General features: G+C 59.2%; 52 protein-coding genes and 2 tRNA genes (1 of these 54 only partly in view). 26 read left to right on the top strand and 28 right to left on the bottom strand.

Going from position 1 to position 57,671, the window contains the following annotated elements:
- The 4 genes from secA to mutT form a co-directional block, all read left to right on the top strand.
- Window positions 1-649, top strand: partial view of a preprotein translocase subunit SecA gene (gene secA / locus BM062_RS11900; protein WP_092397050.1) — the final stretch only. Its footprint begins 2,111 nt before the window's first position; the window shows 649 of its 2,760 coding nt (coding positions 2,112-2,760); the start codon falls outside the window, past its left edge; its stop codon occupies window positions 647-649.
- Between the two features lie 233 nt (window positions 650-882).
- The gene (gene argJ, locus BM062_RS11895; RefSeq protein ID WP_092397048.1) at window positions 883-2,121 is read left to right on the top strand and encodes a bifunctional glutamate N-acetyltransferase/amino-acid acetyltransferase ArgJ; all 1,239 of its coding nucleotides are present in this window, start codon (window positions 883-885) and stop codon (window positions 2,119-2,121) included.
- 141 nt (window positions 2,122-2,262) lie between these two features.
- Window positions 2,263-3,138, top strand: a complete 876-nt coding sequence (locus BM062_RS11890) for an ATP-binding protein (protein WP_092397046.1) — start codon at window positions 2,263-2,265, stop codon at window positions 3,136-3,138.
- A complete protein-coding gene (gene mutT, locus BM062_RS11885; protein WP_092397044.1) occupies window positions 3,135-3,548 on the top strand; it encodes an 8-oxo-dGTP diphosphatase MutT in 414 nt (137 codons plus the stop codon). Before BM062_RS11890 ends, mutT begins: the two co-directional genes overlap by 4 nt.
- Before the next feature lie 21 nt (window positions 3,549-3,569).
- Here mutT and yacG read toward each other — a convergent pair whose 3' ends face one another.
- The 10 genes from yacG to BM062_RS11835 form a co-directional block, all read right to left on the bottom strand.
- Entirely contained in the window at window positions 3,570-3,758 is a 189-nt protein-coding gene (gene yacG / locus BM062_RS11880) for a DNA gyrase inhibitor YacG (protein WP_092397042.1), read from the bottom strand.
- A 21-nt stretch (window positions 3,759-3,779) separates the two neighbouring features.
- Window positions 3,780-4,535, bottom strand: a complete 756-nt coding sequence (zapD, locus tag BM062_RS11875) for a cell division protein ZapD (protein ID WP_092397040.1) — start codon at window positions 4,533-4,535, stop codon at window positions 3,780-3,782.
- A 132-nt stretch (window positions 4,536-4,667) separates the two neighbouring features.
- Window positions 4,668-5,321 carry a dephospho-CoA kinase gene (gene coaE / locus BM062_RS11870; RefSeq protein WP_092397038.1) on the bottom strand — a complete coding sequence of 218 codons (654 nt, stop codon included), beginning with the start codon at window positions 5,319-5,321 and terminating at the stop codon, window positions 4,668-4,670.
- 6 nt (window positions 5,322-5,327) lie between these two features.
- Window positions 5,328-6,194, bottom strand: coding sequence for a prepilin peptidase (locus BM062_RS11865; RefSeq protein ID WP_092397036.1), 867 nt, complete (start codon window positions 6,192-6,194; stop codon window positions 5,328-5,330).
- Complete coding sequence (locus tag BM062_RS11860) at window positions 6,194-7,426, bottom strand: type II secretion system F family protein (RefSeq protein WP_092397034.1); 1,233 nt, start codon at window positions 7,424-7,426, stop codon at window positions 6,194-6,196. The genes BM062_RS11865 and BM062_RS11860 overlap by 1 nt, the downstream gene beginning before the upstream one ends.
- A gap of 15 nt (window positions 7,427-7,441) precedes the next feature.
- Window positions 7,442-9,166: a type IV-A pilus assembly ATPase PilB gene (pilB, locus tag BM062_RS11855; protein WP_092397032.1), complete on the bottom strand. Its 1,725-nt coding sequence runs from the start codon at window positions 9,164-9,166 to the stop codon at window positions 7,442-7,444.
- A 123-nt stretch (window positions 9,167-9,289) separates the two neighbouring features.
- Window positions 9,290-10,579, bottom strand: a complete 1,290-nt coding sequence (locus tag BM062_RS11850) for an HlyC/CorC family transporter (protein WP_092397030.1) — start codon at window positions 10,577-10,579, stop codon at window positions 9,290-9,292.
- A gap of 43 nt (window positions 10,580-10,622) precedes the next feature.
- Window positions 10,623-10,699 (bottom strand) — tRNA-Pro (locus BM062_RS11845).
- An 80-nt stretch (window positions 10,700-10,779) separates the two neighbouring features.
- Window positions 10,780-11,730 (bottom strand): octaprenyl diphosphate synthase, encoded by a 951-nt coding sequence (ispB, locus tag BM062_RS11840; protein WP_092397181.1) that lies wholly within the window; start codon window positions 11,728-11,730, stop codon window positions 10,780-10,782.
- Between the two features lie 202 nt (window positions 11,731-11,932).
- Window positions 11,933-14,275, bottom strand: coding sequence for a Tex family protein (locus BM062_RS11835; protein ID WP_092397028.1), 2,343 nt, complete (start codon window positions 14,273-14,275; stop codon window positions 11,933-11,935).
- Between the two features lie 376 nt (window positions 14,276-14,651).
- Here BM062_RS11835 and aqpZ point away from each other — a divergent pair, with 376 nt between their 5' ends.
- The gene (gene aqpZ / locus BM062_RS11830; protein WP_092397026.1) at window positions 14,652-15,347 is read left to right on the top strand and encodes an aquaporin Z; all 696 of its coding nucleotides are present in this window, start codon (window positions 14,652-14,654) and stop codon (window positions 15,345-15,347) included.
- 67 nt (window positions 15,348-15,414) lie between these two features.
- Here aqpZ and prmC read toward each other — a convergent pair whose 3' ends face one another.
- The 11 genes from prmC to BM062_RS11775 all read right to left on the bottom strand — a co-directional run bounded on the left by prmC (window position 15,415) and on the right by BM062_RS11775 (window position 26,985).
- A complete protein-coding gene (gene prmC / locus BM062_RS11825) occupies window positions 15,415-16,293 on the bottom strand; it encodes a peptide chain release factor N(5)-glutamine methyltransferase (protein WP_092397025.1) in 879 nt (292 codons plus the stop codon).
- Window positions 16,294-16,306: 13 nt separating this feature from the next.
- A complete protein-coding gene (locus tag BM062_RS11820) occupies window positions 16,307-16,795 on the bottom strand; it encodes a disulfide bond formation protein B (protein WP_092397023.1) in 489 nt (162 codons plus the stop codon).
- Between the two features lie 106 nt (window positions 16,796-16,901).
- A complete protein-coding gene (gene prfA, locus BM062_RS11815; RefSeq protein WP_092397021.1) occupies window positions 16,902-17,984 on the bottom strand; it encodes a peptide chain release factor 1 in 1,083 nt (360 codons plus the stop codon).
- A 97-nt stretch (window positions 17,985-18,081) separates the two neighbouring features.
- Window positions 18,082-19,371: a glutamyl-tRNA reductase gene (gene hemA, locus BM062_RS11810; protein WP_092397019.1), complete on the bottom strand. Its 1,290-nt coding sequence runs from the start codon at window positions 19,369-19,371 to the stop codon at window positions 18,082-18,084.
- Between the two features lie 111 nt (window positions 19,372-19,482).
- Window positions 19,483-21,882, bottom strand: coding sequence for a CHASE2 domain-containing protein (locus tag BM062_RS11805; RefSeq protein WP_092397017.1), 2,400 nt, complete (start codon window positions 21,880-21,882; stop codon window positions 19,483-19,485).
- 36 nt (window positions 21,883-21,918) lie between these two features.
- On the bottom strand, window positions 21,919-23,589 hold the full coding sequence (locus BM062_RS11800) for a FecR family protein (protein ID WP_092397015.1): 1,671 nt from the start codon (window positions 23,587-23,589) through the stop codon (window positions 21,919-21,921).
- A 30-nt stretch (window positions 23,590-23,619) separates the two neighbouring features.
- Complete coding sequence (locus tag BM062_RS11795) at window positions 23,620-24,309, bottom strand: response regulator transcription factor (protein WP_014007885.1); 690 nt, start codon at window positions 24,307-24,309, stop codon at window positions 23,620-23,622.
- Between the two features lie 381 nt (window positions 24,310-24,690).
- Window positions 24,691-24,942: a cell division topological specificity factor MinE gene (minE, locus tag BM062_RS11790; RefSeq protein WP_092397013.1), complete on the bottom strand. Its 252-nt coding sequence runs from the start codon at window positions 24,940-24,942 to the stop codon at window positions 24,691-24,693.
- A gap of 1 nt (window position 24,943) precedes the next feature.
- Window positions 24,944-25,759, bottom strand: a complete 816-nt coding sequence (gene minD, locus BM062_RS11785) for a septum site-determining protein MinD (RefSeq protein ID WP_014007883.1) — start codon at window positions 25,757-25,759, stop codon at window positions 24,944-24,946.
- Window positions 25,760-25,881: 122 nt separating this feature from the next.
- The gene (minC, locus tag BM062_RS11780; protein WP_092397011.1) at window positions 25,882-26,625 is read right to left on the bottom strand and encodes a septum site-determining protein MinC; all 744 of its coding nucleotides are present in this window, start codon (window positions 26,623-26,625) and stop codon (window positions 25,882-25,884) included.
- 284 nt (window positions 26,626-26,909) lie between these two features.
- Window positions 26,910-26,985 (bottom strand) — tRNA-Phe (locus BM062_RS11775).
- Between the two features lie 172 nt (window positions 26,986-27,157).
- Here BM062_RS11775 and BM062_RS11770 point away from each other — a divergent pair.
- The 5 genes from BM062_RS11770 (at window position 27,158) to BM062_RS11750 (ending at window position 32,238) form a co-directional block, all read left to right on the top strand.
- The gene (locus BM062_RS11770) at window positions 27,158-28,405 is read left to right on the top strand and encodes an FAD-dependent monooxygenase (RefSeq protein ID WP_092397009.1); all 1,248 of its coding nucleotides are present in this window, start codon (window positions 27,158-27,160) and stop codon (window positions 28,403-28,405) included.
- 11 nt (window positions 28,406-28,416) lie between these two features.
- A complete protein-coding gene (locus BM062_RS11765) occupies window positions 28,417-29,139 on the top strand; it encodes a DsbC family protein (protein WP_092397007.1) in 723 nt (240 codons plus the stop codon).
- Window positions 29,140-29,186: 47 nt separating this feature from the next.
- Window positions 29,187-29,786, top strand: coding sequence for a nucleotidyltransferase family protein (locus BM062_RS11760; RefSeq protein ID WP_092397005.1), 600 nt, complete (start codon window positions 29,187-29,189; stop codon window positions 29,784-29,786).
- A 121-nt stretch (window positions 29,787-29,907) separates the two neighbouring features.
- Window positions 29,908-30,366: a DUF3429 domain-containing protein gene (locus BM062_RS11755; RefSeq protein WP_092397003.1), complete on the top strand. Its 459-nt coding sequence runs from the start codon at window positions 29,908-29,910 to the stop codon at window positions 30,364-30,366.
- Window positions 30,367-30,369: 3 nt separating this feature from the next.
- Entirely contained in the window at window positions 30,370-32,238 is a 1,869-nt protein-coding gene (locus tag BM062_RS11750; RefSeq protein WP_254785048.1) for a M61 family metallopeptidase, read from the top strand.
- 53 nt (window positions 32,239-32,291) lie between these two features.
- On the opposite strand, the gene BM062_RS11745 is transcribed toward BM062_RS11750, so the two are convergent.
- Together BM062_RS11745 and grxD are read right to left on the bottom strand one after the other, a co-directional pair.
- Window positions 32,292-32,906 (bottom strand): UbiX family flavin prenyltransferase, encoded by a 615-nt coding sequence (locus tag BM062_RS11745; protein WP_092397001.1) that lies wholly within the window; start codon window positions 32,904-32,906, stop codon window positions 32,292-32,294.
- 8 nt (window positions 32,907-32,914) lie between these two features.
- The gene (gene grxD / locus BM062_RS11740) at window positions 32,915-33,226 is read right to left on the bottom strand and encodes a Grx4 family monothiol glutaredoxin (RefSeq protein ID WP_092396999.1); all 312 of its coding nucleotides are present in this window, start codon (window positions 33,224-33,226) and stop codon (window positions 32,915-32,917) included.
- 300 nt (window positions 33,227-33,526) lie between these two features.
- Between grxD and rplU the strand changes: the two genes are divergently transcribed.
- The 4 genes from rplU to proB all read left to right on the top strand — a co-directional run bounded on the left by rplU (window position 33,527) and on the right by proB (window position 36,742).
- Complete coding sequence (rplU, locus tag BM062_RS11735; RefSeq protein WP_038493216.1) at window positions 33,527-33,838, top strand: 50S ribosomal protein L21; 312 nt, start codon at window positions 33,527-33,529, stop codon at window positions 33,836-33,838.
- Between the two features lie 38 nt (window positions 33,839-33,876).
- Window positions 33,877-34,134, top strand: coding sequence for a 50S ribosomal protein L27 (rpmA, locus tag BM062_RS11730; protein ID WP_014007873.1), 258 nt, complete (start codon window positions 33,877-33,879; stop codon window positions 34,132-34,134).
- 270 nt (window positions 34,135-34,404) lie between these two features.
- The gene (obgE, locus tag BM062_RS11725; protein WP_092396997.1) at window positions 34,405-35,514 is read left to right on the top strand and encodes a GTPase ObgE; all 1,110 of its coding nucleotides are present in this window, start codon (window positions 34,405-34,407) and stop codon (window positions 35,512-35,514) included.
- Window positions 35,515-35,623: 109 nt separating this feature from the next.
- Window positions 35,624-36,742 (top strand): glutamate 5-kinase, encoded by a 1,119-nt coding sequence (gene proB, locus BM062_RS11720; RefSeq protein WP_092396995.1) that lies wholly within the window; start codon window positions 35,624-35,626, stop codon window positions 36,740-36,742.
- Window positions 36,743-36,822: 80 nt separating this feature from the next.
- On the opposite strand, the gene BM062_RS11715 is transcribed toward proB, so the two are convergent.
- Both BM062_RS11715 and BM062_RS11710 read right to left on the bottom strand, forming a co-directional pair.
- Window positions 36,823-37,422, bottom strand: coding sequence for a CNP1-like family protein (locus BM062_RS11715; protein ID WP_092397177.1), 600 nt, complete (start codon window positions 37,420-37,422; stop codon window positions 36,823-36,825).
- Between the two features lie 8 nt (window positions 37,423-37,430).
- The gene (locus BM062_RS11710; RefSeq protein ID WP_092396993.1) at window positions 37,431-38,006 is read right to left on the bottom strand and encodes an RNA pyrophosphohydrolase; all 576 of its coding nucleotides are present in this window, start codon (window positions 38,004-38,006) and stop codon (window positions 37,431-37,433) included.
- A 285-nt stretch (window positions 38,007-38,291) separates the two neighbouring features.
- Between BM062_RS11710 and BM062_RS11705 the strand changes: the two genes are divergently transcribed.
- From BM062_RS11705 to BM062_RS11685, 5 genes are all read left to right on the top strand, one after another.
- Window positions 38,292-40,034, top strand: a complete 1,743-nt coding sequence (locus BM062_RS11705; RefSeq protein ID WP_092396991.1) for a proline--tRNA ligase — start codon at window positions 38,292-38,294, stop codon at window positions 40,032-40,034.
- A gap of 139 nt (window positions 40,035-40,173) precedes the next feature.
- Window positions 40,174-40,758 carry a lytic transglycosylase domain-containing protein gene (locus BM062_RS11700; RefSeq protein ID WP_254785047.1) on the top strand — a complete coding sequence of 195 codons (585 nt, stop codon included), beginning with the start codon at window positions 40,174-40,176 and terminating at the stop codon, window positions 40,756-40,758.
- Between the two features lie 218 nt (window positions 40,759-40,976).
- Window positions 40,977-42,422 (top strand): alkaline phosphatase, encoded by a 1,446-nt coding sequence (locus BM062_RS11695; RefSeq protein WP_092396987.1) that lies wholly within the window; start codon window positions 40,977-40,979, stop codon window positions 42,420-42,422.
- Between the two features lie 162 nt (window positions 42,423-42,584).
- The gene (locus BM062_RS11690) at window positions 42,585-43,916 is read left to right on the top strand and encodes an alkaline phosphatase (protein ID WP_371326581.1); all 1,332 of its coding nucleotides are present in this window, start codon (window positions 42,585-42,587) and stop codon (window positions 43,914-43,916) included.
- An 86-nt stretch (window positions 43,917-44,002) separates the two neighbouring features.
- Window positions 44,003-44,695: a hypothetical protein gene (locus BM062_RS11685; RefSeq protein WP_139220032.1), complete on the top strand. Its 693-nt coding sequence runs from the start codon at window positions 44,003-44,005 to the stop codon at window positions 44,693-44,695.
- A gap of 99 nt (window positions 44,696-44,794) precedes the next feature.
- Here BM062_RS11685 and BM062_RS11680 read toward each other — a convergent pair whose 3' ends face one another.
- Together BM062_RS11680 and ffh are read right to left on the bottom strand one after the other, a co-directional pair.
- Window positions 44,795-45,163 carry an SWIB/MDM2 domain-containing protein gene (locus BM062_RS11680; RefSeq protein ID WP_092396983.1) on the bottom strand — a complete coding sequence of 123 codons (369 nt, stop codon included), beginning with the start codon at window positions 45,161-45,163 and terminating at the stop codon, window positions 44,795-44,797.
- 313 nt (window positions 45,164-45,476) lie between these two features.
- Complete coding sequence (ffh, locus tag BM062_RS11675) at window positions 45,477-46,844, bottom strand: signal recognition particle protein (RefSeq protein WP_092396981.1); 1,368 nt, start codon at window positions 46,842-46,844, stop codon at window positions 45,477-45,479.
- 273 nt (window positions 46,845-47,117) lie between these two features.
- Between ffh and BM062_RS11670 the strand changes: the two genes are divergently transcribed.
- The 7 genes from BM062_RS11670 to BM062_RS11640 all read left to right on the top strand — a co-directional run bounded on the left by BM062_RS11670 (window position 47,118) and on the right by BM062_RS11640 (window position 56,965).
- Window positions 47,118-47,927: a cytochrome C assembly family protein gene (locus BM062_RS11670; protein ID WP_092396979.1), complete on the top strand. Its 810-nt coding sequence runs from the start codon at window positions 47,118-47,120 to the stop codon at window positions 47,925-47,927.
- Window positions 47,924-48,187 carry a PP0621 family protein gene (locus BM062_RS11665; RefSeq protein ID WP_092396977.1) on the top strand — a complete coding sequence of 88 codons (264 nt, stop codon included), beginning with the start codon at window positions 47,924-47,926 and terminating at the stop codon, window positions 48,185-48,187. Before BM062_RS11670 ends, BM062_RS11665 begins: the two co-directional genes overlap by 4 nt.
- 99 nt (window positions 48,188-48,286) lie before the next feature.
- Entirely contained in the window at window positions 48,287-50,020 is a 1,734-nt protein-coding gene (locus tag BM062_RS11660) for a sensor histidine kinase (RefSeq protein ID WP_092396975.1), read from the top strand.
- Window positions 50,021-50,044: 24 nt separating this feature from the next.
- A complete protein-coding gene (locus tag BM062_RS11655; RefSeq protein WP_092396973.1) occupies window positions 50,045-51,523 on the top strand; it encodes a sigma-54-dependent transcriptional regulator in 1,479 nt (492 codons plus the stop codon).
- A gap of 11 nt (window positions 51,524-51,534) precedes the next feature.
- The gene (ampD, locus tag BM062_RS11650) at window positions 51,535-52,176 is read left to right on the top strand and encodes a 1,6-anhydro-N-acetylmuramyl-L-alanine amidase AmpD (protein ID WP_092396971.1); all 642 of its coding nucleotides are present in this window, start codon (window positions 51,535-51,537) and stop codon (window positions 52,174-52,176) included.
- A gap of 496 nt (window positions 52,177-52,672) precedes the next feature.
- The gene (locus BM062_RS11645) at window positions 52,673-55,555 is read left to right on the top strand and encodes a ribonucleoside-diphosphate reductase subunit alpha (protein ID WP_371326580.1); all 2,883 of its coding nucleotides are present in this window, start codon (window positions 52,673-52,675) and stop codon (window positions 55,553-55,555) included.
- Window positions 55,556-55,789: 234 nt separating this feature from the next.
- Window positions 55,790-56,965 (top strand): ribonucleotide-diphosphate reductase subunit beta, encoded by a 1,176-nt coding sequence (locus BM062_RS11640; protein ID WP_092396967.1) that lies wholly within the window; start codon window positions 55,790-55,792, stop codon window positions 56,963-56,965.
- Window positions 56,966-57,338: 373 nt separating this feature from the next.
- Here the strand turns inward: BM062_RS11640 and BM062_RS25545 are convergent.
- Window positions 57,339-57,671: hypothetical protein (locus tag BM062_RS25545; RefSeq protein WP_175500973.1), on the bottom strand; the 333-nt coding region annotated here is incomplete at its 5' end.

Here is a 57,671-nt window from a genome sequence, read left to right as displayed (position 1 = left end):
GTCGCTCGAAGAACAATGGGATATCCCGGCGCTGGAAACAGCCCTGGCCAACGACCTGCATCTGGAAGTGCCGCTTGGCGAGATGCTGAAGTCCGAACCCAACCTGACCGATGAGCAGTTGCTGGAACGTGTGCTTGCTGCTGCCAACGCTTCCTATGACGCCAAGACTGAAATCGTCGGCAAGGAGTCGTTCGCAGGCTTCGAGCGCAGCGTCATGCTGCAAAGCGTCGACAGCCACTGGCGCGAACACCTGGCGGCGCTCGATCATCTGCGCCAGGGGATTCACCTGCGCGGCTACGCACAAAAGAATCCGAAGCAGGAATACAAGCGTGAAGCCTTCGAGCTGTTTGGCCAGATGCTGGACCTGATCAAGAACGAAGTGGTCAAGGTAGTGATGACGGTGCGTATCGAGAACCGCGAGGAAATTGCCGCGGCTGAAGAGGAAATGGCGCAGTCTCACGTGGAAAACGTGCACTACCAGCACGCCGACTTCGATCCGAGCGCGGCGCCGGAGGCCTTGCTGGCGCCCACCGCGCATAGCGACGAATCGCAGCAGCCGGGCAGCAGCGTGCCGAAGGTCGGCCGCAACGACCCGTGCCCTTGCGGCAGCGGCAAGAAATACAAGCAGTGCCACGGCCAATTGATGTAAACGCCAATGGCAGGCAGCACAATGGCAGGCAGCAGTTAAAGCAGGGCGGGGAAACCCGCCCTTTGCTTTTGTTGCCGCAGATGTACACACGGCCTCCGCATTACCCATTAATACCCCTTAAAATAGGCACCTGGATTACCTGCCGGTCCGCTGGACCGGGCGATCCGACACCCAACACCCATTAATCTCGGCAAACCAGCGCCGCCAACATCTCTACCTAGTTAAGGATTCTCATGGCCGTCAATTCCCCCATTCCTGTCGCCGCCGACCTGTTGCCAGTGGCCGGCATCGAGCTTGGTCACGCCGAAGCCGGCGTGCGCAAAGCGAATCGCAAGGATTTGCTGGTGATGAAACTGGCGCCGACGGCGACGGTAGCCGGGGTGTTCACGCAAAACCGCTTTTGCGCCGCTCCGGTGCAGGTGAGCAAAGCGCACCTGGCCGCTGCCGAGATTTCCGGCGAGCCTATCCGCGCGCTGCTGATCAATACCGGCAACGCCAACGCCGGTACCGGCGAAGCCGGCCTGGCGGCAGCCAACGCTACTTGCGATGCGCTGGCGGAGCTGCTGGGCTGCCACGCTGCGCAGATCCTGCCGTTCTCGACTGGCGTGATCCTGGAGCCGCTGCCGGTGGAGCGCGTCACTGCCGGCCTGCCGCAGGCGATACAGAATCTGCAAGGCGACAACTGGTTCAATGCCGCCGAGTCCATCATGACCACCGATACCCAGCCGAAAGCCGCTTCGCGCAGCCTGGTTATCGCCGGCAAGAAGGTGACGCTGTCCGGCATCAGCAAGGGCGCCGGCATGATCAAGCCGAACATGGCGACCATGCTCGGTTTCCTGGCGATCGACGCGAAAGTGGCGCAGCCGGTGCTGGAAAAAATGGTGCGCCAGGCTGCCGACCGTTCGTTCAACTGCATCACCATCGACGGCGATACCTCGACCAACGACTCGTTCATGCTGATCGCCACCGGCGCCGGCGAGCTGGAAGTCGGCAGTGTCGACAGCCCGGAATATGCCGAACTGGCTGCTGCCGTTACCGATATCTCGCAGCACCTGGCGCAAATGATCATCCGCGACGGCGAAGGCGCCACCAAGTTCATCACGGTCACCGTGGAGCAAGGGCAGAGCGTTGCCGAATGCCGCAAGATCGCTTATTCGATCGCGCACTCGCCGCTGGTCAAGACGGCCTTCTTCGCTTCCGACCCGAACCTGGGCCGGATCCTGGCGGCGATTGGCTATGCCGGCGTCGACGACCTGGATGTCAGCAAGCTGGACCTGTACCTGGATGACGTGCTGGTTGCCAAAAACGGCGGCCGCAATCCTGAATACCAGGAAGCCGACGGCCAGCGCATCATGAAACAAAGCGAGATCACGGTGCGGGTGCAGCTGGCGCGCGGCGACGCCGAGGCGACTATCTGGACTTGCGACTTGTCGCACGATTACGTATCGATCAATGCCGACTACCGTTCTTGAGCGGATAGTTTTCCGGGAAAAATGCCGTCCAAGGCCGGTTGCCGGCCAAGGCGGCGCATTTGCTCCGACAAATAATATTCACCCAGCAGCGTTTTGCTTTGCGTCAGAATGGATGAAATCCCATTTGTCTCCAAACCAGCCATGACTCAACTAGATCAATTCCTGACCCGTGCCGAAGCCCTGCTGGCGCGGCTTGAATCCATCCTGCCGCAAGCCAAGGCGGCTCCCGACTGGCAGGCGGCCACCGCTTTCCGCTGGCGCCATCGGGGCGGCGGGGCTGGCGGTTACCTGCAGGCGGTGGGCCATATCTCCGATATTGCGCTATCGGATTTGCACAATATCGAAGTGCAGAAGCAGCAGATCGACCAGAACACGCGTCAATTCGTCGATGGCCGGCCGGCCAACAACGTGCTGTTGACCGGCGCCCGCGGCACCGGCAAGTCGTCCTTGATCAAAGCTTGCCTGAACCAGTATGCCTCCCAGGGTTTGCGCCTGATCGAGGTAGATAAGGACGATTTGGCGGCGTTGCCCGATATAGTCGACCTGGTGGCAGAGCGCCCGGAGCGCTTCATCATTTTTTGCGACGACCTCTCGTTCGAAGAGGGCGAGAGCGGCTACAAGGCGCTCAAAGTGGCGCTCGACGGCAGCATCGCCGCACAGTCGGACAATGTGCTGATTTATGCCACCTCCAACCGGCGTCATTTGCTGCCGGAGCGGATGTCCGATAACGCCAGCTACAAAACCACCGAGGACGGCGATTTGCATCCGGGGGAAACCGTCGAAGAAAAGATTTCACTTTCAGAGCGTTTTGGACTGTGGGTGTCGTTTTATCCGTTCAAGCAAGACGATTACCTCGATATCGTCGGCCACTGGCTCAGCCATTTCGGCTGCAACGCGGAGCAGATTGCCGAGGCGCGCGGCGATGCCTTGCGCTGGGCACTGCAGCGGGCTTCGCGTTCGGGTCGGGTGGCATGGCAGTTCGCCCGCGATTACGCCGGCCGGATGACGCCTCCATGAGTCTTCTTGGGCGGGAACCGGTCAATGTAGCCGTCGGCATCCTGATGAAGCCTAACGGCGACGTACTGCTGGGCCAAAGGCCGGCGGGCAAGCCGATGGCCGGTTACTGGGAGTTCCCGGGAGGGAAGGTAGAGTCGGGCGAGTCGATTTTCGACGCGCTCAAACGTGAACTGCTGGAAGAGCTGGGGGTCGAGATCGCTTCGGCCGAGCCTTGGTGCGGGATCGAGCATCAATATGCCCATGCGCACGTACGGCTGCATTTCTACATCAGCCGCGAATGGCGCGGCGAACCGCAAAGCCTGGAAGGGCAGGCATTCTCATGGCAGGGCAGTGTCGACGTCGAGCCTTTGCTGCCGGCGGCGATTCCCTTGATTGAATGGCTGGACGAATTGCGGCAGGAAAGCGTTTAAGCTGACCGGTGAAATCGGCGACTATTGCGGCAGCTTGCCGTCATCGTCAATTTCATCCGCCGGATTGACTGCCGGGATCGCATATTTCTCTTCAGCCCAGGCGCCCAGGTCGATCTGCTTGCAACGCTCCGAGCAAAACGGCCTGAACCGGTTGGCGGCAATCCATTCAACTTTTGTGCCGCAAGTCGGGCAATCGACGGTAGTAGTCATACAAATCTATTCAAAAAGCATTTAAAAATTGCAAAGGGTCAGCTCGAACGGTACATCGCCTTCATAGGCTTTCGGCTTCAGATCGCCGCCCTGGGTGGTAAAACGTACCCACAGCATGTACTTGTTGGCCGATATCTCAGGGATGGCCGCGAGCCGCTCATCAATGATCAGGCGCAGCATCTGGTAAGATTTACCTTGCAGCATTTGCTGGTAACTGCCGTTTTGTGCATCTATCTTCACTGAACTTCCGGTTTCTCGCAGCAATCGCAATACGATGCTGATAGCGTCGAACAATGGTGCCAGCGGCGCGAACCAGCCGATGATGTCGGCAAACCGCTGTTCGGCGGGGTGTTGCTGCCAGGCGTAGTAAGAAGGCAAGTCGAATTCACAGGCGCCGCCGGGAATGATGGTGCGGCCGCGTATGCTCATCAGCCACTCATTCTCGCGGATATGCTGGCCGGTTTTGCCTTGGGTCGCCATCAGCGCGGTGCTGATCCTGTCGATTTCCTGCAGGATGGCGTCCAGCATGTCGGGCGCAACGTTGGGATTGGATTTAAAGCCGAGCAGGGTTTGTTTTTGTCGTTCCAGTTCTTGCAGCAAATCCGACTTCAAATCAGCGCGTCCGGCAACCTCCAGCATCTCGAAAATGGTGGATAGCGCGATATGGTGTTGCAACGGACTTTCCTGCTGCACGAAAAAGCCGAATCTTTCATGCAGGTCTTCCAGCCGCAACAGGGTGCGAATGCGCTCGTTGAAAGGATATTCGTAGACGATCAAAGTGACATCCCTTAAAAATTTGAGCCGGATAAGACATGATTCTGAACGATGCGAACAGAAATTACAAATGCCCCTCTGTTTTCGACGTTGGGCGGCAGGTTTCCTGCCTGATATATATAAAGCTTTATACCATTATAGCGATCGGCTCAATGCTTGATATAACGCGTGTAGGCGCGTCACTTGCGGCAATAGCGCCGCAGGCCCGCTATCATTGACGATTACATCGTCGGCGGCCTGCAGGCGTTGCTGCCTGGAGGCCTGGGTCGCCATGATGGCTTGCACTTGCGGCAGGGTCATCGCGTTGCGCCGCATCACGCGTTCCAGCTGGACCTGTTCGTCGCAATCCACCGTCAGTATGCGCTGCACCCGTTCTCGCCAGTTGCCGGATTCAACCAGTAGCGGCACCACGAAAATCAGGTACGGCCCTTCGGCGTTTTCCGCCGCGCGGGCGGTTTCGGCCCGGATCAAAGGATGCAGGATCGCTTCCAGGCGCTGTTTCGCCAGCGGGTCCGAAAAAACATGGGCGCGCATCTTGGCTCTGTCCATGACGCCGTCGGCATCGATGAAGGTGCTGCCGAATTCGGCGGCAATCGGTGCAATGGCGGCGCCGTCCGCCGCAGTCAGCTGGTGGGCGATGACATCTGTGTCGATGACAGCGGCGCCGCGCGCGGCAAACATGTCGGCGACGGTGCTTTTGCCGCTGCCGATCCCGCCGGTCAGGCCGACGCTGAATCTGGGTTTGGCTTGCGACGGCTGGTCGTGGTTAGCCGCATCGTGCTGGTTCATACGACGTTAGGTAGCAAAACCGAAATAAGTTTCCAGAATTGTCTGTCCATAGAGCAGGGCCAGCAGGCCAGCCGCGGCCAGGTAGGGGCCGAAGGGGATAGGTTTGTCGCGTCCGCGGCGGGCAAAAACGATCAATATGATCCCGACCACGGCGCCCACCAGCGATGAAAACAAGATAATGATGGGCAGCATCTTCCAGCCCAGCCAGGCGCCGAGCGCCGCCAGCAGCTTGAAATCGCCGTAGCCCATGCCTTCCTTGCCGGTCAGCAGCTTGAACGCCCAGTAGATCGCCCACAGGCTCAGGTAACCGGCTGCGGCGCCGATGACGGCGTCGTGCAAGGGCACGAACAGGCCGGACAGGTTCAGCAGCAGGCCGATCCAGAGCAGGGGCAAGGTCAGGTCGTCCGGCAGCAACTGGGTATCGGCATCGATAAACGTCATCGCAATCAGCAGATAGACAAAGACCAGGGTCGACAGGCCGACCCAGCCGCTGCCGAAGTGCCAGATGAGCAGGGCCGACAGCGCTCCGGTCAATGCTTCGACCAGGGGATAGCGTATCGAGATGGGGGTTTTGCAGACGGCGCATTTGCCGCGCAAGGCCAGGTAACTCAGTATCGGCACATTCTCCAGCGCGCCGATCTGATGTTTGCATTGCGTGCAGGCCGAGCGCGGCACCACCAGGTTGTAGCGCTCGGTATGCGGCAGCGGCTTGCCGCTTTCATGGGCGACATAATTGTCCGATTCACGCTGCATCATGATCGGCAGCCTGTGAATCACTACATTCAAGAAACTGCCGATCAACAAACCAAAAACAGCTGCCAGGACGGTGGGGAGCAGGCTCCCCGCCGCCAGGAAAAAAATCCCGTCTTGCATCAGACCACCGAACCCAGTTTGAAAATTGGCAGGTACATGGCGATCACCAGACCGCCGATCAGCACGCCCAGGATCACCATGATCAGTGGTTCCATCAGGCTGGACAAGGAAGCCACTGCATCGTCCACTTCAGCTTCATAGAAATCGGCGACTTTACCCAGCATGTTGTCCAGCGAACCCGATTCTTCGCCGATCGACACCATTTGTGTGACCATGTTCGGGAATACATTGGCGTTTTCCATTGCCGCGGTCAAACTTGTACCGGTGCTGACTTCCCCTTGAATTTTCTTGGTGGCGTCCATGTAGACCGCATTGCCGGATGCTCCGCCTACGGAGTCAAGCGACTCGACCAATGGCACTCCGGCGGCAAACATGGTTGCCAAAGTGCGGGTCCAGCGTGCGATCGTGGCTTTGCGTATAACCGGGCCGAAAATCGGCGCTTTCAGCAATAACTGATCCATGAAGCGCTGCACTTTGAGCGAACGTCTCCAGGACTGGAAGAACAGGTATAAGCCGGCGAATATGGTGGGGAAGATGATATACCAGTTAGACACCATAAAATCCGACATTGCCATTACCACCAAGGTTGGGCCGGGCAAGTCGGCACCGAAACTTGAGAATACCTGCTTGAATGCCGGTACCACCCAAATCATGATGACGGCTGTAACGATAAAAGCTACCGCCAGAATCGACACAGGATAGAACATGGCAGATTTAATCTTGCTTTTGATCGCAAGGGTTTTTTCCTTGTAGATTGCAAGTCGTTCCAGCAAGTCTTCAAGAATACCAGCCTGCTCGCCGGCACCGACCAGATTACAGAACAGCGGGTCGAAATACAGCGGAAATTTGCGGAACGCTTGGCTCAGGCTGGTGCCGGTTTCAACGTCGCCGCGGATATCATTGACCAGCTTTGATACCGATGGATTGGCATGGCCTTTGGCCACGATGTCGAACGACTGCAGCAAGGGCACGCCGGCCTTCATCATGGTGGCCAGCTGACGGGTAAACAGCGAGATATCCTTGTCGGAAATCTTCTTCCCGCTGCGGAAGGTCTTCTTTTTGACCTTGGTGACCAGGATTCCCTGGCGCCGCATGGTGACGTTGACCACCGTCTCGCTGCCGGCGCGCAGCTCGCCGCGCACCATCTTGCCCTTTTTATCCCTGCCCTCCCAGAGATACACCCACTCCTTGACCTGACGTGCGCTTGCGGCGCTGCGTGCTGCAGTTGCCATGAACTATTCCCCTAATTAGATATTGGTGCAGCCAAGCACTTCTTCGAGGCTGGTCAACCCTTGTTTAACCTTCATCAATCCCGATAAGCGCAGGGTCTTGACGCCCTCGCGCTTTGCCTGCGCTTCGATTTCCAGCGCCGTGCCGTGCGCCAGGATAATCCGTTCTATTTCTTCGGTAATCGGCATGATCTGGTAGATGCCGACCCGTCCCTTGTAACCGGTGCCGTTGCAGCGTTCGCAACCGACCGGCTTGTACGGCATCCAGGTGCCGTCAAGATCGTCTTCGGTGAACCCCGCTTCAAGCAAGGCTTCCTCCTGGACCGTGATCGGCTGCTTGCAGTTGCACAGGCGGCGCGCCAGCCGTTGCGCAGTGATCAGGATCACCGACGAAGCGATATTGAAGGCCGGCACACCCATGTTCATCAGGCGCGTCAGCGTCGACGGCGCATCGTTGGTATGCAGCGTGGAAAACACCATGTGCCCGGTTTGCGCAGCCTTGATCGAGATATCGGCAGTTTCCAGGTCGCGGATTTCACCGACCATGATGATGTCAGGATCCTGCCGCAAGAATGCCTTCAGCGCCACCGGGAAAGTCAGTCCGGCACGGTCGTTGATGTTGACCTGGTTCACCCCGGGCAAATTGATTTCGGCGGGATCTTCAGCGGTGGAAATGTTGATGCCAGGCTGGTTCAGGATGTTCAGGCAGGTATACAGCGATACGGTTTTGCCGGAACCGGTCGGCCCGGTCACCAGCACCATGCCGTAGGGACGCTGGATCGCCTCCATCAGGATTTCTTTCTGGTCCGGGTCGTAGCCCAGCGCATCAATCCCCATCTGGGCCTGGCTCGGGTCCAGGATACGCATCACGATCTTTTCGCCGAACAAGGTCGGCAAGGTGCTGACCCGGAAATCGATCGCGCGGGTCTTCGACACCACCAGCCGCATGCGGCCATCTTGCGGCACCCGTTTTTCCGAGATATCCAGCTTGGAGATGACCTTGATGCGGGACGCCAGTTTTTCCTTGATCGACAGCGGCGGCTGCGCCATGTCGCGCAAGACGCCGTCGACACGGAAACGGATGCGGTAGAATTTTTCAAACGGTTCGAAATGCAGATCGGACGCGCCCTGGTTGATGGCGTCAGTCAGTATTTTCTGCAAAAACCGGACTACCGGCGCATCGTCGATATCGGTGGCCGCCGCATCGGCGACAGCTACTGCATCTTCTTCGACGAAATTGATTTCCTGTTCGTCGCCGACCATCTCGCTCAGGCTCTGCTCTGCCGATTTGACCAGTTTCTGGATCTGCTTGAGCAGGATCGGATGCTCGACGATGATAGGTTCCACCGTCAGTTCGGTCTGGAACTTGATCTGGTCGAGCGCCTGGATATTGGTCGGGTCGGACAGGGCGACATAGATCTTGTTGCCACGCTTGGCCAGCGCCAGCACCGCATGGCTTTCCATCAGCTTGGCGTCGATGGCCTTTTCCGGCAGCATGCCGAGATTGAGCACGCTCAGGTCCAGCTGCGGGTAACCAAAGGTCTCGGCGCAAAACAGGGCGAGCGAACGCGCATCCAGATGGCCGCTTTCCAGCAAGGCTGAGATAAACGGCGTTTGGCTGTCGCTGGCTTTCTTGTGCAGGGCCTCGAGCTGTGGCACGGAAAGACGTCCGGCTTGCAGCAATGCGCGGGCAAGTCCGGAGATCGGACTGGTGGAATTTGCGTTGGGAAATACTGCTGCCATAGGGGGGTCAATACCAAAAGATGTGCCGAACCATTCGAACCGACCAATGATGCCCTACGGGAAACTCACTTGTAAAGGATTTGTGAAGAAATGTGTCGTAAAAGTTGCCGTTGGGCAGTTCTTTCAGTGTTCTTGTAGTTTATTCGGCCGCATCAATTTGGCAACCTTGATTGCCTGGTTTTGCACCTGCACGATTTCTATGATGCATCCGGCAATTTTCAGGCTGACATTGTTGTCAGGGATGTCCTGCAGCCATTCCAGCAGCAAGCCGTTCAAGGTCTTCGGACCGTCGAGCGGGAAACTCAAGCCGAGGCGCTTGTTGATATCGCGCAGGGTTGTCGCACCCTCCAGCAGGCACTGGCCTTGCGGATTCCAGGAAAAGCTGTCGGCGCGGGCCGCGCCCGGCTTGGACGTAGTGAATTCACCAATCATTTCTTCGATGATGTCTTCCAGGGTAACCAGGCCCTGCACTTCGCCGTATTCGTCGACGATGATGCCGAGCCGTTCATGGTTTTCCTGGAAATATTGGAGCTGTGTGAAAACGTCGGTGTCTTCCGGCACAAAATAGGGCGTAGTGAGCAGCTGGCGGAAATGCTCCACGGTCAGTTCCGCCTCCTGGTTCAGCAAGGCCATCGCCTTGCGCACATGCAAAATGCCGACGATTTGGTTGATTTCACCTTCGTACACAGGCAGCTTGTTGTGATAGCAAGTGGTCAGCTGGTGTTTTATGTCGTCCACCGAGGCCGACAAGTTTAGCGCCTCGACTTGCGCCCGCGGCGTCATGACGTCTTCCACCGAAATTTTTTCCAGGTCGAACAGGTTCAGCAAGATGCTTTTGTGTTTTTGCGGCATGAAATTGCCGCCTTCGAGCACGATGGAGCGCAGTTCTTCCGGTGATACCCGTTGTTCCAGCGCGTGCTTGCCGGTTTTGATATGCAGCACCTTGAGGATCGAAGACACGAACAGGTTGACGAACCAGATCAGCGGCTTGGCCAATGTCATCAGTGGCTTGAGCACGAAACTGGTCGGCAGGGCAATGCGCTCGGGATAGGTTGCGCCTATCACTTTCGGCGTGATTTCGGCGAATACGATCAGGAGGAAGGCGACCGCGGCGGTCGCGATGGTGATCACTTTCTGGTGATTGCCGAATGTCGTAATGGCAATCGCCGTCACCAAGGCAGTAGCCAAGGCGTTGACCAGGGTGTTGACGATCAGGATCAGCGACAGCAGCTTATCGGTCCGTTCCAGCAGCCAAAGCGTCGTGGCGGCGGACTTGCTGCCGCGCTTGGCCAGGTGGCGCAGGCGATGCTTGTTGGCGGCGACCAGGGCGGTTTCCGCCATTGCAAAAAAAGCCGACAGGAAAATAAGTACGACTAGTGCAAGTATCTGCACCCATATGGGCACGGCATCCAAAGGGTCACCGTAAAGTGAAAAGTTAATAAACCAATGTGTTGTATGGTCGGGGTGAGAGGATTCGAACCTCCGGCCTCTACGTCCCGAACGTAGCGCTCTACCAGGCTAAGCTACACCCCGATCTAGCTGTCCAATGATTTGGACAGGTTTTGGGGCTGAGGTTCGCACCATGGCGAAGCAACAGTCCCCGTGTTGAGTCCTTAGTGGTTCCTATCCACCGCGAACGCAGATAATTGTAGCAAAGAATCCTTGAACTGACTATTTGGCAACCCGGAGATCGCCGCTGCTGCCCGCTGCGCCGCTTTTTCTGCTTCGTGCCTGGTGTAGTTCAGGGCGCCCGAGCTGGTGATGGCGGCGAGGATTTCATCGAAATGCTGTTCGTCGCCGTTTTCGATGCAGCTGCGCACCAGCGCGCGCTGCTCGGCGCTGCCGTGCTCCATCAGGTAAATCAGGGGCAGGGTCGGCTTGCCTTCACGCAGGTCGTCGCCGACATTCTTGCCGATATCGCTGGCGTTGCCGGAATAATCCAGCACATCGTCAATCAGCTGGAAGGCGGTGCCGAGCGAGCGGCCGTATTCGCCCGCGGCGTCGATCACATCGTCGCCGGCGCCCGCAATCAGGACGCCCAGCTGGGCCGCCGCTTCAAACAGCTTGGCGGTCTTGGAGCGGATCACCTGCAGGTAGTTTTCTTCGGACACGTCCGGGTTGTGCATGTTCAGCAATTGCAGCACTTCGCCTTCAGCGATAACGTTGGTGGCGTCGGCGACGATCTGCATCACGCGTGCATTGTCGACCGCCACCATCATCTGGAAGGCGCGCGAATACAGGAAGTCGCCCACCAGCACCGAGGCGGCGTTGCCGAACAGGGCATTGGCGGTCTGGCGCCCGCGCCGCAAGGAGGATTCGTCGACCACGTCGTCGTGCAGCAAGGTCGCGGTGTGGATGAATTCGATCACCGCCGCCAGCTCGTGGTGTTTTTCGCCGCTATAGCCGTAAGCCTGGGCCATCAGCAATACCAGCACCGGACGCAGGCGCTTGCCGCCGGCGCTGATGATGTATTCGGCAATCTGGTTCACCAGCGGCACTTCGGAATGCAGTTGCCGGCGAATCACCGCATTGACCGCTTCCATATCGGCCGCGATCGGGGACATCATGAATTGTGAGGATGAGGTGTTGGGAGCGGCTGACAAAATAAAACCTGTTGGAAATCGATTGTGCCGTGATTATACGATGACAGCCACGATTCGGGCCTGTTGCCCCTAAATTGGCTTTGGCCCGAACTGGTATTGGCGCCGCCCGACAGTGCCCGCCCGATAACCGCGGCACGGCACTGTCCAGTTTCGGTGGACATTGTTATCCCTTTAACTTTGCAAAGGCGGCGGCCATGGCGCTGCTGGCCGGCGCCGGCGCCGCTTGCCGTTGCTGGGACAGGCGCTTGGCGTCGTTGCGGTCGGCGCGCTGCTCCGGCTTGGCGCCGGCGACCGGGGCGTTGTCGGACAGGCGCATGGTCAGCGCAATGCGCTTGCGCTTTTCGTCGACTTCCAGCACTTTCACCTTGACCACCTGGCCAGCCTTGACCACGCTGTGCGGATCCTTGACGAAAGTATTCGAGAGCGCCGAAATATGCACCAGGCCATCCTGATGCACGCCGATGTCGACAAAGGCGCCAAACGCCGCCACGTTGGTGACCACGCCTTCCAGGATCATGTCGGGACGCAGGTCGCGGATTTCTTCGACGCCGTCCTTGAACGTCGCGGTAGTGAATTCCGGGCGTGGATCGCGTCCCGGTTTTTCCAGTTCCTTGAGGATGTCGGCGATGGTCGGCACGCCGAATTTTTCATCGGCGTATTTGGCTGGATTGAGCGATTTCAGCAGCTTGTCGTCGCCGATCACGCCCTTGACGTCTTTCTTGATGTCGGCCAGGATTTTTTCCACCAGCGGATAGGATTCCGGATGCACCGCGGAGCCGTCCAGCGGATTGTCGCTGTTCATGATGCGCAGGAAACCCGCGGCCTGTTCGAAGGTTTTGTCACCCAGGCGCGGCACATCGCGCAGACCGGCGCGCGAGGTAAACATGCCCTTCATGTCGCGATAGGTGACGATGCTTTGGGCGACGCTGGCGTTGAGCCCGGAGACACGCGCCAGCAGCGGCGCCGAGGCAGTGTTGACGTCTACGCCGACCGCGTTCACGCAATCTTCCACCACCGCATCCAGCGAACGCGCCAGCTGGGTCTGGCCGACGTCATGCTGGTACTGGCCGACGCCGATCGACTTCGGATCGATCTTCACCAGTTCCGCCAGCGGGTCTTGCAGGCGGCGTGCAATCGAGACCGCGCCGCGTAAAGAGACATCCATGTCCGGCAATTCGCGCGAGGCGAATTCAGAAGCTGAATACACCGATGCGCCGGCTTCCGACACCACGATCTTGGTCAGCTTGAGTTCCGGCCGCAGCTTGATCAGGTCTTGCGCCAGCTTGTCTGTTTCACGCGATGCGGTGCCGTTGCCGATCGAAATCAGCGACACCTTGTGCTTCTCCGCCAGCTGCGCCAGCGTGTGCAGCGAGCCGTCCCAGTCGTTGCGCGGCTGGTGCGGGTAAATCGCGGTGGTGTCGACCACCTTGCCGGTGGCGTCGATCACAGCCACCTTGACGCCGGTGCGCAGGCCGGGGTCGAGGCCCATGGTGGCGCGCGGCCCGGCCGGCGCCGCCAGCAGCAGCGCTTTAAGGTTGCGGGCGAAAACGTTGATCGCTTCGACCTCCGCCGTTTCGCGCAGCTTCGTCATCAGCTCGGTTTCCAGGTGCATGAAGACCTTGACGCGCCAGCTCCAGCGTACCGTGTCGCTCAGCCATTTGTCGGCGCTGCGGCTTTTGTTGCTGATGCCGAAACGGGCGGCGATGCGTCCTTCGCAAGGATTGTGCGGGGCGTCCCATTTCGGTTTTTCTTCTTCCGTATCGAGGCGCAGCACTACATTCAGGATTTCCTCGCGGCGGCCGCGGAACAGCGCCAGGGCCCGGTGCGACGGAATCGTTCCGATGGTTTCGGAATAATCGAAGTAGTCGGCGAATTTTTCGCCGGTGTCCTGTTTGCCCTCCACTACCTTGGATTCGACCACGCCGTGCTCTGTCAGGTATTCGCGCAGCGCCTGCAGCAGCGCGGCGTCTTCCGAAAAACGTTCCATCAGGATCTGGCGCGCACCGTCGAGCGCAGCCTTGGCATCGGCGACGCCAGGATTGTCGCCATTGTCGGTGCTGAATGCCGGCTTCAGGTATTTGTCGGCTTCCTGCTCCGGGTTCAATTCGGGATTCGCCAGCAATGCATCCGCCAGCTCAGTCAAGCCGGCTTCCGCGGCGATCTGCGCCTTGGTGCGGCGTTTCAGTTTGTACGGCAGGTACAGGTCTTCAAGCCGGGTCTTGTCTTCCGCCAAGGAGATCGCCTGCAGCAGCGCGGGAGTCATTTTCCCCTGTTCTTCAATCGAGGCCAGGATCGCGCCGCGGCGTACTTCCAGTTCGCGCAGGTAGCGCAGGCGCTCTTCCAGCAAGCGCAGCTGGATGTCGTCGAGACCGCCGGTGGCTTCCTTGCGATAGCGTGCGATAAAGGGCACGGTGGCGCCTTCGTCCAGCAGGGCGACGGCAGCAGCGACCTGGGCCGGCTTGGCGGCAAGTTCAAGGGCGAGACGTTGTTCGATCGAAGGCAGCATGAGGAATCTTAAGAGTGAAAATCAAGCGTTGGATCATACGCAATCCAGATAATTCCGCCAGTCTTGACAGCCGGAAAAGAACCCGGCCTGAAAATCCGCTCAGCCGAAATGCTTGTCATATCACCATATCTTTGTTTCCTGGTGGTATTATTTACGCCGTCAAGGCGCCTGCCTGCGGGCGTGCTTCATAGACCGTTGCCGGGCAAGTCTGGCCAGGTGCCTGGAAATGGTTGCAAATGAAAAAGATTGTTAAATGATAATTTTTTTCTTGTTTGTCGATGAGCCAGCAAATATGCTTGTGGCCGAATGCGATTGGGCAAAGACTTAAAGCCCGTCGTTCATCAATCACACGGTAGTATTTCTTCGGGAGTCAAATATGCATCTTTCTAAACGTCTGGGCGCGGAAGCCCTTGGCACATTCTGGCTGGTCCTGGGCGGTTGCGGCAGCGCCGTGCTGGCAGCAGGATTTCCGGGCCTCGGAATCGGTTTTCATGGCGTCGCCCTGGCTTTCGGCCTGACCGTGCTGACGATGGCGTTCGCCATCGGCCACATTTCCGGCTGCCACCTGAATCCGGCAGTCACGCTCGGACTGGCTACCGCCGGCCGTTTCCCGAAGAGTGAAATCCTGCCTTACTGGGTGGCCCAGGTCGTCGGAGGCATCATCGCTGCCGGCGTGCTGTACCTGATTGCTACCGGCAAGGCGGGCGCGGAGATCGGCAATTTCGCCGCCAACGGCTATGGCGACCATTCGCCCGGCCTGTATTCGATGAATGCGGCCCTGATCTCGGAAGTGGTGATGACCTTCATCTTCCTGATCGTGATCCTGGGCGCGACAGACAAGCGTGCGCCGGCCGGCTTTGCACCGATCGCGATCGGCCTGTGCCTGACCCTGATCCACCTGATCAGCATCCCGGTCACCAATACGTCGGTCAATCCGGCGCGCAGCACCAGCCAGGCGCTGTTTGTCGGCGGCTGGGCGTTGCAGCAGCTGTGGCTGTTCTGGCTGGCGCCGCTGGTCGGCGCAGTGATCGCGGGTATCGTGTATCCGGCAATCTGGGGCGAGAAAGAGTAATGCCCTGATCCTGCACGGATGTAAAAAAAACGCGGCATGCCGCGTTTTTTGTTTTCCGTTTGCGATTCTAGCTTAGGGTCCGGCGCTTGCCACCGCTGACACGTTCTATGCCGGCGATATCCTGCCAGCTTTGCACGGCGTCAAACTGCTGCGCCAGCAACAGTCCGCGTACCGCCGGCGCCTGGTCGTAGCCATGTTCCATCAGCAGCCAGCCGCCATCTTTCAGGTGGCCGGCCGCGCCGTCGACGATGCTGCGCAGCGCGCTCAAGCCGTCCGCATGGTCGGTCAGCGCGTCCTGCGGCTCGAAGCGCAGGTCGCCCTGCGCGAGATGGCTGTCGCCTGCAACGATATACGGCGGATTGGCAACGATGACATCGAACCGCTGGCGATCCAGCGCGCCATACCAGTTGCTTTGCAATAGCTGCATCGGCGCCTGGCCTGGTGCCAGATGGCGCGCGGCGTTGCGGCTGGCCACCGCCAGCGCGGCGGCGCTGACATCCAGCGCAGTGAGCTGCAGGTCAGGACGGCTATGGGCGATGGCGACGGCGATGGCGCCGGAACCGGTGCCCAGGTCCAGCACGCTTAGCGCCTGCCGGACGCCGGCAGCGGGCAAATGCTGTAACGCCAGGTCGACCAGCAGCTCGGTTTCAGGGCGAGGGATCAGGACGTCCGGGGTGACTTCGAGCTGCAAGCCGTAGAATTCGCGCTGGCCGACAATGTAGGCAATCGGCTCGCCCAGCAGGCGCCGTTGAAACAAGGCCGACAGCTGCTGTGCCTGCTGCGCATCGATAACCCGTTCGTCCTGGGTAATCAGCTGTATTCGCGACAGCTGCAGCGCATGCATCAGCAGGATGCGGTTTTCGAGCGGGTTGAGCGGCGCTTGCTTCAATACCGCGGCGATGCTGTCGCCCGCTTTTATTGCAAACCTGTCGGAAATCCCAGCCATCGCGTCGCGTCGTTCAGTAACGGCTGTTGCGTTTGAACAGCGTGGCGACCAGGATCACTATCAGCACGACAAACCACAGCAGCGACCATTGCGGGATCGACAGGCCGAGGATAGGGTCGTAAGGCGTCGAGCAGAGCGCATAAGCGTCCACCTTGAACACCGACGGCAGCAAGGTGGCCGGCGGCAGCGCGTTCATGGGCGCTTCCAGCGCATCCCGGCCGCATGAGACCGAGGGATGGGCGATGATCCATAGATGCCAGATGGCGGTGCCGGCGCCACCCAGCCCTGCCAGGATGCCGATCCCCGCACCGGCTTTTTGGGCCCCGGCCGGCAGGCTGGCGCAAATCAGGCAAATCAGCGCGATCGCTGCGAATGCGTAACGCTGTATCACGCACAGCGGGCAAGGCTGCATGTCTTGGTAGTGCTGCAAATACAATGCGCCGGCCAGGATGGCAAGGGCGATGAAGGCGACTGCAAGCAAAACGGATTTGGATGTTTTCATTTTCGGGTATGAAGTTGAGTCGATGTGAGCTTATTTGCCGTGCGTCTGATGCTGCCTGGGCTGCTTGGTTCCGCGCCTGCCGTTAGCATATGCGATTTTCAGATATTTAGAGCGCGTCGCCCAGCGCCGCCAGCAAGTCGGCCTGGTGCTCCGCGGCCAGTGCATTGGTCAGTTCTTCCAGGTCGCCGTCCATGATGAAATCGAGCTTGTACAAGGTCAGGTTGATGCGGTGGTCGGTCATCCGGCCTTGCGGGAAATTGTAGGTGCGGATACGCTCGCTGCGGTCGCCCGAGCCGATCAGCGATTTGCGGGTGGCCGCTTCTTGCGACTGCTGCGCGCGCAGCTGGCCATCCTTGATCCGCGCCGCCAGCACTTTCAGGGCCGACGCCTTGTTCTTGTGCTGGCTGCGGTCATCCTGGCACTCGACCACGATGCCGGTCGGCATATGCGTGATGCGCACCGCGGAATCGGTCTTGTTGATGTGCTGGCCGCCGGCGCCGGAGGCGCGGTAGGTGTCGATGCGGATATCGGCCGGATTGATGTCGACGTCGCCGACTTCATCCGCTTCCGGCATGATGGCGACGGTGCAGGCCGAGGTATGGATGCGGCCCTGGGTTTCGGTGGCCGGCACCCGCTGCACGCGATGGCCGCCGGATTCGAACTTGAGCCTGGAGTACGCGCCGAAGCCGATCACGCGCACGATGACTTCCTTGTAGCCGCCGATTTCCGATGGCGATTCCGACACCATTTCGACCTGCCAGCGGTTGCGTTCGGCGAAGCGCGTGTACATCCGCAGCAGGTCGCCGGCGAACAGCGCCGACTCGTCGCCGCCGGTGCCGGCCCGGATTTCCAGGAAAATATTGCGTTCGTCGTTAGGATCCTTGGGCAGCAGCATTTTCTGCAGGTCGCCCTGCAGCTGTTCCATGCGCGCTTTCGCAGCCACGATCTCATCCTGGGCGAATTCCTTCATGTCGGGGTCGGATTGCATTTCCTGCGCCGCGGCGATATCGGCGTCGGCTTGCAGATAAGCCTGGTACAGCTCGACCAGCGGCCCCAGCTCCGCATGTTCACGCGTCAGCTTGCGATAGCTGTCCATGCTGGCGGTGGCGTCTTCCTGCATCAGCAGGTCGCCGACCTCGACCAGGCGATTGGCGAGTTGGTCGAGCTTGGCGAGCATTGATGGTTTCATGGCGGGTTTCAGTCAGGGCAAGGCGAATAAAAATGGAAGGGTGCAGCGGTGCGCAGGGCGGCGCGGTTGCTCGCGGCCGTGCGGGAGGGCAGGTGCGCTAACGCTTGGTGCGGAACAGTTGCGGCAGGAGGGCTGCCAGGCGCGCGCGTTCGTCGCCCTGGGCATTGTGCAAAGCCTGTTGCGGGCCGTGCATGAACTTGGCGGTCAGGCCTTTGGAGAGCGCTTCCAGGACCACTTCGATATCTTCGCCCTTGGCCAGCATCTTGCGGGCGCGCTCCAGCTCCAGCCGGCGCATGGCTTCGCTCGATTCCTGCAGGTCCTGGATCAGCGGCACCACCGCCCGGTTATCCACCCAGTGCATGAACGACTGCACGCGGGTTTCAATGATGGCTTCGGCCTGCGCCACCGCGGCCTGGCGATTTTCCATGCCGGTTTGCACGATTGAACCGAGGTCGTCGACGGTGTACAGGAAGATATCGTCGAGGCGGCCGATTTCAGTCTCGATATCGCGCGGCACGGCCAAGTCCAGCATGAACATCGGTTTGTGGCGCCGTGCCTTGACCGCGCGTTCGACCATGCCGAGGCCGATGATCGGCAAGCTCGAGGCGGTGCAAGAAACGATGATGTCGAACCTGCCCAGCTGCGTCGGCAGGTCGGCCAGCCGGATCGCCTGGCCGTTAAAGCGGTGGGCCAGCAATTCGGCGCGTTCCAGGGTGCGGTTGGCGACCGTCAAGGATTTCGGATTTTGCGCGGCAAAGTGCGTGGCGCACAACTCGATCATTTCGCCGGCGCCGATGAACAGCACATGCTGGCCGGCGACGGTATCGAAAATCCGTTCCGACATGCGCACCGCGGCGGCAGCCATGGAGACGCTATGGGCGCCGATTTCAGTCGTGCTGCGCACTTCCTTGGCGACCGCGAAGGTCCGCTGGAACAGCTGGTGCAGGTAAGTGCCGAGGCCGCCCGCCGCTTCTGCATGGCGCACGGCATCCTTCATCTGGCCAAGGATCTGCGCTTCGCCCAGCACCATCGAATCGAGTCCTGAAGCTACCCGGAACGCGTGGCGCACGGCGTTATCTTGCGGCAATGTGTACAAATGCGGACGTAAATCAGCGTAGGGCAGCTGATGGTAATGCGCCAGGAAATGTGCGGTGGAATCGATGGAGGCGTCGACGCCGTGCTCGAAATTGGCGGCCGCATAAAGCTCGGTGCGGTTGCAGGTCGACAGGATGGCAGCTTCATCCGACATGCTCACTGCATTGCCGCCGCTGAACCAGGCGCGCGCCGCCATCACCGCCTGACCGATCTGGTCAGCCGGGAAAGCCACCTTTTCGCGCAGGGAAACGGGCGCGGTGGTGTGGTTGAGTCCGACGGTTAGCAGGTGCATGGATGCGGTTGGCAGCAGGGTTGGCAACGAACTGGGGCAATATTGTTAACCCAAGATTATACTCTTTGTAGCCAAGGAGGAAATTCCAGCTTGGCTGACACCGGCCGCAGCTCAGGTGAGGGCTGGCAAAGTTACAATAAAAGTGCTGCCTTCGCCTAACGTGCTTTCCAGCGAGATCTCGCCGAAATGCCGTTCCACCACGGTTTTGACGAACACCAGGCCGAGGCCGGTACCGTCCGAATGCGGCTGGCCCGGGGCGCTGACGCGCTGGTAGCGTTGGAACAGCCTGGCCTGGTCATGCGGGGCAATGCCAAAACCATGATCGGCGATGCGGCAGACTACCTGCGGCAGCAATTTCACGTATTTCAGGCGCAAGGTACAGGTAATCCGGGTATCCGGCAGGCTGTAGCTGATGGCGTTGGAAATCAGGTTGCACAGTGCGCGCGCCATCAGCGAGCGATCGATGTTGGTCAGGAATTCCTGGCCTTCGATATCCGTGATCAGCTCGATCTTCTTGTTGTTGGCGAGGCTCCACATTTCATCGACGGCGTCATACAGCACATCCTGGAAATCCACTTCTTCCAGCCGGTATTCGGATGATTCGGCGCGCGCCAGCTGGACAAAGTTGTCCGCCAGCCCTAATGTCTTGCGCGCCGCCTGTTCCAGCCGCGCGAAAAATTCCTTCTGCGGCAGCGCCGAGGACGGGTTGCCTTGCAGTTCGAGCAGAGCCAGGATCGAGGCTTGCGGCGCGCGCATGTCGTGCGACAGGAAGCGCAGGGTTTCATCCCGGCTGCGTTCGGCGGCGCGGATGATGGTGATGTCGACGATGCTGACGATCCAGCCGGTCAGCACCTGATGCGCGGAGTGGCAGGGACCGCTCTTGATCAGCAGGTCGCGCCCTTGCTGGTCTTGCACCGTGGTGCCGCTGGTGAGGGTGGCTACATGCTCGAGATCGATCAGGTCCCACCAGCTGAAGACGTGGCCGGCCGCGGTATTGCCGGCCTGCGGCGTGCTCATGTTGGAAAACAGGTAGGGCAGCAGCGCGCCGTCGATATTCCGTATGCCGGCGGCGGCGAAATAATCCCGTGCGAACTGGTTCGACACCAATACATGGCCGTCGATGGTGGTGATCAGGGTGGCATCCGGCAGGCTGTTCACGCTGTCGGAAATGAACTGGCGCAAATCGCGCACCCGGCGCGCCGCGACCCGCATGGCGTTGATGCGTTGCTCGAGCAAATCTTCCACTTGCTGCGGCGCCGGTTCCGTATTTACTTCAGGGAGCAGATGCGGCTCCTGGTCCAGCAGCATGAACTCTTGCCCGAGATAGGAAATCGCCGATTCGAGGCGGATCCAGTTCCATATGGGATGAGCGATGGCGAGCGCGATCAAGGCTGCGGTCGGGGCAATCCAGATTCCCAGCGTCAGCAGCAAATAGCTGGCAGCCATCGTCAGCAGCATCAGGGTGGCGGTGATCAGCAAGGAGATGCGCGGTGTCCACAGCAGGTAGCTGGAGAGCGCGATCAGGACCGGGACGATGCTGAACAGCGCGGTCTGCAGCGGGCGGGCGATGCTGATCGATTTGTGGTCGAGCAAGCCGGCCAGGATGTTGGCGTTGATCTCGATGCCAGGCATGACGCCGGAGGTGCCCGAAACCGGCGTCGGGAAAGTATCGGCCATGCCGAGCGCAGTGGCGCCGATCAATACATATTTGCCGGTGAAAAACTGGTCCGGCACGTCGCCGCGCAATACCGAGGCGTACGGCACGGAACGGAAATGGCCGCTGCCGCCGGCGAACGGGATCTGGACCTGGTAATCGCGCTGCCAGCTGTCCGTCTTGTGCGGGCCGGGCTCAACCGGCGTCTCGCTTAACCGCGCACCTGGCAGGTTGCCATTGGCGTCGGTGATCCTTTGGCCGGCGACGCCGGCCAGCGCTACCGCAAAATGCGGCCACCATTTGTCGTCCTGGCCTTCTCGCAGGAAGACGCTGCGCACCACGCCGTCGGGATCGAGCTCGAGATGTATGTGGCCGACGTCGCGCGCGGCGTTGAGGAAATCCGGCGTCGGCGGCAGGGCTTTCAGGCCGGGGCCGGCGCTGGCGACGACGATCGGCAGCACCGTCAGCTTGCTCGCCGCAAGCGCCTTGGTCAGCGCGCGGTCATCGGCGCGCTGGCCGGGAGACTGTCCCTGTTCGGCTTCCGGCATGATCACGTCGAGCCCGATCGCCAGCGGATTGGCGTGCATGATCCGGTTCAGCAGTTTGGCGTGCAGGCTGCGTTCCCAGGGCCAGCGGCCCAGCTTGCTGATGCTGTAGTCGTCGATGGCGACGATGATGATGTCGTCGCGCGCCGGCCGCGAATCGGCCCGCATGAACTGGTCGTACAAGGTCCGGTCAAGGCGGCCGAGGCCGTTCACGTAGCCCATGCTGCCGGCGACGATCAGCATCAGGACGGTGATCGCCATCCATTGGCGAAACGCCACGCGTTTAATGAGCGGGATGACCTGCTTGATCATGAACAGTCGGCTTGAGGATGCATGGTCGTGGCAGGCTTAATATCCGGTCTGGGTCTGGCCGCCGACATTGAGCAAGGGCGAACCGTCGCTGGTGACCCAGCGGCTGCCGATATACACTTTTTGCGAGGGTGAAAAGGGACCGATGTAACCGTCGGCATCGATCGCCTTGATGCGGATGAAATAAGTGCCGCTGTCCGGACGCGGGACGACGATCTCCGGCGTCGCCGTGGTTTGTGTCAGCAGCAATGCCGAGTAGCCGGCGTCGCGGCCGATTTCAACCACGAAGGTTTGTCCCGGCTCTGCGCTCCAGCGGAATGACAGGTCGCCGTCGACCGCATCGGCTATCTTGGGAACCTGCAGCGCCGGCAGCAGGTTGAAGCGCTGCGGATCGCCGTAAGGCCCTTGGTCGCTGTCCTTGCCTTGCTCGACGATGGTCGCCACGCGCCAGAAGTAAGTGCCCAGCGCCAGTTTGCCGGCATTGAATTGCGGCCCAACCACGGCTGGCTGGTCAAGCACCAGCTGCTTGAATCCGGCATCGCTGGCGACTTGCAGATGGTAGGCTTGCGCGTTGCCGACTTCGGCCCAGCTGAACATCACATCTTCTGCGCGCGATTTGTTTTTCGGTTCAATCGAGATAGGCGGTTCGGGCCGCGCCTTCAATGTAAACGCGGTGATGTGCGGGATCCCTTGCAGGCCGCTCTGGTCGAGCGCGGTGATGCGGACGAAATACTTGCCGTCCTCAAGCCCGTTGATCTTGAGTTCGGTGTTGTCCGATTCGGCCTCGCTGACGATATTGCGCGTATCGGCATCCGTGGCGATTTGCGCGCGATAGCCGCGCGCCCCGGCTACCGGGCTAACGCTGAAGCGCACCGTGGGCCGTTCCTGCAGCTGCGGACCGCCATTGAGCTGCGGCGCCGGCAACAGCGCGACCGCCTTGCCGACTCCTTTGGCGTTGGTGACGTTACCTTGTCCTGGATGCAGGGTCAGCGCCGGCGCCTGGTTTTTCTTCGCCACCGCGACACCGCCGCTCAACACTTCGGTCATGACCCTGTCGCCGACCAGGTCGACCCGGAAATCGGTGCCGCGCACGCCGGCCACCGCCAGCGGCGAATGGACTTCGAAACGGCCTTTGTTCTTGTCCAGCGGCGAGACCTTGGATTCGACCCGGCCTTTCAGCAGCGTGATTTCAGTGCGCGGGCTGTTGGTATACCGTGCAGTGCGCAGCTTGCTCAGTTTTACCTGGCTGTTGGACGGCAGGGCGACATGCGATTGATCAGGCAGGGTGAGCGACAGGAAGCTGTTGCTGCCGGTATTGATGATGGCGCCTTCGCTCAATGTGGTGCCGATGTTGATGTCGATCGGCTTGCCATCCGCGGCGACAGCGTCGATATTGCCGGACATGGCTGCTACCTGGGCCGTGCTCGGATCGTCCGGCAGCAGCGCCACGGGAATGATGATGGCGGTGCCGACCGGGATCGTGCGGTCATTGTCGATGTGGTTGAGTTTCGCCAGCTGCACCCAGTTGTTCTTGCTGGAAGTCAGCTGTGCTGCGATCACGCCCAGGGTGTCGCCAAGCTGCGCGCGATAGGTAATCGTCGCTGCACCCACCTGCAGCGTGGCCGGATCCAGCGCCGGCGGGGCCGCAAACAGCGGCGACCCTGCAAGGCAGAGCGCCAGGAAAGCCATTTTGGTGAGTGTGGTGCGCATATCTGTCTATCAGCGCAACCGAAACGCGCCTTATCCTGTGAGTTGTTCTAGTCGATAACCGTAGCTATAAACCGGAGCCAGTCGATAGCCGTTTTCTGGTCGTAATTGTAACTTACTCCGCACCCGCGAGACGTGGGTATCCATGGTACGGGACGGAATGTCGACATCGCGCGACCAGACTGCTTCCAGGATATAGGCGCGCGACAGAGGGCGGCCCAGGTTGCGAAAAAACAACAGCGCCAGGTCGAATTCCTTTTGCGTGATCTCGATCGGCTTGCCGGCCAGGGTCAGGCGGCCCGAGCGCGTTTCAAACAGGTAATCGTTAAATACGATCTGCTCGCTCGAATTCTGGATCGGATAGGCGCGCCGCAGCAAGGCTTGCACGCGCGCCACCAGTTCGCTGCGGCGGATCGGCTTGATCATGTAGTCATCGGCGCCGGCGGCCAGGCCTTCGACAATGTCATCCTCGCCGGAACGGCTGGTGATGAACAGCACCGGAATGGTTTTGGGAAGTTTGTCTCTCACCCAGCGCAACACCTCCGGGCCGCTGAGATCAGGAACCTGCCAATCCAGGACCAGCATGTCGTAGCTTTCCCGACGCAACTGGTTCAGTATTTCTTTGCCGCTCTGGAATGGATGGCAGATATGCCCACTGGATGTGAGCACCTGGCAAACTAGATCGGTTTGACTGGGGTCGTCATCAAGGACAGCAATTCTCATATTTTATATATGTTAGGTGATTTCAGCGCTGGAGGCCGGCATCGGTGTTGTGGCGAATACAAGGAGTATATTAATCTTATTGCTACATTGCTGTAGATAAATATTCTATATATTTCCAGTGTCTTTCAATTGCCACAAAAAAATAAATAATTCAGCGGTGCCGGATGCTTTTGGCAAAGCCGATGCCAACAATTTAACCGAAGCGGTATTTGTTTGGCGATATATGCAATCGTCATACAGTGTATGACGGGATTTGTAAAATTCCACCAGCGATGTTGAATAACGAGAATCTGCCCCAGGCCATCGATCCTGGCTGGTCATTGCGCGGATTGCCGCCAGCGCGGCATTGCGCCGAATTCAGCTTCTGCCTGCCGTATCGGCTTATGCGTCTGGCAGCACCACGTTCACGTCCAGCACTTCCAGATTTCCCTGGCGATCCAGGGAAATCTTGATGTCGTCGGCGTTCACCTTGGTGTATTTCGAAATCACTTCGATCAGTTCTTTGTGCAAGGCCGGCAGGAAGTCATGGCCCTGGCGGCCATTCCGTTCGCGCGCAATGATGATTTGCAGGCGTTCCTTGGCCGCAGACGCCGTTTTAGGCTTGCTGGTAAACAAGAACGAGAGCAATGCCATGTTATTTCCCTCCAAAGATGCGGTGCAGGAAACCCGGTTTTTCATAGGAGGTAAACCGCAGGGTGACGTCTTCGCCGAGGAAGCGCGAGACGACGTCTTCGTAGGCAAGGGCGACATCGCTGCCCTTGATGTGGATCGCCGGATTGCCCTGGTTGGAGGCGTGCAGCACCGATTCCGATTCAGGAATGATGCCGATCAGCGGAATCCGCAGAATATCCTGAACGTCGGTATACGACAGCATTTCACCGGCTTCGACGCGCTTGGCCGAATAACGGGTGATCAGCAGATGTTCCTTGACCGGTTCGCCGCCGTTCTGCGCGCGCCGCGATTTTGCCTGGATGATGCCGAGGATGCGGTCGGAGTCGCGCACCGACGATACTTCAGGGTTGGTGACGACGATCGCTTCATCGGCAAACGTCAACGCCATCACGGCGCCGCGTTCGATGCCGGCCGGCGAATCGCAAATGATGTATTCGAAGTCCATCTTGACCAGGTCGTTAAGAACGGTCTCCACGCCTTCTTCGGTCAGCGCATCTTTGTCGCGGGTTTGCGAAGCCGGCAAGATGAACAGGTTTTCGCAATGCTTATCCTTGATCAGGGCCTGGGTCAAGGTGGCTTCCTTGTTGACCACGTTGATCAGATCGTACACCACGCGCCGTTCACAGCCCATGATCAGATCCAGGTTGCGCAGGCCGACGTCAAAGTCGAGCACAGCCGTTTTGTGGCCGCGCATGGCCAGACCCGATGCAAAACTGGCGCTGGAGGTGGTCTTGCCAACGCCGCCTTTGCCGGACGTAACAACGATGATTTTTGCCACGAAGAGCTCCTTTATGCATTGCGGGACAGGGTGCAAGGGCCACCATAACGTGGCGAATTACATTTTCCGTGCGACTCTGTCCTCAACTGACTAGATAAAAAGTTACAAGATCCTGGATTCGATTAATTACGGCTCGCGGAATTGAGCGATAGTACGTCAATCCGGTCGCCGCTCAGGCGGATTTGTGCCGGCTGGCCTTTTTGTTCCGGCGGCAAGCCATTCTCGAAAGTGCGGTAGACGCCGGCGATGGATACCAGTTCGGCCTCCATGCTGGCGGCAAAGATGCGCGCCGAGGTATCGCCGCTGGCGCCGGCCAGCGCCCGTCCGCGCAGCGGCGCGTAGACATGGATGCTGCCGTCGGCAATGATTTCGGCGCCATTGTTGACGGTGGCGGTGATGACCAGGTCGGCGTCGCGCGCATAAATCCGCTGCCCGGCGCGTATCGGCGTATCGATGATCATGGTGCTGGCGGCTGCCCTGGGAGGCGGCGCGGCAACCGGTGCGGCTGGCGGCGGAGCGGCGGCCGCAGGCTCCTGGCGGGCGGCAACGACATGATCGATGCTCAGGCCGCTGGCGACGATGCCGGCTTCCATTTCCGCCGGGGCATTGCGTACGGCAACTGCGTTCAGGCGATATTTTTTCAGCAGCTCTATCAGTTGCGACCAGTCTATGGGCGAGCGGTCCGGCCCCAGTGCGGCAACATCGATGACGGCAAATTCGTTGTCAAAGAAATCGGCGCTGCCGCCGGTCATTTCCTGCAAAGCGGCTTCCAGCGCCATCGGATCTGAATCATGCAAGATGGCGGATACGGCCACCACGGTAGCAATTTTTATTTCAATCGGCTTGCGGGATTTGTTTTTGAGCATAAAGCAGTGAGGTGTATGGGCAACCAAGGCGGAAAGTACTGACGGATTGGCTTATAGAGCGTTTAGGCGGCAATTGGTTCGCTTATTAGTCTGCTTAAAGGTGTATAAAATATTGTCTTGTTTTGCGATCTTACCAAATCTCGGGAGAAGATCACGAAAAAAGCATTGCCCGCCTGTTGTTCTTCCATGCCGCCGTGCCCGGCCTGCGCCGCGGATTCCCACGCTTTGCGGAGCGCTGGAAATGCAAAAAGGGCTTAGCCGAAGCTAAGCCCTTTTTCTGTTTTTGGTGGCCCGGGGCGGAATCGAACCACCGACACAAGGATTTTCAATCCTCTGCTCTACCGACTGAGCTACCAGGCCAAGGGACAGGAGTATAGCAAAACATTTTCGATCCGCAAAGCCCCTTGTTGAATCTTCTTGAAAAAACTTTGCGTTGCTCAATTTGTGGGCGGCAACATCATGCTCGATCAGTGGAAAACCATATTTAACGGGGCCTGCAGGGCTTTGCAAGCGTAGTCGCTATAATGGCGAAATGAAAGATATCGCATCAATCTCGAAAAATACCGGCGCCGCGCCGACGGCGAAATACGATATTTGCATCGTGGGCAATGGCGCTGTCGGCAAGGCAGCGGCGCTGGCCTTGGCGCAAGCGGGCTTGCGCGTTGCATTGCTGGGAATGCCGGCGCCGTCCGCATCAGCCGCGGCGCCCGATGCCTGGGACACGCGCGTGTACGCGTTGAACCATGTGGCGCGCAGCTTGCTGTCGACAGTCAAGGTGTGGGATGCCCTGGATCCGGCGCGAATAAGCGCGGTGGAAGGGATGGCGATCAAAGGCGGCACGGATAGCGCGGCTGGCAACCTGGCGTTTGACGCCTACAATGCGCGCGTCGATGCGCTGGCCTGGATTGTCGAAGACAGCAACCTGAACCAGGCGCTGGACGCGGCGCTGAAATTTTCCCCGAATGTGCATCTGCTCAGCGGCCGCGCCAAGGCGCTGCAAGTGGATGCGGACACAGCGTCCCTGCAGCTGGAATCGGGCGAGGCCATCAGCTCTGCCCTGGTTGTCGGCGCCGACGGCGCGCAATCCTGGGTGCGCAGCCAGTGCCAGATCGGGATCGATTACCGTTCGTACAAACAGCGCGGGGTGGTCGCCAATTTTGCATGCGAGCGGCCGCATCACGGTGTTGCTTATCAATGGTTTACCGAAACAGAAGGGATCGTTGCCTTGCTGCCTTTGCCCGGGCAGCGGGTATCCCTGGTCTGGTCGGCGCCGGAGGCCCTGGCGCTTGAACTGTTGGATGAACCTTTGTCAGAACTGGCCGCACGCCTGACCTCGCTGGCCGGCGACAAGCTGGGCCAATTGCTGCCGCTGCAGCCGGAGCTGGCGCAGGCATTTCCATTGTCCTTGCTCAAAACCCATTCGATGGTGGCGCCGCGCGTCGCCCTGGTCGGGGATGCCGGCCATGTGGTGCATCCATTGGCGGGGCATGGCATGAACCTGGGTTTCGGCGATGTCGCCGCCCTGGTCCAGGTGCTGGCCGAGCGCGGCGGCCATCGCGATTGCGGCGATGCCGGCGTGCTGGCGCGTTATGCGCGCGCGCGCAAAGAAGAAATACTCTTGATGCAGGTGATGACCGATGGATTGGAGCGGCTGTTCGGCTTCGATTTCGGGCCGTTGCGTTTGCTGCGCAATACCGGGTTGAACTTGCTGGATAAAGTGCCGGTCTTAAAAAGACAATTGATGGCCCACGCCTTGGGTCGGACAGCTGATAAAGAATAACTGGAACAACGATGAAAAAAACAAGCGTGATGTTGGTGGCTTTGCTGGGACTGTGGGTAAGCGCCGCCGGCGCCGAGACTCCCCAGGAAAGCGCGGTCAAGAAGCTGATAGAGCCGCGCCTGGGAGATAACGTCAAGGTTGATGAAGTAACCAAGACTCCTTATTCCGGTTTGTTTGAAGTGCGTGTCGGCAACGATATCTTTTATACCGACGCCGCTGCCAAGTACGTGTTCGTCGGCCGCATCATGGACGCGCAGACCTCGCGCGACTTTACCAGCGAGCGGGTAAATGAGCTGAGCAAGGTCAAGTTCTCGGACTTGCCGCTGGACCTGGCCATGAAAAAGGTCAAGGGCAACGGCAAGCGCGTGATCGCAGTGTTCGAAGATCCCAACTGCGGCTATTGCAAGCGCTTCCACAAGACTACCTTGCAGGAAGTCGACAACGTTACCGTGTATACCTTCTTGTATAACATCCTGGCGGACGATTCCGCGGTGAAGGCTCGCAATGTCTGGTGCAGCACCGACCGCAACAAGGCCTGGACCGACCTGATGGTTGACGGCAAGGCCGCCACCGCCGCGCCGGCAGCCTGCCAGGCGCCGAACGACAAGGTATTGGCGCTCGGCCAGAAGCTGAACGTGACCGGCACGCCGACGATCATCTTCGCCGACGGCTCCCGCACGCCAGGCTGGATCGATGCGAAAACCATGGAAGCCAAATTCAGTACGTTGAAATGAACCAGGCGCCTGCCATCCGGCGGGCGCGACTTTTTTCCTAGCCTGCCATGAGTGGTCGACCATATAGCGGACAAATCATCGGCCTGCTGCTGGCTGCCGGCCGCGGCCGGCGTTTCGATCCCAGCGGTGTGTGCAGCAAATTGCTGCAATCGTTGCCGACCGCTGCGGGTCAGACGGTGCTGGCGACGGCTGCCGGCAATCTGGCGGCGGCGCTGCCGACATGTGTCGTCTTGCGTAGCGACGCGCCGGATCTGGCCGCACAGGTTGCCTGCTATGCCTGGGTGCCATGCGCAAGCGCGGATGACGGCATGGCGGCGTCGCTGGTGTGCGGCCTGGAACAGACCGCGGACGCCGCCGGCTGGGTAATCGCCCTGGCTGACATGCCCTATGTGCAAGCAGCAACCATCCAGGCCCTGGCATCGGCATTGCGCCAAGGCGCCGACATCGCGGTGCCGACCTATCTCGGCCGGCGCGGCAATCCGGTCGGGTTCAGCCGCAAGCATTTGCCGCAGTTGCTGGCCCTGCAGGGCGACCAGGGTGCGCGCGGCTTGTTGCAATCGTGTCCTGTCGTCGAAGTGGCGGTGGACGATCCCGGCATCCACCAGGACATCGATACCGTCGCCGATATACGACAATCCCCGGCCTGAAGCCCGCAATCCGCCGCTCTTTTCAACGCCAGGCGACCGAGGCCGGACCTATCATGCGCAATCCCGCTACACTATCGTCTTTTTGCGCCGCCAGCGCTGTCCTCCCTGACGAAGTCACCAGATGAATCCACATTTCCTGAACAAACGTATTATTCATTTACTCGGTTATGCCGGATTGATTCCGTTCGTGCTGCTGACGCTGGCATGCTGGCTGGTCAGCACCGACTGGCTGCGCGATTTCATTCGCGGGCAGCTGGCCTATGGCATCGCCGCCTTGTCTTTTCTCGGCGGGATCCACTGGGGCGCGGTGGTGCTGCGGGCCGACCTGTCGGCCGACCAGACAAAGAAAGCCTTGGTCTGGGGCGTGGCGCCGACCAGCATCGCCTGGTTCTCGACCATGGCCGGCGGTTTCGGCTTCGCTTTGCTGATTGCCGGGTTCATCGCCGCTTACCAGGCCGACAAGCGCTTGTTCCCATGGTACGGCTTGCCGGCCTGGTTTATTGAATTGCGTTTCAGATTGACATGTGTGGCGGTGGCGGCGCTGATGCTGACCGTGATTGCCGGGAATGTCCGAGGATAAATGATGAAGAAAAATACTGCAAAGCCAGGCGCCAAGCCGTCAAGCGCCAAGTCCGCCCGCGGCGGCCTAAGCTACAGCATCGTCGCAGCCGATCCTGCCGCCCACCTGTTCGCCGTTACCCTGAGCATTGCCGAGCCGGCCGCGGTGGGGCAGATCGTCGCCTTGCCGGCCTGGATCCCTGGCAGCTACATGATCCGCGAATTCGCGCGCAATATCGTACAGATCCGCGCCGAGTCGAACGGCCGCAAGATCGCTCTCAAGAAACTCGACAAGCACTCCTGGCAAGCGGCGCCATGCGACGGGCCGCTGACCTTGCACTACCAGGTGTACGCATGGGACCTGTCGGTGCGCACTGCGCACCTGGACCAGACCCACGGTTTCTTCAACGGCACCAGCGTATTCCTGCGCGCGGTCGGCCAGGAACATGCGCCGCATATCGTGGATATCCAGCGTCCGCAAGGCGACACCTATGAAGCGTGGCGCATCGCCACCGCACTGCCGACGCTGAAAGCCAAGCGCGGCTCTTTCGGCAGCTATGTCGCCGCCAACTACGACGAGCTGATCGATCATCCGGTTGAAATGGGTACCTTCCAGCTGGCGACTTTCAAAGCGCACGGCGTGCCGCACGAAATTGCGATTACCGGCAATGTGCCGAACCTGGACCTGGCGCGCTTGAGCGCCGACCTGAAAAGGATCTGTGAAACCCAGATCAGCTTCTTCGAACCGGCCGGCAGCAAGTTTGCCAAGCGCGCACCGATGCAGCGCTATGTGTTCCTGACGCTGGCGGTGGGAGACGGTTATGGCGGCCTTGAGCATCGCGCTTCCACCGCACTGATTTGCGCGCGCGCCGATTTGCCGGTCAAGGGACAGGCGGAAATGAGCGATGGTTACCGCACCTTCCTTGGCCTCTGCAGCCATGAATATTTCCATACCTGGAACGTCAAGCGCATCAAGCCGGCAGCGTTTGCTCCCTACGACCTGCAGGTCGAAAACTACACGCCATTGCTGTGGCTGTTCGAAGGTTTCACCAGCTATTACGACGACCTGATGCTGCTGCGCAGCGGCCTGATTGACCAGCCCGCCTATTTCAAGCTGATTGAAAAAACCATCAACGGCGTGCTGCTCGGCAGCGGCCGGCATAAGCAAAGCGTGGCCGAATCCAGCTTTGATGCCTGGGTCAAATATTATCGCCAGGATGAAAACGCGCCAAACGCGATTGTCAGCTATTACACCAAGGGCTCGCTGGTGGCGCTGGCGCTGGACCTGACGATCCGTAGCGAAACCAAGGGCCGCAAATCGCTGGACGACGTGATGCGCGCCCTGTGGCAAAAGTACGGCCGCGATTTTTATGCCGACAATGCATTGAGCGGCCGCGGCGTCAGCGAGAGCGCGGTCGAAGCCTTGTTCGATGAAGTGACCGGCCTCAAGCTGAAGCGTTTCTTCGATCGTTATGTGCGTGCAACCGATGATCTGCCGCTGGCGAAATTGCTGGCGCCGACCGGCGTCGTGCTGGCCGACAGCCGCAAGCCGGGCAAACCGTCGCTGGGCGTGCGGACCGCGCGCAATGGCGGCGACACCAGGCTGGCGAACGTCTACGAAGGCGGCGCCGCGCATCGCGCCGGGTTGTCGGCGGGCGACTTGCTGGTGGCGATTGAAGGCATCCGGGTGAGCAATAACCTTGAGGCGCTGCTGGCGCGCTACCGGGTTGGCGATAGCGTCGTCATCCATGCTTTCCGGCGCGATGAACTGATGACGTTCAAGGTCAGGCTGCTAGCCGACAGCACGCCGCAGGTCGGCTTGAAGGTGGAGGCAAAACCAGCGCTGGTGCCGGCATTGCGCACCGCCTGGCTGGCAGGGCGCAGCGGTCGTTAAGCGTTATATCTGATGGGAAACAGAAGGCCGGAGCTGTTTGTCCGGCCTTTTTTTTAATCGGCTTTCAAGCCATTCCAGCGCGGCGTCAGCGTGTGCTGCACAGCGAACAGGTCCAGCACGCGTCCCAGCGTATGGTCGACCATTTCCGCAATGCTTTGCGGCCGGTGGTAAAAGCCAGGCAGGGGCGGGAAGATGATGCCGCCCATTTCAGTGACGCTGGTCATGTTGCGCAGATGCGCCAGGTTGAAAGGCGTTTCGCGCACCATCAGGACCAGCCGCCGGCGCTCCTTGAGGACAACATCGGCGGCGCGCGTGATCAGGTTGTCCGACAGGCCGTTGGCAACCGAGGCCAGGGTTTTCATCGAACAGGGCGCGATGATCATGCCGTCCGATTGAAATGAGCCGCTGGCGATGGCTGCGCCGATATCGCGCACATTGTGCACCACGTGCGCCAGCGCCTCGACTTGCTTACGCCGCATCTCCAATTCCTGGTGCAGGTTCAGCACGCCGGCATCGGAAATCATCAGATGGGTTTCGACGCCGGGCATCTCGCGCAGCAACTGCAGCAGCCGCACGCCGTAAATCACGCCGGTGGCGCCGGTGATGCCGACAATCAGGCGGCGCGGCGGCTGGCTGGCGTCTGCGGCTGGGCGGCTGGACGAGACCACGTAGGGTCTCAGGCCTTCAGCAAGGTTTGCAGTTCGCCGGACTCGAACATCTCGTTCATGATGTCGGAGCCGCCGATGAATTCGCCGTTGACATAGAGCTGCGGAATGGTCGGCCAGCTGGAATAGTCCTTGATGCCTTGGCGCACGGTCGGGTCTTCCAGCACGTTGACGGTGACGATGTTTTCAGCGCCGCTGGTCTTCAACAGCTGGATGGCGCGGCCGGAAAATCCGCATTGGGGGAATTGCGCGGTTCCTTTCATGAACAGCACCACTGGGTTGCTGGTCACGGTTTCCTTGATCCACGCTTGTACATCGCTCATGGCAATACCTTAAAAAGTTTCAGAATACCGCCATTATATGAAAAAGGCTGTTGTGCTGCTGGCGAGTCTGCGGCTGCAGGTGGCTCCATGGCAATATTTGGCCGGGGGCGCCCCGGCGGAAGTACGGAACTGTGGTGAATTCCGCACTTGTCAAGAGATTTTGACGAAAGCGCCAAGTCCATGTACAATCTCAGGTTCTCCCGATTCCGCCCAGCGATTTCAAGCTTTTCCGTCGCTGAATATGGTGTTTTAGGAAAGAAATTTTTTTAATAGTCTTCAATCATTTCGATGAGGTTTCATATGTACGCGGTCATAAAAACCGGTGGCAAACAATATAAGATTGTTGCCGGCGAAAAACTCAAAATAGAACAGATACCTGCAGACATTGGCACCGAACTCACTATTGATCAAGTGCTCGCAGTTGGCGCTGGTGACACCATTAAGTTTGGTGCACCGCTGGTCGAAGGTGCTACGGTGTCGGTTAAGGTATTGGCGCAAGGTCGCCACGATAAAGTCAAGATCTTCAAAATGCGTCGTCGTAAGCATTATCAGAAGCATCAAGGCCATCGTCAAAATTACACCGAAATTCAAATCGTTTCGATCAACGCTTAATTGCGTCGGTTGACTTAACCAGATACCAGGAGTTTTAAATGGCACATAAAAAAGGCGGCGGCACTACGCGCAACGGCCGTGACTCAGAGTCAAAGCGACTTGGCGTCAAGGTCTACGGTGGCCAGGCGATCAACGCCGGCGGCATCATCATTCGTCAACGCGGCACCAAGACGCATCCAGGCGAAAATGTCGGCATGGGCAAGGATCACACCCTGTTCGCACTGATCGACGGCAAAGTACAATTCGTAACCAAGGGCGCTACCCAGCGTAACTACGTTACTGTCGTAGCAGCTTAAGTTTCTGTAAGCGTCGACACAGGCAAGGCGTCAGCCTTGCTGCGAAAGGCTCTGCCGCTGGTGGAGCCTTTTTAGTTTCTGGTCGTAAAACACTGTTCAGGCAAGCCGGAGCATGCAGCGTGTTTACTCCGCCGGCGATGGCTTATGCCTGAAGCAATGGCATTCTTGCAATGCAGGCTCGGACCTGGGCTGCAACGATGGCCAAAAATCGGTAAAGTTACCTGTGTCTTTCAATAAGAATTTAACCTCCAACCTCATTAGGACCTTCGAATGAAGTTTATAGATGAAGCAAAAATCGAAGTCATTGCCGGCGATGGCGGCAATGGGGTTGCGAGTTTTTGCCGTGAAAAATTCCGCCCGTTCGGCGGCCCTGACGGTGGCGATGGCGGCGTAGGCGGCAGTATCTGGGCCGTGGCCGACCGCAACATCAACACGCTGGTCGATTACCGTTTCTCCAAGATGCACCGGGCTGGCCGCGGCGAAAACGGCCGCGGCTCGGATTGCTACGGCAAGGGCGCCGACGATATCAAGCTGCGCATGCCGGTCGGCACGCTGATCGTCGACGTCAACACCGGCGAAGCGATTGCCGACCTGACCGATCACGGCCAGGAAGTCTTGCTGGCCAAGGGCGGCGAGGGCGGCTGGGGCAATATCCATTTCAAATCCTCGACCAACCGCGCGCCGCGCCAGAAAAGCGACGGCAAGGAAGGCGAACGCCGCGAATTGCGGCTGGAGCTCAAGGTGCTGGCCGATGTCGGCCTGCTGGGGCAGCCGAATGCCGGCAAATCGACTTTCATTACCGCGGTGTCGAATGCCCGTCCGAAGATCGCCGATTACCCGTTTACCACGCTGCATCCGAATCTCGGCGTAGTCCGCGTCAGCCACGAGAAAAGCTTCGTGATCGCCGACATCCCGGGCCTGATCGAAGGCGCGGCGGAAGGCGCGGGGCTGGGCATCCAGTTCCTGAAGCATTTGCAGCGTACCGGCTTGCTGCTGCACATCGTCGACCTGGCGCCGTTCGAAGACACGGTTGATCCGGTCAAGGAAGCCAAGGCGATCGTCAAGGAACTGAAGAAATACGATCAGTCGCTGTTCGACAAGCCGCGCTGGTTGGTGCTCAACAAGATCGACGTGATCCCGGAAGGCGAACGCGTCAAGCGCGTCAAGGACTTCATCAAGCGTTTTGGCTGGAAAGGCCCGGTATTCGAGATTTCCGCGCTGAACCGCGACGGCTGTCCAGAACTGGTGACGGAAATCTACGGCTACCTGGCCGAGAAACGCCAGCAGGAAACCCGCTCGGAAGAAACGCATATGGTGGTGGAAGCGCAATCCATCCTGTCCATCGATCCGGACGATCCTCGCTTCAAGATACTCGACTAAGCAAGTATCCGGCACCGGTGGCTGAGGGGAAATCGATCCCTCTCGCCATCGGTCTATTTTTTTCCCGCCACCTTGTGCCTTCAACCGCCGAGGCACGATAGATAAAAATATGAATTCCGTCATTCAAAAAGCCAAGCGCATCATTATCAAAGTCGGATCTTCCCTGGTAACCAATGACGGCAAGGGGCTGGATGCCGGCGCCATCGCCAAATGGGCGGCCCAGATCGCCGAGTTGCGGGCGATGGGCAAGGAAGTCGTGCTGGTCAGCTCCGGCGCTGTTGCCGAAGGCATGCAGCGCCTCGGTTTCGACAAGCGGCCGACCAGCATCGATGAATTGCAGGCGTGCGCCGCCGTCGGCCAGATGGGCCTGGCGCAGATCTATGAAACCAGCTTCCGCGCCCACAATATCCGCACCGCCCAGGTATTGCTGACGCACGCCGACCTGGCCGACCGCGAACGCTACTTGAACGCCCGCTCGACCTTGTTTACCCTGCTGCGCTTCGGCGTGGTGGCGATCATCAACGAGAACGACACCGTGGTCACCGATGAAATCAAGTTCGGCGACAACGACACCCTGGGCGCACTGGTCGCCAACCTGATCGAAGGCGACGCCCTGATCATCCTGACCGACCAGAAAGGCCTGTACACAGCCGATCCGCGCAAGGACCCGGATGCCGAATTCGTGCATGAAGCCAAAGCCGGCGATCCGGCGCTGGAAGTGATGGCGGGCGACGCCGGCAGCAGCATCGGCCGCGGCGGCATGATTACCAAGATCCTGGCCGCCAAGCGCGCCGCCACCTCGGGCGCCCACACAGTGATTGCCTGGGGCCGCGAAGACGCGGTGCTGACCAGGCTCGCCGGCGGCGAAGCCATCGGCACGCAATTGAATGCGCAGACCGCTCAACTCACCGCACGCAAGCAGTGGATGGCGGATCACTTGAAAACCGCCGGCAAGGTCGTGCTGGACGCCGGCGCGGTGCAGAAATTGCGCAACGAGGGCAAATCGCTGCTGCCGATCGGCGTAACCGCGGTGTCCGGCGAGTTCGGCCGCGGCGACGTCATTACCTGTACCGATATCGACGGCCACGCCATCGCGCGCGGCATCAGCAATTACACCAGCTCGGAAGCGCGCCGCATCATGCGCCATCCGTCGGCGGAGATCCAGTCTATCCTGGGTTTTGTCGAAGAATCGGAATTGATCCATCGGGACAACATGGTTCTGCTCTAAGCGGCAAGACCGGCGCCCCGGATAAAAAAACGGCTCCGCAAATTGCAGGAGCCGTTTTTACATGCGGGCGGCCGATCCGGTCAGCTACCTTGTTTGATCGGGCGATTGCTGCGCAGCCTGCTGCGTATATCCTCAACCTTGCCGGCGATCATGCCATCCTGGCAAAGAAAGTCTTTGGCCAGGGCCGCATGCTGGCGGTTTCCCGACAATTCGCTGATCTGCTTCCAGCCGCTCAGGCGCGCGCGCGACCAGTTGCCGTCTTTCTGGCCAAATGCATATGACTTGTTCTCGTAGGTCTGGCAGCGAATCCCTTCGTAGCTGATGTTTTCAGCACCGCCCTGGCTCTTGCTGACTAACGTGTAGCGGACCACGCCGTCGCTGCCGGTCGATATCGAATTGACATCGATGAAGAAATTCATGGTGGCGGTCGGACTGACATAGAACGACACCAGGTTGGCCGCTTGCGGCTGCGGCGGGATTTCGGTCTTGATTTCTTGCCAGGATTTGCCGTCGTCGTAATCATCATCGGACATGCCTGAATTGCTGGAATTCGCACCGGTGCTGGGACTGAACAGATCACCAGCGGCTTGCGCATGGGTTGCCGCACCCAGCAACAGCAGGCCGGCGGCAAGTAGCTGCGATATCTTGTTTGTAACGGAAGGACGAAAGGCAAAAGCCATAAAGATGCTCACTTCTTTTCGGGTTCGGCACAGGCCGGAGGGGATTCAGTCGATGCGCGCGGCCCATGGCCGGTACGCAGGTGACGGGCGTGATGCGGGGCATTTTGCAGCGGGCGCGTCAGGAAACGTGATAATTCTTGCAAGGCGCGCTGGTAGACATCCCTTTTGAATTCGATCACGACATCCAGCGGCACCCAGTAATCATGCCAGCGCCAGGCGTCGAATTCCGGGTGTTCGGTGAGGCGCAGGTTGACGTCGCAGTCGCGTCCCACCATGCGGAGCAGGAACCAGATCTGCTTCTGGCCGCGATAATGTCCACGCACGTCGCGCTTGATGAAATGATCAGGCACTTCGTAGCGCAGCCAGTCGCGGGTACGGCCGATGATCTTGACGTGTTCCGCCTTCAGCCCGATTTCTTCCTCGAGCTCGCGAAACATTGCCTGCTCCGGGGTTTCACCGTATTTGATACCGCCTTGTGGAAATTGCCACGAATGTTCACGCACGCGCTTGCCCCACCAGACTTCGTTCTGGGTGTTGAGCAAGATAATGCCGACGTTCGGGCGAAAGCCTTCACGGTCAAGCATGTTGTTACCTCAAAACTTTCTGCGGCGAGACGGCGCTACTGCGCATTTTGCTAGATATTCTGCTAGATTTCTTGCTTGCCGTCGTCATTGAGGAGCAGGTTCATGGAGCCGCCATGGCTAGGCGCAAGGCTCTGTCCTCGCCCGACTAGGCGCGCAATCTGTCCTTGCCGGTAACAACAATGGCCAGAACATCAATCAATTGTGCAAAGAGTAGGCGCATCAGCCAGCTAATCCTTTAAAATTGAGTTGATTATAACCCTCTCTTTTTAAAAAGAATTCATCGTTATGCGCGCCTCCCGTTTTTTTATCTCCACGCTCAAAGAAGCCCCATCCGACGCTGAAATCGTCAGCCACAAACTGATGATGCGCGCCGGCATGATCAAACGCATCAGTTCTGGCATTTACACTTACATGCCGATGGGGCTGCGCGTGATCCGCAAGGTCGAGGGCATCGTGCGCGAGGAGATGAACCGTTCGGGGGCGGTGGAGCTGCTGATGCCGGTGGTGCAGCCGGCCGAACTGTGGCAGGAAACCGGGCGCTGGCAAAAATACGGCGCCGAACTGATGCGCGTCAAGGATCGCCACGGCCGGGACTTCGTCATCCAGCCGACCTCGGAAGAAGTGATTACTGACATCGCTCGTACCGAACTGCGCTCGTACCGCAAGCTGCCGGTGAACTTCTACCATATCCAGACCAAGTTCCGCGATGAACGCCGGCCGCGCTTCGGCCTGATGCGCGGGCGCGAATTCACGATGAAAGACGCGTATTCCTTTGACCGCGACCTGGATGGCCTGAAACAGTCCTACCAGATCATGTACGACGCCTACACGCGCATTTTCCAGCGCTTTGGCCTGCAGTTCCGCGCGGTGGCGGCCGACAACGGCGCCATCGGCGGCACCGGTTCGCATGAATTCCACGTCATCGCCGCTACCGGCGAGGATGCCATCGTGTATTGCCCGAATTCGGATTACGCCGCCAATATGGAAGCGGCCGAGTCCTTGCCCCTGTATCCGACCCGGGGCGCGGCGACCCAGGCGCTGACCAAGACGGCAACGCCAGGCAAGGCCAAATGCGAAGCGGTGGCGGAGCTGCTGCAACTGCCTTTGACGCAAACCATCAAGTCGATCGTGCTGACGGTTGAGAAGGAAGCAACAGACAAAGTGCCGGCAAGCAAGGTGGTCTGGCTGCTGATGCTGCGCGGCGACCATGAATTGAACGAAATCAAGGCCAACAAGATTCCTGGCCTGGCTGGTTATCGTTTTGCTACCGAACAGGAAATTGTCGAGTACTTCGGCACGCCGCCAGGCTACCTGGGCCCGGTCAATACAAAGAAACCGGTCACCGTAGTGGCGGACGTCACCGTGGCTAACATGCACGATTTTGTCAGCGGCGCCAACGAAGTCGATTTTCACTATACCGGCGTCAATTGGGGCCGCGACCTGCCTGAGCCGCTGGTGTTCGATATCCGTAACGTGATCGAAGGCGATCCGTCGCCTGACGGCAAGGGCGCCCTGGCGATCCTGCGCGGGATTGAAGTCGGCCACGTGTTCCAGCTGGGCACCGCCTATTCGGAAGCGATGAAAGCGACTTTCCTGGACGAGAACGGCAAGCCGCAATTGCTGCAGATGGGATGTTATGGGATTGGCATCACACGCATCCTGGGCGCCGCCATCGAACAGAATTTCGACGACAAAGGCATCGTCTGGCCGACCTCCATCGCACCGTTCGAAGTGGTCCTGTGCCCTATGGGTTATGACCGCAGCGAGGCAGTCAAGGCCGAGACCGACAAGCTGTACGACACCTTGCTGGCGGCTGGCGTCGACGTCATCCTGGACGACCGCGGCGAGCGCCCGGGTGCGATGTTCGCCGACTGGGAATTGATCGGCGTGCCGCATCGCGTGGTGATCGGCGACCGTGGCCTCAAGGACGGCCAGCTCGAATACCAGGGACGGCGCGATACCGAGGCGACCACGGTGCCGCTGGCAGACGTGGCGGCGTTCATCAAGGCCCGTCTGGTTTCCCAATAACAACAAAATCACGGCGCATTGGTTTTATGCGCCGTTTTCTTTGTATACTCACCGAAAAATAAAAGTATGTTTTGGGGAGTATCGATTGCGCTGGTCTCGTTGGCTTGGCTTGTTGCCCATATTGTTGCTGTTAGGCAGCATGGCGCACGCCGGAAATCAAAAAGAAGAAGAATTGGCAGACTCGGTACGCCTGGCGTTGTCACGCGCTATCAATGACGCTCGTCCGCCAAAACCCCAGTTTTCTGAAATCGACCAGCGCATCCAGTACTTGTACTGGCTGGGCGAGATGTCGGAGCGCCTCAAGAAGAAGCTGCCGGATGCGCAGGTGCGCATCGAATTCCTGGAAACCGCCTGGTATGAAGCCAAGCGCGCCGGGCTTGATCCTGGCATGGTGCTGGGCTTGATCCAGGTCGAGTCGGCATTCCGCAAGTATGCATTGTCCAGCGTCAGCGCCCACGGCTACATGCAGGTGATGCCGTTCTGGACCCGCGTGATCGGCGACGCCGACCGCAGCAAGCTGTTCAACATGCAGACCAACCTGCGTTACGGCTGTTCTATCCTGCGCATGTACATCGACATGGAACAAGGCAACCTTTATCTCGCCCTCGGCCGCTATAACGGCAGCCGCGGCCGTCCCGAGTATCCCAACGCCGTGCTGTCCGCGTGGAAACGCTGGGAATACAAGGACGACCTGCCTATCCATACGGTATCCGCACGCAAGTAGCCATTTCTCTTGCCGCCGGCATTGCCGGTTCGCGCAGTAAATATCCGGTTTTCCAATTCCTCCGATTTACCCGGCGTTGCACGGGTAAATCGCCCATGGCCGTCCCGCTTTCTGAAGATCTGCGCTTTCCGTCATCAGCATGTAATAACTTTTTGTTACAGTTGTTACACATTATTACAAATGATTGCATGTTTCTGATTGACAACACGGAGCGATGAATGAAATTACGTATTCTGATTGCCGCCGCCATGGGAGCGATGGCGCTGGCGGGGTGTAGCGGTTCTAGCAATCCATTGGTCGAGGCGCCGGTCGAGCGGCCTGAAGTCAAGGTTCCCGGCAAGAACGTCATCTTCTTTTTGGGCGATGGCATGGGGATCACCACCATGACCGCTGCACGCATCTACAAAGTTGGCGAAGAGGGCGACCTGACCATCGATACCCTGCCGGAAACCGGCTTCGTCACCACCTATTCCAACGATGCCCAGGTAACCGACAGCGCGCCGTCAATGGCCGCCTACATGACCGGCATCAAGGCGAATAACGAAGTGATCTCGATGTCGGCCAATACCAGCGCCCGCGACGCCGGCGGCAAAAGTTATGTCAACGGCGCCGACAGCACCTGCCCGAGCGGCAACGGCACCCCGGCCGACACCTTGCTGGAAATCATGAAGGCCAAGGGTTACAGCACGGGCGTCGTGACGACCACCCGGATCACGCATGCGACGCCGGCCGCGACCTATTCGCATATCTGCCATCGCGACGGTGAAAACAATATCGCCGCCCAGCTCACACCCAAGGGCGCCGGCTTCAACAGCAAGCTGAGCGACGGCGTCGACGTCATTTTCGGCGGCGGCCGCCGTCATTTCCTGCCGAAGGCCGATGCCGACAGCAAGCGCAGCGACAGCCGCGACCTGGTGGCGGAATTCAAGGCTGCCGGCTATGCCTATGCCAGCAACTTTGCCGAATTCGACAAGATCGGCGCCGCGACACCGAAAGTGGTCGGCCTGTTCCACAAGGACCACTTGACTTACGACCTGGACCGCGATGCCGCCAAGGAACCGAGCCTGGCGCAGATGACCAGCAAATCGATAGACCTGCTGAGCAGCAAGAAGACCGGTTTTTTCCTGATGGTGGAGGGCGGCCGCATCGACCATGCATTGCACGCCACCAATGCCCGTCGCGCGCTGCAGGAAACCGTCGCTTTCGATGACGCGATCAAGGCCGCGCTGGACAAGATGCAGCAAGTCGATCCGGGTTTGAAAAACACCCTGGTGGTGGTCACTGCCGACCATGACCATTCGATCCTGCTGAACGGCTACGCCAAGCGCACCGGCAAGACCACCAGCAGCGAACCGGGCGTACTCGGTCTGGTGAAAAATGTCGCTACCGGCCAGCCCGAGCGCGACATCAACAACAACCCTTATACCGTGATCGGTTTCGGCAACGGCCCCAACCACCTGGCCGCGCGCGGCGCGTTGTCCGATATGCAGGTGGCCGACAAGGACTACATGCAAGAGTCGGTGGTCCCGACCGAAGCCGGCGGCGAAACCCACGGCGGCACCAATGTCTTCATCGGTGCGCAGGGCCTGGGCGCCGAGAATATCCGCGGCGTGCTCGACAACACCGAGGTGTTCGGCCTGGTGAAAAAGGCCGTCGGCCTGTGATGTTTCCAGCGAAATGAATTTGCCGAATATATACAAAGGTCAGAGATGAAAATGATGAAATCAGCCAATAAGCCAGCCAGCAAGCAATTCCAGCGCCGAATCCATCAATGCGCCGCACTGTGCGTGTTGTCGCCGCTGTCTTTGCTCTTCAGCGCAAACGTCATGGCGGCCGACGCCGCTGCCGCGAAAAACGTTATCTTCTTCCTGGGCGACGGCATGGGTCCCGTCACCGTGACAGCCGCGCGCATCTACGGCCACGGCGAAGCAGGCCGCCTGACCATGGAGACCCTGACCCGCACCGCGCGCGTCAAGACCTTCTCGCTGGATGCCCAGACCACCGACAGCGCGCCATCGATGGCGGCGTACATGACCGGCGTCAAGATGAAGAACGATGTGATCTCGATGTCCTCCGATACCAATGCCTTCGACGCCAGCGGCAAACCGTACCAGACCAAGGCCGACTCCACCTGCGTGGCCGGCAACGGCCAGCCGGTGCAGACCCTGCTGGAACTGGCCAAAGGAGCAGGCAAGGCGGTCGGCGCGGTCAGCACCACCCGCATCAGCCATGCGACTCCAGCCACGACTTATGCCCATGTCTGCAACCGCGACGCATACAACACCATCACCGAGCAGGCGACGCCGGGCGCGGCGCGTTACAACATGGCGCTCAAGGATGGCGTCGATGTCTTGCTGGGCGGCGGCTTGCGCCACTTCCTGCCGAAAAGCACGCCGGGCAGCCAGCGTAACGACGAACTCGACGCGCTGGGCATGTTCAAGGCGGCCGGTTATACCTACGTCGCTTCGGGCAGCGAACTGAAGAGCGTCAATCCGGCCGGCGTCAGCAAACTGCTGGGTTTGTTCAGCGCCAGCGACATGGATTACGAGCTGGACCGCGTCAAGAAAAACCTGAACCAGCCTAGCCTGGCCGAGATGACCGAAAAAGCCATCGGCGTGCTCAAGAAAAATCCGAAAGGTTATTTCCTGATGGTGGAAGGCGGCCGCATCGACCATGCATTGCACGGCACCAACGCCAAGCGTGCGCTGGAAGATACCTTGGCGTTTGACGCTGCGATCAAGAAGGCGCTGGAACTGGTCGATCTGAAAGATACCTTGATCGTGGTGACTGCCGACCATGACCACGCGATCGGTTTCAACGGCTATCCCAAGCGCGGCAATCCGATCCTGGGCAAGGTCGCCAACTACTACGATGGCAAGCTGGCCCTGGCTGCCGACGGCAAACCCTATACCACGCTGGTGTTCGGCAACGGCAGCGCACCGCGCCGCCCGGAAGACGGCGACCTGACCAATGTCGACACGGAAGCCGACGACTACCTGCAGCAGGTCGGCGTACGCTTTGCCGGTTCGCCCGGTTCTGAAACGCATGGCGGCGGCGACGTGATGCTGTTTTCCGCCGGCGCCGGCAGCGACAGTTTCAAGGGCACGTTTGAAAACATCAAGGTGTTTGGCAAAGTCAAGAACGCGCTTGGCCTGTAATGTTTTTTCTTGAGTGATGTTCAAGCCGCCATCCGGATTGGCAGATCCGGCGATGGCGGCATTTTTTTGGTGGAAAAATGGCTTTCTTGAAAAATTTGACGAGCGGCCTGAAGGCTTCGATAAGCGCGCTGGCGTTGTTGTCGGCCGCGCCAGCGGCGCTGGCTGCAGTCAGCGCACCTGACCAGAACCTGCAGGTGCAGCATTATTCGATGGTATTGGGGCGCGATGGCGTCAAGCGCGAAACGACATTCACCGAACGCCTGTACCGGCGCAGCGACCAGGTATGGACCGAGCGCCTGATCGCCGCCGAAACCACGGACGCCGCCGATGGGCACGACCACAGCGGACATAACCATCCGGACGCCGGCAGCTCGCCGATGTGGGTGCGGCGCCAGGCTGACGGCTCGCTGGATGCGCGCCTGATCGAGCGGCACCAGCGCCGCACCGTCAAGGTCGATTCCCAGTATTACGGCAATATCGGCTTCAACGGCAATTGGGGCAGCACCTTCTATCTGAGCGATCCGCAGAGCCTGAAAAACATGCGGGCCGTTGGCGCCGTCAAGGACGGGGTCCAGCTGTACGAGAGCAAGCGCGGCGACTTGACGGTACAGGTCAGCTGGGATGTCAAAGGCCAGTATCCGCGCCGGGTGGAGTCCTTCGATGCGCATGGCCTGGCGCGCCGCCAGACCCTGGTCAGCGTCATCGCCGCGCCGCCGGTGCTGCCTTGGAAGACCTTGGCCGGCTACGCGGAAATCGATTACTCGGATCTGCTCGATTGACGCCGGATGCTGCAGATACAAAAACGCCCGCGTGCTGCGGGCGTTTTTGTTTGGCACTCAGGGCGGCGGGTTGAATCAGATCCGGCTAGGCCCTAAGCATTATTTCAAGTGATCGGAAATGAGTTTGGTCATTTCAAACATCGACACTTCTTTTTTGCCGCCAAAGACAGCTTTCAGTTTTTCATCAGCAATGATATTGCGTTTGTTTTCTGGATTCTGCAGTTTGTGCTTCTTGATGTATTCCCAAACCTTCTTGGTAACTTCCGTGCGTGGCAGCGGAGTAGCGCCGACGACAGCAGCCAGGACAGCTGACGGCGTCAATGCTTTCATGAATGCTGCGTTAGGCTTGCGCGCTACTTTCGGAGCGTCGGCTTTTTTGACTGCAGGCTTGGCTGCCGCTTTGACCGGAGCTGCTTTGGTCGCTGCTGGCTTCTTTGCTGCAACTGCTGGTTTTTTGGCTGTGGCCATCTTTGAGCCTCCTTCAGGGATAGTGAAAAAATGCGTCAAGCACGCATCGCTAATAGTGTTGCGCTTTTCCTGGCGATGCAAGCGTTTTTTGCGGGTTTGTGCGGGATTTGATACGGAAGCGGAACCCCCTGCCTGGCTCGGGAAACGCCCGCTTGGCGGGCTTTTGCGGCGGGTTGCAGGAATTCGGGCAAGGTAACAAATGCCCGCTGCTGCCGGCCGGCGGCTTCCCGCAATCGGCATAAATAGGCGAAAAGCCTTGCAAGTCAATGACTTGCAAGGCTTTTCAGGGGATTGCGGCAGTCCTGGCGCGTGCTTAGCGCATGCCCGGCATCATGCCTTTCATGCCGCGCATCATTTTCATCATGCCGCCGCCTTTGAGTTTCTTCATCATCGACTGCATTTGGTCAAATTGCGACAGCATGCGGTTGACTTCCTGCACCTGGACCCCGGCGCCGGTGGCGATGCGACGCTTGCGCGAAGCCTTGATCAGTTCCGGTTTGGCCCGCTCCTGGGCGGTCATCGAATTGATGATGCCCTCCATCCGGCGTACCTGTTTTTCTGCCTGGTCCATGTTGGCGCCGCCGGCCGCCTGCTGGAATTGCGCCGGCAATTTGTCCATCAGGTTGGACAGGCCGCCCATTTTTTTCATCTGGCCGAGCTGTGCCTTGAAGTCGTTCAGGTCGAATTTTCCGCCGCCCTTGATCTTGTGCGCAAGATCCTTGGCAGCGGCGACATCGACGCCTTTCTGGGCTTCTTCGACCAGGGCCAGGATGTCGCCCATGCCGAGGATGCGGTTGGCCATGCGGGTCGGATCGAAGGCTTCCAGGCCGTCCAGTTTTTCGGCGGTGCCGGCGAACTTGATCGGCTTGCCGGTGATATGCCTGACCGACAGCGCGGCGCCGCCGCGTGCATCGCCGTCCAGTTTGGTCAGCACGATGCCGGTCAGCGGCAGCGCGTCATTGAACGCCTTGGCGGTATTGATTGCATCCTGGCCGAGCATGGCGTCGACCACGAACAGGGTTTCGATCGGCTTGACGGCGGCATGGATCGCGCTGATTTCCTTCATCATCGCTTCGTCGATGCCGAGCCGGCCGGCGGTGTCGATGATCAGGACGTCGTGATAGTGGCGCTTGGCGTAGTCGAGCGCGGCCAAGGCGATATCGACCGGCTTGTCGGTGGTGGCGGTCGGGAAGAAGTCAGCGCCGACCTGGGCGGTGACAGTCTGCAGCTGGCCGATCGCGGCCGGGCGGTAGACGTCAGCCGAAACGGTCAGTACCTTTTTCTTCTTTTGCTCGCGCAGGTATTTGGCCAGCTTGCCGACGGTGGTGGTTTTACCCGCACCCTGCAGGCCCGCCATCAGGATGATCGCCGGCGGCTGGGTGGCGAAATTCAGCTGCGACGCCTCGGGACCGAGGTCGGCCCCCATCAGCGACGCCAGCTCGCGCTGCACCACGCCGACCAGGGCCTGGCCCGGCGTCAGCGATGCAATCACTTCTTCGCCTAGCGCTTTTTGCTTGACGTTGGCGATGAACTCGCGCACGGCCGGCAAGGCGACGTCGGCTTCCAGCAAGGCCAGGCGGACTTCGCGCAGCATGTCTGCAGTGTTGGTTTCGGTGAGGCGCGCTTCGCCGCGCATGGTTTTGACGACTTTGGCGAGGCGTTGGGTAAGATTGTCGAGCATGGTGGGTAACAGCGTTTCCAGAAGAAGTGCGTGGTTAATGTGGACCATTTTCGCGTCATCGATACCCCGATGCGCATTAAAATGACCACGATAATGCATGTAAACAGCCATTTTACCTGATGCGGGCCGAGGCCGACCCTGGAATAAAAGCCGCGGTCCGGGGATAGCTGGGGATGATGTACAACATGCAAGAAACGGCGGCCGGCATATCTGGCTGGCCAGCCACGCTGTTTGAGCACGCCGCGCAGACGCCACATGTTGTAAACTTACACGATGCAAACATATCTTTTCGTTCTGGTGGCGCTGCTATATATAGGCTGCACCTTCTTGCCGTCGAGCCGCCGCCAGACCATCTCCATTGTTGTCGCCGTCGCCTGGGTGCTGCATGGCGGCGTGCTGTGGTCCGACGTGGTCGGGCCGGAGGAGCTGCGGGTCGGGTTTTCGATGATGCTGTCGGCGACCTTGTGGGTATCGGTCGCCGCCTACTGGCTGGAAAACCGCAACTACACCTTGGACGGCCTGCGGGTCCTGGTGCTGCCGATGGCGGCGCTAGCGGCGGTCCTGCCGGCCATGTTCCCGGGGAACATGGTGGCGCTGAACGGCAAGTCGCCGGTATTCCTCTGGCATATCGTGATTTCCATCCTGGCCTACAGCACCCTGACTATCGCCGCATTCCACGCAGTGCTGATGGTATTGCAGGAATCGCGCCTGCATACCCGTCCGGGCGGGGCGAAAGCCGGCTGGTTCGGGCATGCGCTGGATCGCTTGCCAGCCTTGCTGACCATGGAAAAGCTGCTGTTTCGCCTGATTGCTTTCGGATTTTTCTTGCTGACGCTGACGGTGCTGTCGGGGGTGGTGTTTTCCGAGGAGCTGTTCAACAAGGCTTTCAAATGGGATCACAAGACCATTTTCACCATGTTGTCATGGGCCTTGTTCGGCCTGTTGCTGGCAGGCCGCAAGTGGCAAGGCTGGCGCGGCCGCACCGCGCTCAGCTTTACCTTGACCGGATTTGCCGTTTTACTGCTGGCGTATGTAGGGAGCCGTTTCGTGCTTGAAGTTGTGTTGCATCGGGTATTGGTATGAAACTGATTATTTTAATTGTCGTGGTATTGGCTGTCATCGTCTGGCTGCAGCGCCTGAAAAAGAATCTCGGCCGGGATCGTTCCACCCCAGGCGGATCGACCTTTGACCATGGTCCCTCGGCCGCCGGCGCTTCGCCACAGGCCGAAGCCATGGTGGCTTGCGCCCATTGCGGCATGCATTTCCCGGCATCGGAAGCGCTGGCCGATGCTTCCGGCGCGGTTTTTTGCAGTGCGGAACACCGTCGCCTGCATGCTTCCTGAATTTAATCCACTTTGAGCCGTTATGCTTATTTCAGTCGAGGCCGGCGCTTGATAGCGTCCGGCCTGCGATTGCCCGATCCATTGTGAGACAGGACCCGCATGACTAGCTCCACCGTCGCCCCGTTGAGCGGTAAGCCGGACACTTTCTGGCGCACGCTCCAGACCTTCAACGTGACCCGGATCGTGGTTGCAATGGTGATGCTGGCCTATCTCAGCACCCAGAGTAAGAACGAGACCTGGTTCTCGCAGCTGTTTACCAATCCGCAGACCTGCAGCGTCTACCTGCTGTGCGCCGCCGTCTTCACGCTCGTCACGGCGTATTACCGCCGCCATTACATGGCGCAGATAGTACTGCCGATCACGGTCGACATGATCGCGGTGTCGATCTTGTATATAGGCGCCGGCGGCGCCAAGGGCGGCCTGGCCATCCTGTACCTTTTTCCGCTGGCCGGCTCGGCAATCCTGGCGCCGCTGCTGGTGGCGCTGTTGTTTGTGTCGATTGCGACCATGGTGCTGCTGGCTGAAAGCGGTTACCAGATATTGCAATCGGCGCCGGATGCCTCCAGCCTGCAAGCCGGTTTGTATGGCGGCGCTTTCTTTTTTGCCGTGCTGGTGATCAACCGGCTTGCCGACAAGCTGATCAAGCAAGAGGAGCTGGCGACCCAGCGCGGCCGGGACCTGCGGGTGCAAATGGATATCAATCGCATCGCAATCAAGGATATGGGCGACGGCTTGCTGGTGGTCGATCCGCTTGGCACCCTGATCATGGCGAATCCGGCGGCGGAGCGCATGCTGGGTTTGGCCTTGTCGGATGAAGAACAGCAGCACAAACTGAGTGATTATGCGGTGCTGGCGCCGATCACCGATGCCTTGTTTGCCTGGGAATCGCGGGTAAGCGACCTGCCGCATGCGGTTTCGCCGGCGGTAGGCGAGGCGGTATTCGTCACCATCAAGCATACCGATGACCTTGGCCAGGACGCCGCGGCCATCGACTGGAGCGGACGGCGCGAGCTGGCGGCGCATTTGAAAGTGCGCTTTGCGGCAGTCAGGATGCGCGAACTGAGCGAGTACCGGGCAGTCATCTTTTTGCAGGATGTCAGCGAAATCGAGAACCAGGCCCAGCAATTGAAACTGGCTGCCATGGGCCGCCTGACTGCCAGCATCGCCCATGAGGTACGCAATCCGCTGGCCTCGATTTCCTATGCCGCAACCTTGCTGGCGGAAGAGGCGGCCGACGAGGCCGAGGCGCGCCTGCTGACGATCATCGAAGACAACGTAGCGCGCCTGAACCGCATGATTGAGGATATCCTGAAGCTGTCGCGCAAGGCGCAGCGGCAGCTGGAGCCGATCTTGCTTGCGCCCTTGCTGCAGGAGATCGTCAGCGATTTCAGGCAGACCCATGCGGTGGCGCCGGCCGCGATTGACTTGCAGATCGATGCCGCGGATCGGCAAAGCGTGTGGTTCGACCCCTTGCACCTGCGCGAAGTCGTGACAAACCTGCTGTCGAATGCGGTGCGTTACGCCAGCGGCCGTCCGGGCGGGATGCGCTTGCAGGTCATGTCTAGCGTCGCCGGGCGTCTGGAACTGCATGTGCAGGATGATGGCGAACCGATTTCGCCGGCGGTGCGGGCGCACCTGTTCGAGCCGTTTTACACCACCTCCAGCAAGGGCACGGGGCTGGGCTTGTTTTTAGCGCGCGAGTTGTGTTTGAATAATGGCGCGTTGCTCGATTATGAATACCGGCATGATGTCCAAGGACAGAATTCCAGCCATGTGAGTGGCCGTTTTGTTATTGCGTTTGCTGCCCATGACCCTGTGTCTCCTGCTGATTAGAATTGACTGAAAAAGACGAATGCCATGAGCTCACCCCGTATTCTGGTTGTTGACGACGAAGCGCACCTGCGCGAACTGCTGGAAATCGCCTTGGTCAAGATGGGGCTGGATGTCGACAGCGCCGACAGCCTGTTCGCGGCGCGCAGCCACCTGGCGCAAAATGACTACGCGCTGATCCTGACCGACATGCGCCTGCCGGACGGACTCGGGATCGAACTGGTGCGCGAAGTCACCGCCGGCGAAAAGGTGATACCGATTGCCGTGATTACCGCCTATGGCAGCGCCGACAACGCCGTCATGGCGCTGAAGGCAGGCGCTTTCGATTATCTGTCGAAGCCGGTGGCGCTGGACCAGCTGCGCTTGATGGTGCAATCGGCGCTGCGCGTCGGCAAGCCGGTCGAAACCCCGCGGCCGGTGGCTGACTCGAAACTCCGCGCCGGTGCGGGCTCAGCGTTGCGCCTGATCGGTCAATCCGCCGCCATGCAGGAATTGCGCACCCAGATCGTGCGTCTGGCGCGCAGCATGGCGCCGGTGGCGATCACCGGCGAGTCCGGCAGCGGCAAGGAACTGGCGGCGCGCGATATCCATGCGCTCAGTCCGCGCGCCGACAAGCCCTTTGTCGCCGTCAATTGCGGCGCAATTCCGGAAGCCTTGATGGAAGCGGAGTTCTTCGGCTACCGCAAAGGCGCGTTTACCGGCGCTGCCGATGACCGGGACGGATTTTTCCAGGCCGCCAACGGCGGCACCTTGCTGCTGGATGAGGTTGCCGACCTGCCGCTGGCGATGCAGGTCAAGCTGTTGCGTGCGATCCAGGAGCGCCGCGTGCGCAAGGTCGGCGCGACGGTGGAGGAGGCGGTAGATGTGCGGCTGGTCAGCGCCACCCACCAGAATCTGGCCGAGTGTGTCGAATCAGGTAGATTTCGCCAGGATTTGTACTATCGTTTGAATGTCATCGAATTAAAGTTGCCGCCGCTGCGGGAACGGCTGGATGACATCGGCCTGCTGGTCGCGGCGATCCTGGGACGGCTGTCGGCGTTTACGCCGCAGGCGGAACAAGTGACGCTGGCGCCGGCGGCGCTGTCGGCTCTTTGCGCTTATGCGTTTCCGGGCAATGTGCGCGAACTGGAAAATATCCTGGAGCGGGCGCTGGCGTTCGCCAATGACGGCGTAATTGAAGTGGCGGACCTGGGTTTGAAAGGGGCTGGCCAGGGGCGGCCCGTGGAAGCGCCGGACCTTGCCGACCATTACAGCGAGGCCGCCGCGCTGGCGGCCGGTGCGCCGGCGAGCCTGGAGCCGGTCGTTGCCGGCATGCCGGCACAATTTAACGGCGCCGAACTGCCATCGTCGCTGCCGGACTATCTTGACGATATCGAGCGCGACGTCATCCGGCAGGCGCTGACGCGTACGCATTTCAACCGCACCAAGGCCGCCGATCTGCTGGGCATCAGTTTCCGCCAGCTGCGCTACCGGATGCAACGATTGTCGATCCACGAGCAAGATTAGGGTAGGTAACAATGACGGAGCAGCAGAAACCGCTTCCCCCGTATTTTGCAATCGGCGCAGACGGCTGGTGCCGTCCCGATGAAGTCGTGCGCCAGTCTTCCCCCAATTGCGACGCCAGGCCGGAGGGCTGCGTCGCCGATTTGCTGGTGATCCACAACATCAGCCTGCCGCCGGGGCAGTTTGGCGGCCCCTATATTGCCGACCTGTTCGGCAATCGCCTGGATTACGATGCGCATCCTTATTTCGAACAGCTGCGACCACTCAGGGTTTCTTCCCATTTCCTGATACTGCGCGACGGCGGGGTTGTGCAGTTTGTCTCCGCCAATGACAGGGCCTGGCATGCGGGTGCGTCATGTTTCGAGGGCCGTGAGCGCTGCAATGATTTTTCAATCGGGATTGAACTGGAAGGCACCGATTTCGAACAATTTTCCGCGTTGCAATATCATGCGCTGGCGACATTGACCCATGCCTTGCAGTTGCGTTACCCTCTCGCCGCGGTGGCCGGGCATGAACATATTGCACCCGGCAGAAAGACCGATCCCGGTCCGTTTTTTGACTGGACCCAATACCAGCAAGCCTTAGCCGGGCATGCACCAAAAACGCCAGGCGAACCTGCGCTGCGTTTTCCCGCCATAGACAAAAAAGTCAATTGAATAGTCTCTTTTCGAGTATAAAAAAGATCCTACTTTTGGATTGCATCGGCGAGTTCTAGGTACTACAATTAGTAAAAATCAAATCCAGAAACCTATATGTAGTGTTTTTCCGTACTTCGTCCTTGGTTTGCTTTGCATGGTCTGTCCACCTATGTGGTGTTTTGTTTTTGTACTCACGTCAGTATAAATGCAGGTGTCGGACAGGCTGCTCAGTAGCCTCTGGGTTTGTTGCCGGTCTTCGTCAACCATTCTTTTAACGTTGGTTTTCTCTTTTTTTTATCTTAATTTGGGCATCGGTCACGAACGCCTGCCGACAGGCAGCCGTGGGTCAACAGCTGATCCGGCAATGACTGATGCAGCAATAGCAGTATCTGAACCATCAACGGTTCCAAGGTTCTAATTAATAACAGCAGGCGTAATTGTTTCGCCTGTTTTCACAGTCTCGGGAGGCTCAGTGCAATCTACTCAAGAAATTTCCGTTAAATCATCAGCCGAAATCGCTGGTGTCCAGCCAACAACCGGCAGCGGCTCTCCCGTCAAGGTATCCAGCAGTTTCGGTGACTACCGGATCATCCGCCGCAATGGCGCCGTAGTCGGTTTTGAACCGTCCAAGATCTCGATCGCAGTCACCAAGGCATTCCTCGCTGTCAACGGCGGCCAGGGTGCGGCATCGGCGCGGGTGCGCGAACTGGTTGAGCAGCTGACTTCCAACGTCGTCGCCGCCCTGGTGCGCCGCCAGCCGAATGGCGGTACTTTCCATATTGAAGACATCCAGGACCAGGTTGAACTGTCCCTGATGCGCTCCGGCGAGCATGACGTGGCGCGTGCCTACGTGCTGTATCGCGCCAAGCGCATGGAAGAGCGTTCGCAGCAGCAGACCGGCGCCAAGCCAAGCGTAGCCGGCACGGAATTGTTCGTGACCGAAGACGGCCAGCGCCGCGCGCTGGACATGGAGCAGGTGCGCAGCCTGATTACCGCGGCTTGCATCGGCCTGGAAAAACACGTCGACGCCGAAGCGATCCTGGCCGAGACCGTCAAGAACCTGTACGACGGCGTGCCGGTTGAAGAATTGCACAAGTCGGCGATCCTGGCCGCTCGCGCGCTGATGGAAAAAGACCCTGCCTACAGCACGGTTACTGCGCGTCTGCTGATGCACACGATCCGCAAGGAAGTGTTCGGCAAGGAAGTGGCGCAAGCCGATGCTCCAGCCGAATACCTTGAATATTTCCCGAAATTTATTAAAAAGGGTATTGAAGCCGACTTGCTGGATGCCAAGCTGGCGCAATTCGACCTGAAAGAATTGGGTGAAGCACTGAAGCCGGAGCGCGACCTGCAATTCGGTTACCTCGGCCTGCAAACCCTGTACGACCGTTACTTCCTTCACGTCCGCGATATCCGCATCGAAATGCCGCAAGCGTTCTACATGCGGGTGGCGATGGGCCTGGCGCTGAATGAAGTCAACCGCGAAGCACGCGCTATCGAGTTCTACAACCTGCTGTCCAGCTTCGACTTCATGAGCTCGACGCCGACCCTGTTCAACTCCGGCACACAACGCTCGCAGCTGTCGTCCTGCTACCTGACGACGGTGGCCGACGATCTCGACGGCATCTACGAAGCGATCAAGGAAAACGCCCTGCTGGCCAAATATGCCGGCGGCCTGGGCAATGACTGGACACCGGTGCGTTCGCTGGGCGCCCATATCAAGGGCACCAACGGCAAGTCGCAAGGCGTGGTGCCGTTCCTGAAAGTGGTCAACGACACCGCGGTGGCGGTCAACCAGGGCGGCAAACGCAAGGGCGCGGTCTGCGCCTACCTGGAAACCTGGCACATGGACATCGAGGAATTCCTCGACCTGCGCAAGAACACCGGCGACGATCGCCGCCGTACCCACGACATGAACACCGCCAACTGGATTCCCGACCTGTTCATGAAGCGCGTGATGGAAAAGGGCGAGTGGACCCTGTTCTCGCCAAGCGACGCACCGGACCTGCACGACAAGGTCGGTCGCGCCTTCGAGGAAGCATATACCGGCTACGAAGCCAAGGCTGCCCGCGGCGACCTGCGCCTGTTCAAGAAGATCCAGGCGCTCGACCTGTGGCGCAAGATGCTGTCGATGCTGTTTGAAACCGGCCATCCATGGATTACTTTCAAGGATCCATGCAACATCCGTTCGCCGCAGCAGCACGTCGGCATGGTCCACAGCTCGAACCTGTGCACCGAGATCACGCTCAACACCAACGAATCCGAGATCGCGGTATGCAACCTGGGCTCGGTCAACCTGCCGGCGCACATGAAAGACGGCCAGCTGGACCACGCCAAGTTGCAGAAAACCATCAATACGGCGATGCGCATGCTGGATAATGTGATCGATATTAACTATTATGCAGTGAAGAAGGCGCGCGATTCGAACTTGCGGCACCGTCCGGTTGGCCTCGGCATCATGGGTTTCCAGGATTGCCTGCACATGATGCGCGTGCCTTACGCTTCGCAAGCAGCGGTTGAATTTGCCGACAAGTCGATGGAAGCAGTCTGCTACCACGCCTACTGGGCGTCGACCGAACTGGCGGAAGAGCGTGGCCGTTACAGCAGCTATCGCGGTTCCCTGTGGGATCGCGGCATCCTGCCGCAGGATTCCCTGAAACTGCTGGCGGAAGAGCGCGGCGGCTATCTGGAAGCGGATATGTCCGAGTCGCTGGACTGGACCGAACTGCGCGGCCGCATCAAGGAATTCGGCATGCGCAACTCGAATTGCGTGGCGATTGCGCCGACTGCGACCATCTCGAACATTATTGGCGTATCGGCCTGTATCGAGCCGACCTACCAGAACCTGTACGTGAAATCGAACCTGTCGGGCGAATTCACTGAAATCAATGAATACCTGGTGCGCGACTTGAAAGCGCGCGGCTTGTGGGACGAGGTGATGATCTCCGACCTCAAGTATTTCGACGGCAGCCTGGCCAAGATCGACCGCATTCCGCAAGATCTGCGCGATATCTACGCCACCGCATTCGAAGTCGAACCGTCCTGGCTGGTGGAAGCGGCATCGCGTCGCCAGAAATGGATAGACCAGGCGCAATCGCTGAATATCTATATGGCGGGCGCATCCGGCAAGAAGCTGGATGAGACCTACAAGCTGGCATGGCTGCGCGGCCTGAAGACCACTTACTACCTGCGCACCATAGGCGCGACGCATACCGAGAAGTCGACATCGAAAACCGGCGCCCTGAATGCCGTGTCGGTAGACGGCGGCGCCAGCGGCGGCGCAGCGGCGACTTACGGCACTGCTGCTGTTGCAGCCGCGCCACAGGAACTGGATGGCCCGGCATGCACCATGCGCCCAGGCGACCCAGGATTCGAAGAGTGCGAAGCCTGCCAGTAAGCCAGCTGTTTGAGGGCAAGGTTCAAGCGGTGCTGCAGTGTAGTGAATCAGGCTTCCGTGCTGCAGTCGGCGTGCCCTTTGTCCTCAGCTGACTAGAGATAAAACGTAGCAATTGCAAAGACAAGTAGGGTGGGCGGGTAATCTGCCGACGCGTTATCGAAACAAGCGTAGCGATCAATTCGAGCTCGCGCGCGGGCACAGCCGCCCACCCTACGAAAGATAAAGGAATAAAGAATGCTCTCCTGGGATGAAGAAAAAAGTTCGGCCCCTCGTACTCCGCCCATGCCGGCGCAACCGGCATTTGCTCCTTCGGCGCGTCCGCAGATGTCCGATACCGCTCTCAACCCGGCGTTGATGGGACAGGCCGCCGCCGCGCCTGCGGTCGATGTCAGCCACCGCGTCAATGCCGCGGACAAACGCATCATCAACGGCCATACCGACGTCAACCAGCTGGTGCCGTTCAAGTACAAATGGGCCTGGGACAAGTACCTGGCCGGCTGCGCCAACCACTGGATGCCGCAGGAAATCAACATGCAGCGCGATATCGAGCTGTGGAAGAACCCGAACGGCCTGACCGAAGACGAACGGCGCCTGGTCAAGCGCAACCTGGGATTCTTCGTCACCGCCGACTCGCTTGCCGCCAACAATATCGTGCTCGGCACCTACCGCCACATCACTGCGCCGGAATGCCGCCAGTACCTGCTGCGCCAGGCTTTCGAGGAAGCGATCCATACTCACGCCTATCAATACATCGTGGAATCGCTCGGCCTGGACGAGGCGGAAATCTTCAACGCCTATCACGAAGTCAAATCGATCCGCGACAAAGACGAATTCCTGATCCCCTTCATCAATACGCTGACCGATCCCGAGTTCAAGACCGGCACTACTGAAAACGATCAGAAATTGCTGCGCTCGCTGATCGTCTTCGCCTGCATCATGGAAGGTCTTTTCTTCTACGTCGGCTTCACGCAGATCCTTGCGCTAGGCCGCCAGAACAAGATGATGGGCGCAGCCGAGCAGTACCAGTACATCCTGCGCGACGAGTCGATGCACTGCAATTTCGGGATCGATTTGATCAACACGATCAAGATGGAAAACCCGCATTTGTGGACACCGGAATTCCGCGATGAGATCAAAGCGTTGTTTTTAAGCGCAGTAGAGTTGGAATATCGCTACGCAGAGGATACAATGCCGCGTGGAGTGCTCGGTTTGAATGCGCCAATGTTCAAAGGCTACTTGCGGTTCATCGCAAATCGCCGCGCGCAACAGATCGGACTGGATCCAATGTTCCCTCAGGAAGAAAATCCCTTCCCCTGGATGAGCGAGATGATCGACCTGAAAAAAGAACGCAACTTTTTTGAGACTCGTGTAATCGAATATCAAACAGGCGGTGCACTGAACTGGGAATAAAGGCTTCAGATCTCGGACAAGAATAACGAGGTGAATGGCTTACCTGCAGCGCTTAGTACTATAAAAAAGTCTGCAAACTAAAAGGTGATTTCCAAATTTAATGAACAGCCAAAGACAGAAACGTACTTATCTGTTGTCGCCGCTTACCCCGATTCAGTCGGGTTTGGCGGCGTTTTCTTTGGAAAAACCAACCATTTTGTAACAGAATTCCGACGCTGGCATAGCCGCTAGCGTTTTTTTGGCCAAGGATCGCAGCCTGCGGGTGATGCGAATTCTTCCTCCCAGCCCGGAAGCTGGGAAAAGACCCTGGCCAATAATGGCTGAAGTGCTGCATCAATGAGGGGATGGAGCAGTTCAGCTGGTGCCGAATTCATTAGCGCAAGCAGAGTTGATTGCGCCGATGAATAATCCGCCGTTCCCATCGCGATGGGTTCGTCGGGTTTCCAACTTGGAGCTTGATTTTTTCCATCACGTGAAGGAGAAACAAAATGGCAACAGCAGCAAAGAAACCCGCAGCGAAGAAACCCGCTGCGAAGAAAGCAGCCCCGGCCAAGAAGCCAGCAGCTAAAGCAAAACCAGCAGCAGCTAAGAAACCAGTTGCTAAGAAAGCTGTAGCAGCGAAAAAGCCGGCAGCTAAGGCAGCAGCAAAACCAGCAGCCAAGAAACCGGTTGCCAAGAAAGCTGTCGCGGCCAAAAAGCCAGTAGC

The organism is Collimonas sp. OK412, assembly GCF_900112135.1.
GTDB lineage: Bacteria > Pseudomonadota > Gammaproteobacteria > Burkholderiales > Burkholderiaceae_D > Collimonas > Collimonas rhizosphaerae.
The sequence above is the reverse complement of the archived record's forward strand: the minus strand, read 5'-3'. Positions and strand labels throughout refer to the sequence as shown.

Excerpts from the sequence above, each read along its gene's own strand:
- proB (WP_092396995.1), top strand. The coding sequence starts at position 35,624 with ATGAATTCCGTCATTCAAAAAGCCAAGCGCATCATTATCAAAGTCGGA.
- BM062_RS11765 (WP_092397007.1), top strand. The coding sequence starts at position 28,417 with ATGAAAAAAACAAGCGTGATGTTGGTGGCTTTGCTGGGACTGTGGGTA.
- BM062_RS11705 (WP_092396991.1), top strand. The coding sequence starts at position 38,292 with ATGCGCGCCTCCCGTTTTTTTATCTCCACGCTCAAAGAAGCCCCATCC.
- yacG (WP_092397042.1), bottom strand. The coding sequence starts at position 3,758 with ATGACTACTACCGTCGATTGCCCGACTTGCGGCACAAAAGTTGAATGG.
- BM062_RS11695 (WP_092396987.1), top strand. The coding sequence starts at position 40,977 with ATGAAATTACGTATTCTGATTGCCGCCGCCATGGGAGCGATGGCGCTG.
- BM062_RS11865 (WP_092397036.1), bottom strand. The coding sequence starts at position 6,194 with ATGCAAGACGGGATTTTTTTCCTGGCGGCGGGGAGCCTGCTCCCCACC.
- aqpZ (WP_092397026.1), top strand. The coding sequence starts at position 14,652 with ATGCATCTTTCTAAACGTCTGGGCGCGGAAGCCCTTGGCACATTCTGG.
- rpmA (WP_014007873.1), top strand. The coding sequence starts at position 33,877 with ATGGCACATAAAAAAGGCGGCGGCACTACGCGCAACGGCCGTGACTCA.
- coaE (WP_092397038.1), bottom strand. The coding sequence starts at position 5,321 with ATGAACCAGCACGATGCGGCTAACCACGACCAGCCGTCGCAAGCCAAA.
- BM062_RS11700 (WP_254785047.1), top strand. The coding sequence starts at position 40,174 with ATGGCGCACGCCGGAAATCAAAAAGAAGAAGAATTGGCAGACTCGGTA.
- BM062_RS11890 (WP_092397046.1), top strand. The coding sequence starts at position 2,263 with ATGACTCAACTAGATCAATTCCTGACCCGTGCCGAAGCCCTGCTGGCG.
- grxD (WP_092396999.1), bottom strand. The coding sequence starts at position 33,226 with ATGAGCGATGTACAAGCGTGGATCAAGGAAACCGTGACCAGCAACCCA.
- BM062_RS11820 (WP_092397023.1), bottom strand. The coding sequence starts at position 16,795 with ATGAAAACATCCAAATCCGTTTTGCTTGCAGTCGCCTTCATCGCCCTT.
- BM062_RS11680 (WP_092396983.1), bottom strand. The coding sequence starts at position 45,163 with ATGGCCACAGCCAAAAAACCAGCAGTTGCAGCAAAGAAGCCAGCAGCG.
- obgE (WP_092396997.1), top strand. The coding sequence starts at position 34,405 with ATGAAGTTTATAGATGAAGCAAAAATCGAAGTCATTGCCGGCGATGGC.
- BM062_RS11800 (WP_092397015.1), bottom strand. The coding sequence starts at position 23,589 with ATGCGCACCACACTCACCAAAATGGCTTTCCTGGCGCTCTGCCTTGCA.
- minC (WP_092397011.1), bottom strand. The coding sequence starts at position 26,625 with ATGCTCAAAAACAAATCCCGCAAGCCGATTGAAATAAAAATTGCTACC.
- ampD (WP_092396971.1), top strand. The coding sequence starts at position 51,535 with ATGACGGAGCAGCAGAAACCGCTTCCCCCGTATTTTGCAATCGGCGCA.
- BM062_RS11715 (WP_092397177.1), bottom strand. The coding sequence starts at position 37,422 with ATGGCTTTTGCCTTTCGTCCTTCCGTTACAAACAAGATATCGCAGCTA.
- ffh (WP_092396981.1), bottom strand. The coding sequence starts at position 46,844 with ATGCTCGACAATCTTACCCAACGCCTCGCCAAAGTCGTCAAAACCATG.
- BM062_RS11660 (WP_092396975.1), top strand. The coding sequence starts at position 48,287 with ATGACTAGCTCCACCGTCGCCCCGTTGAGCGGTAAGCCGGACACTTTC.
- BM062_RS11860 (WP_092397034.1), bottom strand. The coding sequence starts at position 7,426 with ATGGCAACTGCAGCACGCAGCGCCGCAAGCGCACGTCAGGTCAAGGAG.
- BM062_RS11760 (WP_092397005.1), top strand. The coding sequence starts at position 29,187 with ATGAGTGGTCGACCATATAGCGGACAAATCATCGGCCTGCTGCTGGCT.
- pilB (WP_092397032.1), bottom strand. The coding sequence starts at position 9,166 with ATGGCAGCAGTATTTCCCAACGCAAATTCCACCAGTCCGATCTCCGGA.
- BM062_RS11750 (WP_254785048.1), top strand. The coding sequence starts at position 30,370 with ATGAAGAAAAATACTGCAAAGCCAGGCGCCAAGCCGTCAAGCGCCAAG.
- BM062_RS11770 (WP_092397009.1), top strand. The coding sequence starts at position 27,158 with ATGAAAGATATCGCATCAATCTCGAAAAATACCGGCGCCGCGCCGACG.
- BM062_RS11795 (WP_014007885.1), bottom strand. The coding sequence starts at position 24,309 with ATGAGAATTGCTGTCCTTGATGACGACCCCAGTCAAACCGATCTAGTT.
- argJ (WP_092397048.1), top strand. The coding sequence starts at position 883 with ATGGCCGTCAATTCCCCCATTCCTGTCGCCGCCGACCTGTTGCCAGTG.
- minE (WP_092397013.1), bottom strand. The coding sequence starts at position 24,942 with ATGGCATTGCTCTCGTTCTTGTTTACCAGCAAGCCTAAAACGGCGTCT.
- BM062_RS11805 (WP_092397017.1), bottom strand. The coding sequence starts at position 21,882 with ATGATCAAGCAGGTCATCCCGCTCATTAAACGCGTGGCGTTTCGCCAA.
- ispB (WP_092397181.1), bottom strand. The coding sequence starts at position 11,730 with ATGTCCCCGATCGCGGCCGATATGGAAGCGGTCAATGCGGTGATTCGC.
- prfA (WP_092397021.1), bottom strand. The coding sequence starts at position 17,984 with ATGAAACCATCAATGCTCGCCAAGCTCGACCAACTCGCCAATCGCCTG.
- prmC (WP_092397025.1), bottom strand. The coding sequence starts at position 16,293 with ATGGCTGGGATTTCCGACAGGTTTGCAATAAAAGCGGGCGACAGCATC.
- BM062_RS11710 (WP_092396993.1), bottom strand. The coding sequence starts at position 38,006 with ATGCTTGACCGTGAAGGCTTTCGCCCGAACGTCGGCATTATCTTGCTC.
- BM062_RS11655 (WP_092396973.1), top strand. The coding sequence starts at position 50,045 with ATGAGCTCACCCCGTATTCTGGTTGTTGACGACGAAGCGCACCTGCGC.
- BM062_RS11665 (WP_092396977.1), top strand. The coding sequence starts at position 47,924 with ATGAAACTGATTATTTTAATTGTCGTGGTATTGGCTGTCATCGTCTGG.
- BM062_RS11755 (WP_092397003.1), top strand. The coding sequence starts at position 29,908 with ATGAATCCACATTTCCTGAACAAACGTATTATTCATTTACTCGGTTAT.
- mutT (WP_092397044.1), top strand. The coding sequence starts at position 3,135 with ATGAGTCTTCTTGGGCGGGAACCGGTCAATGTAGCCGTCGGCATCCTG.
- BM062_RS11835 (WP_092397028.1), bottom strand. The coding sequence starts at position 14,275 with ATGCTGCCTTCGATCGAACAACGTCTCGCCCTTGAACTTGCCGCCAAG.
- rplU (WP_038493216.1), top strand. The coding sequence starts at position 33,527 with ATGTACGCGGTCATAAAAACCGGTGGCAAACAATATAAGATTGTTGCC.
- BM062_RS11690 (WP_371326581.1), top strand. The coding sequence starts at position 42,585 with ATGGCGGCCGACGCCGCTGCCGCGAAAAACGTTATCTTCTTCCTGGGC.
- BM062_RS11640 (WP_092396967.1), top strand. The coding sequence starts at position 55,790 with ATGCTCTCCTGGGATGAAGAAAAAAGTTCGGCCCCTCGTACTCCGCCC.
- hemA (WP_092397019.1), bottom strand. The coding sequence starts at position 19,371 with ATGCACCTGCTAACCGTCGGACTCAACCACACCACCGCGCCCGTTTCC.
- BM062_RS11670 (WP_092396979.1), top strand. The coding sequence starts at position 47,118 with ATGCAAACATATCTTTTCGTTCTGGTGGCGCTGCTATATATAGGCTGC.